The organism is Sphingomonas sp. Leaf22 (assembly GCF_001421715.1).
Lineage (GTDB): Bacteria > Pseudomonadota > Alphaproteobacteria > Sphingomonadales > Sphingomonadaceae > Sphingomonas.
Genome location: NZ_LMKP01000021.1, coordinates 1 through 55,886, shown reverse-complemented (window position 1 = coordinate 55,886; position 55,886 = coordinate 1). Strand labels below are relative to the sequence as shown.

Here is a 55,886-nt window from a genome sequence, read left to right as displayed (position 1 = left end):
GAGCTTGAACTCGCGGCTGAACTTCCGTCGTTGCATCTCCATCCTCCGGTTCCGAAAAACACCTTATCTCGGTGTCCACGAAACCGGCAGCAGCTCACATCCTCAAAGACCGACATGCATCGTGTGGAGAGCGGTTCGCGTTAGACTGACAGCACCCATCGCATCGCTCTCGCAACCTCGTGAAGCTGATCTCCTTTGTTTGAGCCAGCTAAATCATCAAGCCGCCAGCCTGGGCTGGTGCCCGGCCCGGTATGTTTCGCCTCGCGCCATGATGGCCCAGGCCACCCGAGCGGTGTGGTTCGCCATCGCGACAGTGGCCACCCGTACAGGCTTGCGCGCGAGCAAAGCCACGAGCCGCGGATCGGCGGTCTCCGGCTTTCGCTTCACGCCTTTGATCAGCGACGTCATTCCGACGACGAGTAGCGTACGCAGATACTTGTCGCCCATCTTGGAGATCCGCCCAAGCCTCTCTTTGCCGCCACTCGAATGCTGCCGCGGCGTCAGGCCTAACCAGGCGGCGAACTCCCGCCCTGAGCGGAACTGGCTCGCGTCGGTGACCGACGCGGCTAACGCTGTTGCCCCGATCGGACCGATGCCAGGGATCGACATGAGGCGACGGGCTGTGTCGTTTGTCCGCTGCCAGGCGAGGAGATCCAGATCGATCTCCCGAAGCTGCGCATGGGTATCGAGCGCCTGTTGCGACAATCTTCCAGCGATCTTTGCCGCTTCCCTCGGCACGGGCATCTCCAACGCCAGACGAATGCCTTGAGGAATGTTGATGCCGAACTCGGCAAGCAGTGCCCGCACCATGTTGACGAGCTGCGTCCGTTGCTTGACCAGCAGGTCGCGCGCCCGATGCATTGACAAGGCTGCTTGCTGCTCCGGCGACTTCACCGGCACAAACCGCATCGTCGGACGCGTCACTGCCTCGCAGATCGCTTCCGCATCAGCTGCGTCGGTCTTGCCGCGCTTCACATAGGGTTTGACATACGCTGCCGGCATCTGTCGGATATCGTGGCCAAGCTTGATCAGCTCGCGAGCCCAATGATGCGCCGTGCCGCACGCCTCCATGCCGACAAGACAAGGTGGCAAACTTGCAAAGAAGGGTAGAAGCTGCGCGCGACGCAGCGTCCTTCTGACAACCACGTTGTCGTCCGCATCGATACCGTGAACTTGGAAAACGTTCTTGGCCAGATCAAGGCCGATCGTGCTAATCTCCATGACGGGTGGCTCCCATATGCTCGTGAATGCCTGATAGCCTTCACACCATGGCACCTCGATGCCGTGAGCGGGAGCCATCCACCCCATTCGTTCAGATTGCTAAGGCGATCGACCCTCCGCCACTGGATCATCACCGACGGCCGCGGCGAACGGCATANCCGTGCCGCACGCCTCCATGCCGACAAGACAAGGTGGCAAACTTGCAAAGAAGGGTAGAAGCTGCGCGCGACGCAGCGTCCTTCTGACAACCACGTTGCCGTCCGCATCGATACCGTGAACTTGGAAAACGTTCTTGGCCAGATCAAGGCCGATCGTGCTAATCTCCATGACGGGTGGCTCCCATATGCTCGTGAATGCCTGATAGCCTTCACACCATGGCACCTCGATGCCGTGAGCGGGAGCCATCCACCCCATTCGTTCATTTAAAGGGGCAGGGTCGTCCCACGTCAGGATGCTGTTAGCTCAACCATCACGATGTAATTATCCCGCATAGGGATCTGGCTGTGGGCAGCGCCGTCACGAGCGACCTTTATATCCGTAAGCGTCGGCGTATCGGTCAAATGGGTGTAGAATGGAGATTTTAGCGTTCCCTTGGAACGAGTTGCCCGTCGCGATGAAGCGACCTGCAATGCGACAGGAAGGCGGCGGCGGCCGGCGATAGCGAACGGTGGCGCAAATATGCGATACCGATCTTGCGCTCGACTATCGGCCCCTCCAGCGGGCGCCAGGCAACCGCAGGGTTCGCAAGCATAGTGATCGTAGAGTGAGGCAACACGGTCACGCCTAACCCGGCGGCAAGCAGGCCGCCCATCGTCACCAATTGCGAAACTTCGTACAAGGGGCGGACCGAGATCCCGGCGCGCAGCAGCGCGGCGTCGGACATGACCCGTACGCTGCTGCTGGTCGCCATTGCCAGAAAGGGTGCGTCCGCAAGCGTCGACCACGGCGCTTCACCCGGAACGTCGAATCGCGATCCCGACTGGAATGCAAGGACGCAGCGATCGGACAATAGCGGCTCGAACCGGTAATCGGGTTCGTCCGTCTCAGTAACGAAGGCCAGATCGATCTGGCCGTCTCGAAGCTGGCGGTATAGCTTGCCGGCGATGTCGTCGCGGATCACGATGTCGACCGACGGGCTGCGCGCGATGTAGTCCCGGATGGCGCGCGGCAAGGAAGCGGCGGCGAAGGACGGCAGCGCGCCGATCACGATCCGCCCGCGCATGCCGGTCAGATCCTTCGATAGCGTGGCGAATGCATGATCGAAGTCCGCGATCAGCCGCTCGACCGTTGGCACCAGTATCGTACCCGCGCTCGTCAGTTCGACCCGGCGTGAACTGCGATCGAACAGACGGACGCCCAGATCCTCTTCCATCAACCGGATCGTCCGGCTGAGTGCCGGTTGCGAAAGGTTCGCTGACCGGGCGGCTTCGCTGAAGCTGCGCGTGCGGGCGACCGCCATGAACAGTCGCAGCGTCGTCAGGCTGGGGGTACGGTTCATCCGGTCCTCTCCATTCATCCATCAGCTTTACGTATCAATCGATGCCAACATTCTATTTTTATAATCATATCGAACGATTGATAAACCGTCGAGCGGACGAAGCCGGCGCCAAGAGCCGGACCATCCGACAAGAGCCGATGTCCAGTCGGCCGTCCTCACAGGGGAGGTTTCCATGCAAGGTCGCAAGACTCGTTTCACGCGCATCAGCCTGACCGCCTTGGCGCTCGGGCTCACATCGCCGGCCATCGCCGGCACATCGGTCATCGGCGGGCAGGATGGCTCCGCCGGCCAGCAGGCGCCTACGATCGATCCCGCGCAGACGAGCAGCGCGCAGGACCCGGCAGCCGGTGCGAGCAGCACGGGATCGCTTAACGCCCCGACCGGGGTTGCGGGAGACGCTGGCGACGATGTCGATCAGCAGGGCGCGCTGTCGAACGATGCCCGGACCGGCGAAGGCGCCGATATCGTCGTAACCGGTACGAATATCTCGGGCGTGAAGGCGGTTGGTAGCGAGGCGGTAACGCTGACGCGCGAGACGATCATCGCCAGCGGTGTCGCGTCGGTCGCCGACGCGGTCAACACCCTGCCGCAGGTTCGCAATCTCGGCGATTTCCGCGAAGGCGGAACGCAGGGGTCGTATAATTCGCAACAGGGATCGGCAATCAACCTGCGCGGATTGGGTGCACAGGCGACGCTGACGTTGGTTGATGGCCACCGGGTGGTCGGTACCGGCGCTGCCTCGAACTTTACCGAGGCCAATCAGGTGCCCATCGCCGCCGTCGCTCGGATTGAGGTGATCGCCGATGGCGCATCGGCCATCTATGGCTCGGACGCGGTGGCAGGCGTGGTCAATTTCGTGCTGCGCAAGGATTTCGACGGGATCGAAGCATCGAACCGCGTGACGAACCAGTCGGGCGGGTTCCAGATTCAGCCGTCGATCACCGCCGGCACGACGTGGAGTGGTCTAGGCGGCCTCGGCGCGGGCAACGTGCTGGTCAGTTACGAATATACCCATCGCGACCCGTTCCTGCGCGCGAAGAACCGCTTCCTGTTCAGCGACCTGCGGCCGTTCGGCGGACCCGACAACCGGCTGAACGGCACGACTGCCACGCTGGCGGGCCCCGCCAATATCTATGTCCAGAATGCCGACGGATCGCAGAATCCGGTGCTGCCGCGAGCCGGCTTTTATACCTACTACGGGCTGCCGCAGGGGGCGAATGTCGCCCTGACGCCGGGCGACCTACTGGTCAATCAGCCGAACCTGACCGACAATGCCTATTATAACGACTATACCGGGCGGCTGGACCGGCATCAGGTGTCGCTGTTCGCCAACCAGGAATTCGGACCCTCGATCGAGGCGTTCGTACAGGGGACCTATTCCAACCGGCACACCTTCTCGCGCTCGCCGGCATCGGCGGTGCAGAATGTGACGTTGTCGCCGTTCCTGTTCGACGCAGGCGGCGCGGTGACGGCGACGCGCAATCCCTATTATATCGCAGGCATCCCGGGCGTCGCGGCGAACGCGCCGCTGAACGTGCAGTATAGCGCGCTAAAGGATATCGGTTCGAGCAACTTCGACAACCGGTCCGAAACCTATTCGATCACCGCCGGAGCGCGGGTGAAGCTGCCATGGAGTTGGCGCGCGGAGGGTTATTACACCTATGGTCGCGACGAGGCGTGCAATTATTGCCAGAGCGGGACCAACATCAATCCCAATGCCCTGCAATATCAGATCAATCTGGGCGCGATCAATCCGCTAAGCGCGCTGGCGCTGACGCCCGCGCAGTTGGCCACCATCGCCGGCGACAATGTCCAGCGTAGCGGCAACGGCTTGGACAATGCGCTGGTCAAGTTCGACGGCCCGCTGTTCGCGGTCCCGGCGGGCAGCGTGCGCGCTGCGTTCGGTGGTGAGCGCAACAAGCAGTACAACTTCAACATCAACGGCGCGAACCGCAGCGCCACCAACCAGTTTCTGCTCGACACCACCGCCGACAACAGCCGCCTGTCGCGAACGATCTGGTCGGCATTCGGAGAACTCTATGTCCCGCTGATCGGCGAGGAGATGGGCATCCCGCTTATCAAGAGCCTGACTATCGACGCCGCCATCCGGTACGACGATTATTCGGACGTCGGTTCGACCTCCAACCCCAAGATCGGCGGGACGTGGGTGGTGAGCGACATCCTCAGCCTGCGAGGGTCATGGGGCACGTCGTTCCGGGCCCCGTCGCTGCCCGACGTGAACTTGTTCTCCTATTCGGCGGTGGGCGGTTTCGCCTTCTCGAACAACGATCCGCGGGTCGTGAACGGGGCAGGGCCCGGCTTCACCAATATCGGCGTGGTTGTCGGATCAAACCCCGAATTGCAGCCGGAGAAGGCGACCAACTGGTCGGTCGGCGGCAACCTGAAGCTCGGCGACTTCACCGCAGAGGCGACCTATTACAATATCCGCTATACCGGCCGCATACAGCAACCCAATTCGATCGCAGCGTTCCAGGCGGGCGCCTATCCCGGCTATAACGGATACAGCCAGTTCATTCTGCCGATCGCCAACCCGAGCGGTTGCGTGAACACTGATCCGGCAACCTTCGATCCGGTGCTGCGCACCTATCTTAGCCGCACGCTGCTCTATGGTACGCTGCCCAATCCGTGTGCGGTCAACGTGCTGATCGACGGGCGCAATGCCAATCTGGCCGCGACCCGGCAGGACGGCCTGGATGCGTCGATAAACTACCTGCACAAGTTCGACGCGTTGACCGTGAACGCGTCGGCGGCGGTCAGCTGGACGATCAGCAACGAGGAACAGGTCGTTGCCGGCGCGCCGTTCGTCGACCGGCTCGGCTTCTACAACTCGCCGACCGAATGGCGCGGACGCGGCTCGCTCGGGCTGCTCTATCGCGGGGTCAGCGCCAATGCGTTCGTCAACTATATCGGTTCCTATTTGAACGATTTGGCGCTGGGCCCGATCGGCCAGTCGATCCCGCCGCAAAAGGTCGATGCATGGACGACGGTCGACCTGACGCTCGGCTATGCCGCCGATCTGAAGGATGCCGGTACCCCGTTCAGCGGGTTTCGCACGTCGCTCACCATCCTCAATCTATTCGACCGCGACCCACCGATCGCGATCACGTCAAACGGCGCGTTCAACGGCGCCTATTCGAACCCGTTCGGACGGACGGCGACGATGCAGGTCACGTTCAATTTTTAGATACTTGTCGTTGCACCGCGATCGCCTCCACGATGCAGGCGACCAGTTCAAACCAGAAACGGGGTCGGGGGGATGTTGGCACTAACCGGACTGGCGGCGATCGCGGCGTTGCTCGCGGCGATCCTGTCCAATCGCCTATCGCCGCTGGTCGCGCTGATCCTGATCCCGGTCGGGGCGGCGCTGCTGGTCGGCATGGGCGATCAGGTGCCGGCGTTCATCCTGACAGGGCTGGGCAAGATCGCACCGGTGGCGGGGATGTTCATCTTCGCCATCCTGTTCTTCGGAGTGATGACCGATGCCGGACTGCTGGCACCACTGGTCGGGTTCGTTGTGCGGCTGGTCGGGGAAAGCCCGGAACGGATCGCCCTCGGTACCGCGATGCTGGCGCTGCTCATCCATCTCGACGGGTCGGGCGCCGTGTGCTTCCTCGTCACCATCCCGGCGCTCCGCCCGGTCTATGACCGGATCGGAATGGACCGCCGGGTGCTGGCCTGCACCGCATCGATGGCGGCGGGCGTCAATTTCCTGCCGTGGACCGGGCCGACCCTGCGCGCTTCCGCGTCGCTCGGCGTACCGACATCGACGCTGTTCACGCCGATGATCGGGGTGCAGCTGGTCGGGCTGGTGTTCGTCGGAGCAGCATCGTGGTGGCTGGGGCGGCGCGAGCGGGTGCGGCTGACCGGATCACCGGCATTCGATGCCGGCGATGCCGTACATGCGCCCGCCCCGCCGGCGGCCGCGCCGGTCCATGGCTGGCGCTTCATGGTGAATGTCGTCCTGACCCTCGCGGTCGTCGGCACGATGATATCGGGGCTGGTCGAACCGGTCGTCGTCTTCATGATCGGTACCGCGCTGGCACTGCTGGTCAATTATCCCGGTGCCAAGGCACAGCGCGAGCGGATCGACGCGCACGCCCATGCTGCACTGCTGATGGCGAGCATCCTGCTGGCGGCGGGCGTGTTCACCGGCGTGATGACCGGTTCGGGCATGATCGGCGCGATGGCGGCAGCGGGCGCGGGCCATTTGCCGGCGGCCGTCGGCGGGCATCTCGCCGCTATCCTCGCCGTGGTGGCGATGCCGCTCAGCCTCGTCTTCGATCCCGATTCCTTCTATTTTGGGGTGCTGCCAGTGATCTCGGAAATGGGTGCCGGCTTCGGCATCCGCCCCGAAGAGATCGGCCGCGCCGCGCTGTTAGGGCAGATGACGACAGGCTTTCCTATTAGCCCGCTGACGCCCGCCACCTTCCTCGTCGCGGGGTTGAGCGGGATCGAACTGGGCGCACACCAAAGGTTCGCGATCCCATGGCTGTTCGCCGCCAGTCTGGTGATGACCGTCGCCGCGCTGCTGATCGGGGTGATCCCGCTATGATGAGCGAGCGACCGCAACGGCATTTCGTGCGGATCGGGGCGGGGTCTGGCTTTGCCGGCGACCGGATCGAACCCGCCATCGAACTGGTCGAACGGGGCGAGCTCGACTTCCTCGTCTTCGAATGCCTTGCCGAACGCACCATCGCGCTTGCGCAGGAACGGTTACAGGCCGATCCGGCGGACGGGTTCGACCCGATGCTGATCGAACGGATGCGGCGCGTCCTGCCCGCCGCCGCCGCGCAGGGCGTCAGGATTATCACCAACGCCGGCGCGGCGAACCCGATCGCCGCCGCCCATGCCGTCGCCCGCGTCGCCCGCGAACTAGGCCTCCCCGACCTGCGGATCGGCGCAGTTACCGGCGACGATGTGCTGGCGGTGCTGGCGGATAGCGACCCGCCGCTGATCGACGGGGCGGGGACGGTCGCCACGCTGCGCGACCGGATGGTGTCGGCCAACGCCTATCTGGGGGCGGACGGCATCGTCGCCGCGCTCGATACCGGGGCCGACATCGTCATCACCGGGCGGGTCGGCGATCCGTCGCTGTTCCTTGCACCCATGATCCACCGCTTCGGCTGGTCGCCCGACGACTGGGACCGGATCGGGCGCGGCACGCTGGTCGGGCACCTGCTCGAATGCGCCGGGCAGTTGACCGGCGGCTACTTCGCCGATCCGGGGCGCAAGGACGTGGCGGGCCTCGCCCGGCTCGGTTTCCCCTTCGCCGATGTCGATGCGAATGGCGATGCGCTGCTCGGCAAGGTCGCGGGGTCAGGCGGGCTGTTGTCGGTCGCCACCTGCACCGAACAACTGCTCTACGAGATTCTCGACCCCGCCGCCTATCTCCAGGCCGACGTTACCGCCGATTTCCGCCGGGTGCGCTTCGAACAGGTCGCGACCGACCAGGTCGCGGTATCGGGCGGCGCCGGGCGGACACGGCCGGCGTCGCTGAAGGTATCGATCGGATACGACGACGGCTTCATCGGCGAGGGGCAGATTTCCTATGCGGGCCCCGGCGCGGTTGCGCGCGCGAGGCTGGCGCTCGACATCGTACGCGAACGACTGGCGCTGACCGGCGCGGACATCCGCGAGATCCGCTGCGACGTCATAGGGCTCGACGCTGTGACACGGACGGCGGACGACCATGCTGACGGCGGCGGCGAGGTTCGCGCGCGGATCGTCGGACGCAGCCCGAGTGCGGCCGGCGCCCGGGCGATCGGCGCGGAGGTCGAGGCGCTCTATACCAACGGGCCGTTCGGCGGCGGCGGGGTCAGCCGCGGCATCCGCCGGGTGGTCGCCATCGCGTCCTGTCTGATCCCCCGCGACGCGACCGCGGCCAAGGTGCATATCGTGGAGGCCGGCGATGCGGCTGCGTGATCTGGCCCATGTCCGCACCGGCGACAAAGGCGATATCTCGCAGATCTCGGTCATCGCCTATCGCGCGGCCGACTATCCACGGATCGCGCGGGCGCTGGATGCGGCACGGGTCGGTGCAGCGCTGAGCGTGGCCGCCGGATCGGTCCGCCGCTACGATTTGCCGCAGCTAGGCGCGCTGAATTTCGTGCTGGAGGGGGCATTGAGCGGCGGCGTCACCCGTTCGCTGGCGCTCGACGCCCATGGCAAGACGCTGGGCGCGCATCTCCTCGCCTTAGAGATCGGGGATGACGCATGAGGGGCGCGGGCTGGCTGGCGCTGACGCTGATCGTCTTGCCGACCATCGCCGAGGCGCGGGTGACGCGGATCGTGGTCGAGCGCAGCGAAGCGGCGGGCAACGGCTTCACTATGCTGCGTGGCCGCTATGAGGGCGAACTCGACCCCCGCGATCCGCACAACCGCATCATCACCGACCTGTCGGCGGCGCCGCGCACCGCACGCGGGACGGTGGCCTATAGCGCGACCTTCGCGATCGTCCGGCCGAACGATCCGGCGCGGGCCAGCGGCGTGCTGTTCTACGACGTGCCCAATCGTGGCAACGCCCGGATCGAACCGGACCCCGCCGGTCATATCCGGGTCGTCAGCGGCTGGCAGGGCGATATCGCGCCGCAGCCGGGGGTACAGACCGCGACGGTGCCGATCGCCGCCGGACTAACCGGGCCGGTCCTGCAACGCTTCGTCGGCGTCGCGGCAGGCAGCGCGAGCGTGCCGATCGTCGGTGGCATCGTCCGCCCGGTCGCGCGCCCGCTGCCGGTGTCACTCGACACCCGCGCGGCGCGGTTGTGGACGCAGACAGCCGACAGCGCCCCGCTGGTCCCGGTCGCAGCGGGTGACTGGGCATTCGCAGACTGTCGTACCCGCCCTTTTCCGGGGACGCCGGACCCTCGGCAGCTCTGCGTGCGGGGCGGTTTCGTCGCGGACCGGGCCTATACGCTGCTGTATACGGGACGCGATCCGCAGGTGCTGGGTATCGGTTTTGCGGCGGTACGCGATCTGGTCGCGTTCCTGCGGCACGGATCGCGCGACGATCATGGTACCGCCAATCCGGTCGCCGGTCTCGTCCGCTGGCCGATCGTTACCGGCACGTCGCAATCGGGCAATTTCGTCAAAAGCTTCCTGCATCTGGGCTTCAATGCCGATGAATCCCGGCGCCGGGTATTTGACGGCGCCAACCCAGATATCGCCGCACGGCAGGTGCCGCTCAACATCCGCTTCGCCGTGCCAGGCGGTGCCGCCGACCTGTTCGAACTGGGCAGCGAAGGTGCGCTGTGGTGGAGCCGCTACCGTGATCGCACGCGCGGGCGCGGTACCTCCAGCCTGCTCGACCGGTGCCGCGCGAGCAACACCTGTCCAAAGATCGTCGAGACGATCGGGTCGGCTGAAATCTGGGGCTTGCGCCTGTCGCCGGGACTGGTCGGCACCGATGCCCGCCGCGACCTGCCGCTGCCGGCCGATGTCCGGCGCTATTACTTCGGATCGGTCACCCATGGCGGGTCGCAGCACGGCGGCTTTCCGTTGACCGGTGAAGTGATCCCGCCGGGCTATCCGCCTTGCGCGCTGCCGCTAAACCCGGTTCGGACCGCCGATATACGCCGGGCCTTGCTCGCCCGGCTGGTCGAATGGGTCCGCAACGATCGTGCGCCACCCGACAGTCGCTATCCGACGATCGCCGCCGGCACGCTCGTGCCGCCCGATGCTGCGGCGATGGGGTGGCCGGCGATACCGGGCGTGCCGTTGCCGCAGACCGCGCTGAACCGCATGCCCGATTACGACGTCGGGCCGCAGTTCCGCTATGTCGATGAAAGCGGCGTGGCGTCGCGCCAGCCACCACGCGTCCGCCAAATCCTGCCGGCCCGCGTGCCGCGCGTCGACAGCGACGGGAACGAGGTCGGGGGTGTCCCGCTGGTTGCGCTGGCGGTGCCGATCGGTACCTATACCGGGTGGAACGTCCGCACCGCCGGCTATGGTCGTGGCGGGTCGTGCGGCTTTATCGGCGGCTTCGTGCCCTTCGCCCGAACCGAGGCGGAGCGGCGGCAGCGCGGCGATCCGCGTCCGTCGCTGACGGCACGATATCGCGACCATGCAGGCTTCGTCGCACAGGTCCGCGCCGTTGCGTGGCGGCAGGTACGCGATGGCTGGCTGCTGCCCGAGGATGCCGCCCGCACCATCGCCGAGGCGGAGGCCAGCGATGTCCTGCGCTGACCCTTTCCGCCTTGCCGGTATCGCCACGGCGATCGCGGCACTGCTGGTCGGATCGGTCGATGCGACCGCCCGATCCTGTGCCGCGCTGGTGGGACGGGGAACGACGGTTACCGAGGCCGACGGTATCTGCCGGGTAAGTGGCGTGCTGCGGCCGGTCGCCGGGTCTCGGATCGGGTATCAGCTGTGGTTGCCGCCGCATACCACGTGGAGCGGGCGCATGGTGATGCTCGGCAACGGCGGCTATTCGTCGCGGCTGCCGCTGACGGCAATGACCGAGCAACTGGCGCGGGGTGCGGCGGTAGTCGCGACCGATACCGGTCATGACGGCGACGATCCTAATTTTGCGCTGGGGCGACCGCAAGCGATCGTCGACTGGGGCTGGCGCGCGGTGCATGTGAGCGCGGTTGCCGCCCGTCGCGTCACCACGCGCTATTATGGCCGCGCGCCGCGCTACCGTTATTTCAACGGCTGTTCGACCGGCGGGCATCAGGCGCTGATGGAGGCGCAGCGCTTTCCAAGTGATTTCGATGGGATCGTTGCGGGCGCGCCGGGCGCGGCGCGGGTCCGGTTGAATGCCGCGTTCCTGTGGCAATATCGCGCCAACCATGCAGCGGGCGACGACGCCCGCGCGATCCTCGGCCAGCGCGAACTGGCGTTGCTGCAACAGGGGGCGCTGGCGGCCTGTCGCACCAACAACGGTTCTGCCGCGGGCGGCCTTGCCGGCGATGCATGGCTGAACGATCCCGCCGCCTGCCGGTTCGATCCCGGTGTCCTGGCGTGCGAACCCGGCCGGGTCGAACCGTGCCTGTCTGCCGAACAGGTCGCCGCCGCTCGCCGGATGTATCGCGGCGCAGTCGACCCGCGCAGCGGCGCGCGGGTCACCAATCCGTGGCTGCCGGGCAGCGAAGCGGGCTGGGCCGCCTATCTGTCCGATGGCGGGCGACCGCAGCCGGCGCGGACCAGCTTCTGGCGAGTCTGGGCCTTCGCCAATCCGGCATGGTCGTGGTGGCGGTTCGATTTCGGCCGCGACCTCGATCACGTTCTTCACACACTGTCGTCGGTGATCGATGCGGTCGACCCGAACCTTGCGCGCTTCCGCGCGTCCGGAGGCAAGCTGCTCCACTATCACGGGCTGGCCGATCCGGTGGTGTCGCCTCTTGATTCCTCGCAATATCATGCTGCCGTCGCCGCCCGCATGCCGACTACCGACTGGTATCGCCTGTTCCTTGCCCCGGGCATGGGCCATTGCGGCGGTGGTCCGGGCTTCACGCGCTTCGATTCGCAGCAGGCGATCGAGGCGTGGGTCGAACAGGGACGCCCGCCCGATCGGCTGATCGCCCGCCCGACCGATCCGTCGGCGGACGCCACCCGCCCGCTCTGCCCCCACCCGGTGCGAGCCGTCCATATCGGCGGCGACCCGGAGCATGCCGACAGCTTCGCCTGCCGCCGCACGACCGGCACGACCCAGAACAAAAGAATAAGGGAGAAGACCGCTTGAAACCCCTGCTGCCCCTTGTCGCGGGTATCGCGCTCGTCGCGTCGGTGCCGATGGCGGCCGTCGCCCAGCCGGCTCCGGTTGCGACCGGCCCATGGATGGATGTGCGCCGGCCGACCGAGGCACGCGTCGCCGCGCTGCTGGCGGCGATGACATCCGAGGAGAAGCTGACGCTGATCTTCGGCCAGTTCGCGACCGACTTTCCCCCGAAGCAGTTCACGGCCCCGGCCGGCGCGCGCGAAGGGTCAGCGGGCTATGTCCCCGGCATCCCCCGGCTCGGCATCCCGGCACAGTGGCAGGCCGATGCCGGGATCGGCGTCGCTAGCCAGGGCGGGGCCAAGCGCAAGCGCGAACGGACCGCGCTCCCCTCCGGCCTCGCTACCGCCGCCACCTGGAACCCCGAACTCGCCAAACGCGGTGGGGCGATGATCGGCGCGGAAGCCTATGCCTCGGGTTTTAACGTGCTGCTCGGCGGCAGCGTCAACCTGACGCGTGAACCGCGCAACGGCCGCAATTTCGAATATGCCGGCGAAGACCCGCTGCTCGCGGGCACGATGGCGGGAGCGCAGATCGCCGGCATCCAGTCGCAGCACGTCATCTCGACAATGAAGCATTTTGCGCTGAACGATCAGGAGACCGATCGCAACGCCGGCAATGCCGTGATCGATCCTAAGGCGGCACACTTGTCCGACCTCCTCGCCTTCGAAATCGCAATGGAGCGCGGCGATCCGGGCGCGGTGATGTGCGCCTATAACCGCGTCAACGGCCCCTTCTCGTGCGAGAATCCGTGGCTGTTGACCAAGGTGCTGCGCGATGATTGGGGCTTCAAGGGCTATGTCATGTCCGACTGGGGCGCGACCCATTCGACTGAGGCGGCATCGGCGGCGGGGCTCGACCAGCAATCCGGCTATCCCTTCGACGTGAAGCCGTTCTTCGGCGAGGATATGCGCCACGCCATCGCCGACGGGCGGGTGCCGCCCGCACGGATCGACGCGATGGTCGGGCGCATCCTCTATGCAATGCTGCGTCACGGCCTGTTCGACCATCCGGTGACCGCCGCACCGTTCGACCTGCCCGCCGACATGCTGGCGCGCAATGGTGCAATCAGTCGCGCCGATGCGGCAGAGGCGATCGTGCTGCTCAAGAACAGCGGCAACGTCCTGCCGCTGGCGGCGAGTGCGAAGCGGATCGTCGTCATCGGTGGCCATGCGGACAAGGGCGTGCTGGCAGGTGGCGGATCGTCGCTGGTCTACCCAAAGGGCGGCAATGCCGTTCCGGGGCTGCAACCTACCTTCTGGCCGGGGCCGATCATGTACTATCCGTCCTCGCCGCTGGAGGCGCTGCGCCGCCGTCTGCCCGGCGCGACGATCGATTTCGTCGACGGTACCGACCAAGCGGCGGCGGCGGCCGCTGCGGCACAGGCCGACCTCGCGATCGTCTTCGCGACGCAATGGGCGGGGGAAGCGTTCGATGTGTCGCTGACATTGGCCGATAACCAGGACGCGCTGATCGATGCGGTGGCGGGTGCCAACCGGCGCACCGTAGTCGTGCTCGAAAACGGCGGGCCGGTGCTGACCCCCTGGGCACCGCGTGTCGCCGGCATCCTCACCGCATGGTATTCGGGGACGGAGGGCGGGGAGGCGATCGCCGACGTGCTGACCGGGCGGGTCAATCCGTCGGGCCACCTGCCGATGACCTTCCCCGCCAGCCTCGATCAACTGCCCCATCCCCAGCCACCAGCAAAGGGAGAGTTCCGCTATAACGAAGGGGCGACGGTCGGCTATAAATGGTTCGATGCGAAGGGGCTGACCCCGGCCTTCGCCTTTGGCCACGGTCTGTCCTACACCGACTTCCGCTACAGCGACCTGACCCTGACCGCAAAGAACGGCGCGATCGAGGCGCAGTTCAAGGTCGCGAACACCGGCCGCGTCGCCGGCAAGGCGGTGGCACAGCTCTATGCCGCCGCTTCGGGCTGGGAGGCACCGCGCCGCCTCGCCGGCTTCGCCAAGGTCGATCTGGCTCCCCGCCAGAGTCGCACGGTCAGCATCGCCATCGATCCGCGATCGGTGTCCGATTACGACGTTGCGCAAAGCTGCTGGCGTCCGACGACCGGCCGCATCGGCTTCATCCTCGGCGGATCGTCCGCCGACCGCGCCGTACAGACCAATCTGGACCTTCCTGCCGCTGCGCTGAAGGGCGCACGGCTCTGCCCCGCTTCCTGACATCGCGTAACTTGAGGGAAACACACCGATGAACCGCATCACCAAAGCACTGGTCGTCGCCACCGCACTGACCGCCATTCCCGCCGCCGCGCAGCCGGCGGGCCCGACGATCCGCACCGACACCGGTTCGGTGCGTGGGAAGGTGGCCGATGGCGTCGAAAGCTGGAAGGGTATCCCCTTTGCCGCCCCGCCGGTCGGCCCGCTGCGCTGGCGCGCACCGCAACCGGCGACGAAATGGACCGGAGTGCGCGACGCCACGCAATATAGCGCCGACTGCATGCAGAAACCGTTCCCGAGCGACGCGGCGCCGCTCGGCACCACCCCGGCCGAGGACTGCCTCTATGCCAATGTCTGGCGGCCGGCGGGCGCCAAGGGCAAGCTGCCGGTGCTGGTCTGGATCTATGGCGGCGGGTTCGTGAACGGCGGCGCCTCGCCGCCGACCTATGCCGGGGCGAACATGGCGAAGAAGGGCGTGGTCTTCGTCAGCTTCAACTACCGCGTCGGCCGCTTCGGCACTTTCGCGTTGCCGCAACTGACCGCGGCGAATGCCGATGGCGGGCGACTGGGCAACTATGGGATCATGGATCAGGTCGCAGCACTGCAATGGGTCAAGCGCAACATCGCGGCGTTCGGCGGCGATCCGGCGAACGTGACCATTTCGGGCGAGAGTGCCGGCGGCATCTCCGTACATGCGCTGGTCACCTCGCCGGAGGCGAAGGGGCTGTTCAACAAGGCGGTCGTGATGTCGGGCGGCGATGCCAAGGCGTTCACCGGCAACACGCTGGCGGACGTGGAAAAGATCGGCGGCAACTTCGCCCGGACCAAGGGCATCGACCCCGCTGCCCCCGACGCGCTGCAACGCTTGCGCGCGCTGTCGGCGGAGGACGTGCTCGACGGGCTGAACATGGCGCAAATGTCCGGCCGCAACGGTGCCCCGCCGACCAATTCGGGGCCGTTCGTCGATGGCAAGGTGGTGGTCGACGTGCGCAAGGCATATGAACAGGATCGCTTCGCCCGCATGCCGATGATGATCGGAGCGACCAGCGCCGATATCGGTGGCAAGAGCGGCTTCATGATCGCTGGCGGGCGCGAGGCATCGGCGATGATCGCCGACAAGGGCGTGCCGGTCTGGGGCTATCGCTTCTCCTATGTCGCCGATTCGATCGGGCAGGGCGGGGCGCAGCACGCGACCGACATCCCCTATTTCTTCGACAACACCCGCATCAAATATGGCGCGCAGACGACCGCCAAGGACGAGGGCGTCGGCGAGGCGATGAGCAGCTATCTCGCCAATTTCGTTAAGCGCGGCGATCCGAACGGCGGCACGCTGCCCAACTGGCTGCGCTATACCCGCGCCAACGATACGATCGCCGACTTCGCCGCAAACGGGAAGGTCGTGGTCGTGCGCGATCCATGGGGTGCCGAGATCGACAAGTTGTCGCGGGCATTGGCCGCGGCCAAGGCATCGGGGCGCTACACCACGCTGACGACGCCGATCGGCGAACTGCTCGACAATCCGGCGACGCGCACGGTGCTCGAACGGCATGTGCCGGCGTTCCTCAAGAACCCGCAGCTCGACATGGCGCGCGGCACGACGCTGTACGGGTTGCAGACCTATCTGCCCGACCAGTTCACCGATTCATTGCTGGCGACGATCGATCGCGACCTCGCTACCATTCCGGTCAAGAAGTAAGATAGCGAACAGGGGGAGGATCGCGATGCGAAAGAAGATGGTTGCCGCCAGTGCGTTGGCGCTGGCGGCAGGGGCGGTCGTCGTCGGTGCCCCGCTTGCCGCGCGGCAGGCGAAGACGGCGGCGCAACCGTGGATGAATACCCGGATGAGCGCCGAACAGCGTGCCGACCTGCTGCTGCGCGCGATGACGCTGGAGGAAAAAGCGGGGCAGGTATCGCAGCAATTCATGTTCGGCGCGTTCGAGCAGTTCGCTCCGATCGTTAAGGGGGGCAAGGTCGGATCGCTGCTGTTCGTCACCGACCCCGCCGTCATCAACCGGCTGCAACGCGTGGCGGTCGAGGAGACGCGGCTGAAGGTGCCGTTGATCTTCGGGTATGACGTCATCCACGGGTTCCGCACGATCTTTCCGGTACCGATCGCCAATGCCGCATCATGGGACCCGGCCGGCGTCGAGCGGGCGCAGGCGGTTGCCGCTGCCGAGGCGCGCGCGGTCGGCATTCACTGGGCTTTCGCGCCGATGGTCGATATCGCCCGCGATCCCCGTTGGGGCCGCATCGTCGAGGGGGCGGGGGAGGACCCGTTCCTCGGTTCGGCGATGGCACGCGCGCAGGTGAAGGGATTTCAGGGTCCGGCGATCGGTGCGCCCGGTCACATCGTCTCTGGCCCCAAGCATTTCGCGGGCTATGCCGCGGCGGAAGGCGGACGCGATTACGACAGCGTCTATATCTCTGAACCGCAGCTCTACAACGTCATCCTGCCGCCCTTTGCCGCGGCGGTGCAGGCCGGCGCAGGCAATGTCATGAGCGCCTACATGGACCTCAACGACGTGCCGGCGGTCGGCAACAAATGGCTGCTGACCGATGTGCTGCGCGATCAGATGGGCTTCGACGGCTGGGTCGTGTCCGACGCCAACGGCACCAAGAACCAGGTGATCCAGCATTTCGCCCGCGACGAAGCCGATGCGGCGGTGCGCAGCATCGATGCCGGCAACGACATGGAAATGTCGTTCGGCCCCGCCGCTTCCGCCGAGACGCTGGCGGCGTCGGTGCGAGCGGGCAAGCTGAAGGAGGCGGTGCTCGACCGTGCGGTGCGTCGCATCCTGATCGGCAAGTTCCGCATGGGACTGTTCGAAAACCCTTATGTCGACGAAGCGCAAGCCAAAACGACTCTGGCCGATCCCGCCCATCGCGCCGAGGCGCAGGCCGCGGCCGAGCGTTCGTTCGTGCTGCTGAAGAACGAGGGCGGTGCCCTGCCGCTGGTGGCGGGCGCACACAAGCGGGTCGCGGTGATCGGGGCGATGGCCAATTCGAAGCGTGACATGCTCGGACCTTGGGCGTTCCAGTACGACCTGCCCGAAACAGTGACGGTGTTCGAGGGCGTCCGCGATCGGCTAGGGTCGGCCGCGACCGTCGAGACTGCGCCAGGCGTGCAACTCAAGCGCGACGTGCCGTCGATGTTCGAAGCGATCACCATCCCCGGCGCGGCGAAGCCCGAACCGCGTTGGGACGCGGCCCGCGCGGCAAGCGAGTTCGATCGCGCGGTGGCGCTCGCCAGGCGTTCCGATCTGATCATTCTGACGCTCGGCGAGGCGGAGGATATGAGCGGCGAGGGGGCCTCACGCTCCGACCTGAAGCTGCCGGGCGACCAGTTGCGCCTGTTCGAAGCGATGCTGGCGACCGGCAAGCCGGTGCGGGTCGTGACGATGAGCGGCCGTCCGCTCGAACTGGGGGCGGTGATCGAGCGCGCGCCGGCGATCCTTCACGCCTGGTATGGTGGCACGCGCGGCGGCACCGCGATCGCGCGCACGCTGTTCGGCGACGTTAATCCCGGCGGCAAGCTGCCGGTAACATGGCCACGCAGCGTCGGGCAGGTGCCGATCTATTACGCGCACAACACGACCCATGCGCCCAAGGATCAGGGCAAGCGCTATTGGGATATTCCCTCCACGCCGCAATTTCCCTTCGGTTACGGGCTCAGCTACACGACCTTCGAGATCGGTGCGCCGGTGCTCGATACTGCTACCATGGGTGCCGGCGGACGCGTCGTCGTGTCGGTGCCGGTGGCCAATCGCGGCACCCGCGCCGGGGACGAAGTGGTGCAGCTCTATGTTCATCAGCGATCGGGCCGAGCGTCGCGTCCGGTCCGCGAGTTGAAGGGGTTCGAACGCGTATCGCTGCGCGCAGGCGAGCAGCGGACGGTGCGCTTCGAACTCGACGAACGCAGCCTCCAATACTGGAGCAGTGCCGCGAAGGGCTGGGTGATCGATCCCGGCACGTTCGATCTCTACGTCGGCGCAAGTTCGAGTGCTGAAGCGTACGCGACCTTTTCGGTTGCCGGTCTTCCCCGGCCCGGGGTTAGTTGGAGTGGTAGAAAAAAATGAACGAAAGGCCGATTTTCGGGCTGCGGTAAATCTGTTTGAACGGCGGGTTCTGGGTCTCAGCATCGGACATGCTGTTTGGAAACAGCCCGATTTGTCGATCCGACGAACTCCGCGAGATGCTGTCCCGACAGCCAGGCAGCTTCGATCCGCGGTCCGAGAAGCCAGTCGCCGCAGGCGCCTAGCCGGATATCAGCGTTCCAGATCGCGCCGTGGTTCAACGCGTCGACCCTCGCATACCGCCAGCGATGAACGCTGGTCGCGATGACGGCAGGCAATTCGGCGCCGATATTATCCGCGAACGCCGCGAGAAGCGCGCGTTGTACCGTGTCCGGTTCGTCTTCGAGATGCGCGCGCGACCAATCGGCACTGGCCTGAAGGACCCAGGCCTCCGGTCCAGTCCGAGTTGGCTTGGCCGAGTTGCGGACAGCGGATCCGATGATGCCGAGATCCGTAAGCCGATCGTGATCGATCGGTACAAGACCGTCGAATGCTGCCATGACGGTCCAGCACGGATCGGACAATGCAGAACGGGCTGCATCGGCCAATGCGACATCGTGGGCGGTGACTAAGGGCGCGACCTGTTCGGCCGGCACCGCGACGATCGCCGCGTCGAACCGCTCGTTACCGATCCACCATTCGCCATCATAGGTCAGGGTGTCGATGGCAGTGTTCCAGCGGACGTCGCCGCCGTTCGCCATCGCACGGATCGGTGCGCTCATCGCCGGCGTCCCGACCCACGCATCCGGGCCAGCGGGCGACCAGCGAGCGACATGGCCGTCTTGCGCCCAGCGCTCGACCTGCGCGACGAACGCGGGATCGCGTGCCGTCAGATATTGCGCGCCGTGATCGAATGCGGCCTCCCCCACCGGGGTGTCGATGCGGCGGGTCGACATGCGGCCACCCGGCCCGCGCCCCTTGTCAAACACGATGACGTTGTGACCCTGATGACGAAGCGTCTGCGCACACGAAAGGCCCGCCATTCCCGCCCCGATGATTCCGATCCGCATGACTATCCCCGTGCCGGCGTTCGGCAAACGAACTTGCTGTAGACCGGACGGTTTCAAACGCGGAGTTTGTCGATTGGAGCCGACCACGCGCAGATTTCGTCTTGGGCGATCGGCTCCAGGATGACGGTTCAACTTCGAATGTCTCCGCCGACGAAGACGACCTGATTGCGCATGGCGGGGGCGAACAGGCCGTATAGAAACGACAGGTTGCCACCGCTCACTGCATCGAGCGCCGCACGGTGATCGGATGACAGGGTAAGGCCGAGGGCGGCGACATTGTCGGTTACCTGCTCCGCCCGGCTCACACCCATCAGCGTGGATGTGACGCTAGGCTGCCCGACCACCCAGGACAGCGCGACGCGCGCCGGCGTCTCGTCAATCTCCGCGGCGACGCGTTTCAGTTCGTCGAGGATTTGCCAGTTGCGCTCGGTGAACAGCGTGTCGCCGAACGGATTGTCGCCATCGAGCCGCTTGTCGTTGGCGGGCCGCGCTGCGTCTTCCTGCCCGGCTTGGTTGGGGACGCCGCCTGCGCGCTTCGGACCCGCCTCGACGGTCGCGCGGTCGTATTTGCCGGTGAGCAGGCCATAGGCGAGGGGGCTCCAGGGCACGAGACCCATGCCCGCCGATCGCGCGAGCGGCAGGTGCTCCGCTTCGACGCCGCGTTCGACCAGCGAATAGAAATATTGCAGGCCGATCGGCGCCGGATCGCCATGGATCCGCGCCAGCGTCGCGAGTTCGGCGACGTACCAGGCCGGGGTGTTGGATATACCCCAGTAGCGGATCTTGCCCGCTGCGACGAGCGCGGTCATCGTCCGCAGCAGTTCCTCGGGCGGGGTTATGCCGTCCCAGACATGTACCCAGTACAGGTCGATGAAGTCCGTCCGGAGTCGGCGGAGCGATCCTTCGACGGACGCCAGGATGTGGCGCGCGCCGTTGCCGCCTGCATGATAGCCGCGGCCGGTTGCAAACCCCGATTTCGTCGCGATCACCAGCTGATCGCGCGACGATTGCGCGGCGACGAAACTACCGACCATCTCCTCCGATCGCCCGCCTGCGTAGACGTCGGCGGTGTCGATAAAATTGCCACCAAGATCGGTGTAGCTATCGAACACCGCGCGGCTTCCGCTCTCGTCCAGCCCCCATCGTGGCGTGCCAAAGGTCATCGTACCGAGTGCCAGCGGGCTGACGAGAAGGCCGGAGCGGCCGAGCGGGCGATAGGTGTCGAGATTCATGATCGCATCCTGCAGTGTGTGGTCTCCAGATGGACGCCGGACGGCGTGAGGATTAGATCATTTGCGGCGCATGGGTTGCTGAAGGATGTTCAGGAATGGATCGCGATCTTTGGTCCGGTCTCGCGGTGTTCGAGACGATCGTCGAGGCTGGCAGCTTCGCGCGAGCGGCGACGCGTCTTGGATTGTCCGCCTCGGCTTTGAGCCATGCGATGCGGTCGCTCGAAACGAAACTGGGCGTCCGGCTGCTCGACCGTACTACCCGGTCGCTGGCGCCGACGCTTGCCGGCGAGGAACTGCTGGCGCGGTTGAGGCCGGCGATCGCTTCGGTCGCGGAAGCGCTGTCCGACCTGAATAACGCCCGCGAACGACCGGCGGGGCGGATCCGGGTCAGTGCGCACCGGGTCGCGGCGCTCTACGTCATCCTGCCGCGACTGGCTGACTTTGCGCGGGCCTATCCCGACATCGCGGTTGAACTGGTGGTCGACGACGGGTTCGTCGACATCGTCGCGGACCGTTTCGACTGCGGGGTCCGGCACGCGCAGACCCTGCAGGCCGATATGATATCGGTACGGATCAGCGCAACGGTGCCACTCGTCTTCGTTGCCGCCCCGGTCTACCTCGCCGACCATCCCGCACCCGCCGATCCCGACGATCTCGTCGCGCATCGGTGCCTGTGTTATCGGTACACGTCGTCTGGCGTCGTACATCGATGGGAATTCGAGCGGGACGGCCGGACGGTGGAACGGTCGGTCCGCGGCGACTTCATCACCAACGATATCGACGTGATGCGCGACGCCGCGGTGGCAGGGCTGGGCGTGACTTGCCTGCCGCTACCGCACGCCGCGCAAGCACTGGCCGACGGTACGCTGGTTGAAGTGCTCACTGGCTGGGCACCCATATTGGCGCCGAACCACCTCTATTATCCGAGCCGCCGCCAACCGACTGCCGCTTTCCAGGCCTTTGTCGCGGCGATGCGCGTCTGATCGCAAGCGTGCTTTGATAAGATCAATGGCATTTGATGGTCAGGACCACGGGGCGCTTCGTTGGGGAACGTCGCCGTCAGCTTCGAAGTCCCGAGGGCATGAATGAGTGTCTGGAGTTGGGAAACGGGAAGGCTGGCCCGAACGTTTGGAAGTGGGTCCTCGTGGCCGCAAGTCTGCCGGGCAGCATTTCCTCGTTCAGCTCGCTCCCAGCTGCCTCAAGGCGGACTTTTCAGCGAGCGACAGGTTGAGCGCGAGCCGCGACTAAGAAGGCGAGGTCCCAAACGATCACACCACCCGCAGCGCGATGCTCTTCCTCTATCCGCTCCGCCAGCGTGTCCGGGTCAATCTGCTCCACGGTCGCGATACCTCGCTCGACTATTCGCGGCAGCATCGCCTGCGTGAGTGTTGGCAGGAAGGAGGGCTGGTTAGGGTTGATCAGGATGGCCTCGCCGCGCGCCTCCTCAACCGAAAGCCCCAATTGCTGCATCAGTTCGGCGAGCCGTAGCGCCAACCGCACATCCCCTCATTCTGCTGCAACTGTGCTCCAGTTCCAGTTATAAAGCTGGCGGTGCAACGCGAGGTGCCCAAGTCCTGCGGGAAGGGCGGTGCGTGCATGTTCCTGAAATGCCAAGACGGCATTAGGATTGGCCATCGTCGCTAGTCGCTCCAGTGCCTTGGCGGCATCGGGTAGGTACATCAGAACGCGACGGCCGACGATCGCGTCAAAACGGCCGAGATCGGGCAAGTCACCCGAAAGATCGACCGCCCGGTACTGGATGTGCGCGACACCCAAGTCCGTGTCGGTCGCTTGCGCTACCGCCAGCGCCTGTTCGCTCCGGTCGATCGCCACGACTTCGCCGCCTGGCCCGGCAAGCCCAGCCACAAACCGACTGAGGTCACCATTGCCGCAACCGACATCGAGTACCCGCGCACCGGGAGTTATGCCGATGTCGGCGAAGAAGCGTGCGCTGGGAACATTGGCTGGATTGAGCGGGGAGTGCAGAGGTGAGTGAGACATTGTCTCACGATACAGATCGTGGGGCGCGTGCCAAGTGCAGCTGTCCAGCGGGTTCAGACAATCGCGGACACGACGCGGGACGGCAGACCCAATTTTTATGCGATGAACGAGTGTCCGAACTTGGTTAGTGCGAAAGGGGCCATGAATGACCGAATTTGGGTCAGATTCCCAATCTGATTACTCGAATTTCTTGCTACCGCCGGAAAATATGTCTCCAGCGGTAGCATATCGACACGCTTAGATCAGCCAGTCGCTTGATCCATAAATGACGTACGCCGCGCCGCTGTCGTTACCGTTCGCATCGTTGCCGGTTGCTCCGACGATCAGGTCGACGAGCCCGTCGCCGTTGACGTCGCCGGCGTTCGATACCGAGATGCCGGCAAAGTCGGCTCCCGCCTGCCCAGCGATCTTGAACCCGCCGGTGCCGTTGGCAACCGCGTTCAGATCGATTGTGGTACCGTCCTTCTTGCCGAACACGACGTACGCCGCGCCGCTGTCGTTACCGTTCGCACCGTCGTAGGCTCCAACGATCAAGTCGGTCAGTCCGTCGCCGTTGACGTCACCGGCGTGCGATACCGAGACGCCGGCGTAGTCGAATGCCGCCTGCCCAACGATCTTGAACCCGCCGATGCCGTTGGCAACCGTGTTTAGATCAACCATGGTACCGTCGGTCTTGCCGAACACGACGTACGCCGCACCGCTATTCTGATCATTCGCATCGTTGTAGAACGCGCCGACGATCAAGTCGGTGAGGCCGTCGCCGTTGACGTCGCCTGCGGTCGATACCGAGTTGCTGGCAAAGTCGCCTTCTGCCTGTCCGCTAATCTTGAACCCGGCGGTGCCGTTGGCGACCGCGTTCAGATCGATCGTACCGCCGTCCTTCTTGCCGAACACCACGTATGTCGCTCCGCTATTGCGACCGTTCGTATCGTTGCTGTACGCTCCGACGATCAGGTCGGCGCGCCCGTCGCCGTTGACGTCGCCAGCGTTCGATACCGAGATGCCGGCTAAGTCGGTTGCCGTCTGCCCAGCGATCTTGAACCCACCGGTGCCGTTGGCAACCGCGTTCAGATCGATCGCACCGCCATCGGTCTTGCCGAACACCACGTACGCCGCGCCGCTGTCGCTACCGTTCGCATCGTTGAGGTACGCCCCGACGATGAGGTCGGTGAACCCGTCGCCGTTGACGTCGCCGGCGGTCGATACCGAGACGCCAGCGTAGTCGAATGCTGCCTGCCCAGCGATCTTGAACCCGCCGGTGCCGTTCGCAACCGCGTTCAGGTCGATCGTGGTACCGTCGGTCTTGCCGAACACGACGTACGCCGCACCGCTGTTCTGACCGTTCGCATCGTTGCTGTCCGATCCAACGATCAGATCGGCAAGCCCGTCACCGTTGACGTCGCCTGCATTCGATACCGAGCTGCCGGCGTTGTCCAATGCCGCCTGGCCAGCGATCTTGAACCCGCCGGTACCGTTGGCAACCGCGTTCAGGTCGACCGTAACGCTGTCCGTCTTGCCGAACACGACGTACGCTGTACCGCTGTTCTGACCGTTCGCATCGTTGCCCAGCGCCCCAATGATCAGGTCGGCGAGCCCGTCACCGTTGATGTCACCGGCGTCCGATACCGAGCTGCCGGCGTTGTCGAACGTCGTCTGTCCAATGATCTTGAACCCGCCCTTGCCGGCGGCGATGTCGTTCAAGTCGATGTTGGCGATCCGGTCCTGCACCGGTGTGATCGTGAGGTCGACACGCTGTTCGGTCGTGCCGCCCTGGCCGTCGCTGATGACGATCGTAAAGGCGTCCGCGCCGTTGCGGTCGGCGTTGGGGGTATAGACGAAGGTACCGGCCCGCTGGTCGAAGGCGACACTTCCCTTGGCAGGGGTACTGCCCACCTTGATCGAATAGGTCAGCGTGTCGCCATCGATATCGGTCGCACCGATCCGGGTGGCAGCGGTTGCGGTGTCTTCACTGGTCGTCACCGCAACGCTGGCCGCTGCCGTCGGCGCGTCGTTCACCGGCGTGACGGTGGTCGTTACCCGCTGCTGGGTGGTGCCGCCCTTCCCGTCGCTGATCGTGATGGTGAAGCTATCCTCGCCGGCAAAGTCGGGGTTGGGCGTATAGTCGAAGCTGCCGGCCTGGCTGCCCGCGACAAGCGTTCCATGGCGTGGCTGATCGCCCGCCGCCACCGTGTAGCTCAGCGTATCGCCATCGGGGTCGCTGGCACCGATGACGCTGTACGTCGTGCGGCCATCCTCCTGCACGCTCAGCGTCGCCGTCGCCGGTGCGGTCGGCGCACGATTGACCGGGGGTAGGGGCGTGTTCGGGGGCGAACCGTAGCTGTAGTAGGTGACGCCGTTCACGCTCATGGTCGACAGCAGGTACAATGCCGAGACGCCGACGATATCGATCTGTCCGCCATTGGCGACGCCGTCGTCACCACGCATGCTGACGCTCGTTCCCGAAAGGTCGAACACGCCGTTCGCACCCGTCCCGATCGTGCCGTTGGCGTTGCCGCCGTCGAAGAACTTCGTCGTCGTGACGATGCGGTCATCGGCACCGAAGTTGCGGATCGTGTCCCCGCCGAGGTTCAGCCCGAGCGCGGTATCGTAGAGGAAGCTGTACGCCTTGCCGCCCTTGGCAGCATCGAAGCTGTCGTTGTTGACCGTGCCTTCGGTCAAGCCCGTCAGGCGAACGCTGGCATCGGCATAGACCGAATAGCCCTGCTTGTCGCCGAGGTAGCGCAGCGCCCCGCCGCCCAAGCCCTCGAGCTTGATCTGGTCGGGGCCGGCACGCTTGGGACCGGCGCGATCGATGTCGAGCAGACCGTTCGAGCCCAGATCGATCAAGTTGTCGGCATTGCCGTCATAGATCGAGCGGTAGTTCAGCAGCACGTCGTTCTTGCCGAACTGGCGGATTGTGTCGTCGCCGGACAGGCCGCCGTTCAGATCGGTGAAGCTGAAGGCTTCCGCCGCATCGGTACCGATAATGATGTCGGCCTGATTGTTATTGACGATCTCGCGCAACGCACTGTTCGTGCGCAGCGTGCCGTTATTGCCCAAAGCCATGACCTGTGCCCCCTGTGGACTGATGTTGGCCTCAGCCTTACCTTCGGGGTAACCATGCGTCGCTTGGCCATTCGTCCAGAACACCAGGCATTTCGTCCATTCGTCCCGGATCGGTAATCGCGTCGGCAGTATTCGGACGAAATGCCTATAGTTGTGGACAAAATGCCTCATGCGCTACTCGCGCACGACGCTATGGTCCGGCCGCGATGGAGCCGACCGAACCCGACCGTTACCGCCCGTGGCGCGCCAAGCATTTCGAGGCGGCGGAGATCGATAGCCTGAAGGCACCGCCGGGCGTCGAGGACTATCTGGAGAACGCGTTCCTGTATCGTCGCATCCCGCCGGTCAGTTTTAACGGCGAACCGGTCGATACGACGATGCGCTGGTTCGCCGGATCGAGCGCCGCCTTCCTGCACGCGATCTCACGCAACCCCGGCATGACCGGGCGGCGCAAGGAGGACGATGCTGCCGACAGCATGGACGGATTGCTGGTCTGCTTCATCAGCCATGGCCGGGTCGAGGTCGAAACCGATGGTCAGTTTCTGAACGTCGAGGAGGGTGCCGTCTTCACCCTCGATACCTCGGTGCCGCACGTCATGCGCAACTATCCGGGGCATGTCGTCGCGATCTTTCTGGCGCGCTCGAGGGTAACGGCGGCTGTAGATACGGCGCGGCTCGCCGGCATTGCCGGGCGGGTGTTCACAGGCGGCGAACTGGCCGATCTCTTCGCCCTTCATGTTCGCTATATGGTCGACGCGCTCGGCAACGTGTCGCCAGCCACGTTCGACATCGCCTTGACGACCGCCGCGGACGTTGCCGTCGCGATGATCCGGCAGGCCGAGGCCAGCCCTGCCGAGGAACGCAGCCATCTGGTCGCCCGGGCCAAGACGATCATCGCCACCGCCAGTGCGGACCCTGAACTGAACACCGCGAAGATCGCAGCGATGCTCAACGTATCGCGCACCAGCCTTTACGATGCCTTTGCGGACCAGGGTTTGAAGATCGCCACCTATCTGCGCGACCACCGCCTGCGCGCGTTCCTCCAGCTGCTACGCAGTTCACCGACCGCGCCGATCCAGGATCTGGCACGAGCTGCCGGATTTGGCAGCAGCGCCTCGGACTTCACCAAGCTGTTCCGTCGCGTCTACGGTACCTCTCCGTCCGATATGCGCGCTACCTTGCTCGCGGAAAAGACTACGCAACCGGATTGAGCCAAAATCACTGCCAATCCCATTGGCGATCCCCCAAGGCGTTGGTGGAAACCCTGGATCCCACTCCTGGCAGCACGACCCTGAGAGATGAAACGCACAGCAGCGAGCGAACGTATCAGGTCCATGAACAAGCGTCCGCTTTTGGTCACCGCTAATGGCGACCCGAACGTCTGCAACTGGGTCATTTCTCCATAGGGCGCCGGCAGCGATCCTCCAGGATTGCTGCTGGCGCTTGGGCTCCTAGGCGACGTGGACAAATTCACTTCATGCGTTGGGGCGTGGCGTGAAGGGCGGACGATCGCCCATCACGATACCAACCTTTGCGCTCAAATGGACTGGCAACGCCTGGACCAGCCCGGGCATTTCGTCGTCAGGTAGCGGTTTCAAGATCAAGACGATCAGGCCGCCATCTTCCTCGATTGCGATGGGAGGGTAGCCGCGCTCCTCAAGGTAAGCGACGGCAGCAGCCTCGTTCTCGGGAAGAACGCTGAATCTCGTCGGTACTGGCTTTCCCATTTTGTTTGTTTGCCGCCCATTTGGCCTTTGTGCAATTGACGCCGCACTCTTCCGTTGATTCAACGCTGCCATTTGGAGGCAGGCGTGAGCCGGGGCGATCTCACCAAGACGGAATGGCGCATTCTGAAGGATCTGCTGCCGATCGAGCGCAAAAGGCGCGGTCGAGGCAGGCCGCCCGAACAGAACCGCTCGATCATCAATGGCATACTCTGGCGGCTGCGATGCGGGGCACCGTGGCGCGATGTTCCGCCTAAATACGGAAGTTGGAACACCATATATCGGCGGTTCCGGCGGTGGAGCGAGGCCGGGGTCTGGGAGATCGTGGCGGTGACGTTGGCCGAGATCATGGCGGACACCGGCCACTACAGCATCGACAGCACCACCGTCCGCGCCCACGTCTCGGCAGCGGGCGGAAAAGGGGGACTCATCGACGCGCTCTTGGCCGCTCGCGGGGCGGGTTCACCAGTAAGCTTCACTGCCTGGCTGACGCCCTCGGGCGACCGCTCGCCTTCCATCTGACGGGCGGCGAGGCGGCAGACTGCAAAGCGTATGATGCCCTGATCGTTCTGCCAGAACGCGCACCCAATGCCCTGCTCGCCGACAAGGGCTACGACGCCGATGCAATCCGTGCCGACCTTGCTAAACGGAACATCGAACCCGTCATCCCCGGCCGGTCAAACCGACGGGTGAAGATCGAGCATGACCGGACACTCTACAAGCAGCGCAACCGCATCGAGCGCATGTTCGGCCACCTCAAGATTAACCGCGCCATCGCCACCCGCTACGATCAGCTCGCCAGCAGTTTCCTCGGCATGGTCCATCTCGCCACCGCCAGATACTGGCTCAAATTTGTCCACGCCGCCTAATCAAGCGTGCCTGTCAGCATCAGATGGCGAACATCCTCCGCTGTCTGATTGACCGTCCCCAGCTGCTCGATGAGCTGCGCTGGCCGACTTCCCCTCAGGCCGGCGAGCGTCAGCTCCTTATCGCGGACATAGGTGTACATGCCGCTGACCGCGAAGGCGGTGACATAGCCGATGTGCTGTTTTTGATCGTCGACCGTGCGGACGAACTTGTCGGAGGCGAAGAAGCGCCGCCGTGCGAGCGGCGTGGCGAAGGTAAGGTCTAGGATCGCCAGCCGCTCGCGTTCAGGCGGGACGGTGTGGGTCACGTCCGGCGCGGGCGGTGCGGGAGCGGCATTGTCATAGGCTTCCGGCAGATGCAGCCGAACGCGCAGTAGCGCCGGGTCGGCCGCGAGCGTCTCGGCGAAGGTCGCCATGAATACCGCGAACGCTTCCGGATCCTTGCCGCCTGGTCCGAAATGCACGTGCATCCTGTCGAGCGCGTCGTTGCCGTTGGGACTTGGGTCTGCAATCCGATCCAGCAGCGTCCGCGAGCCTTGTGGAAGCGCATAGGCGACCGTCGCGGCGAACATGTTTTGCTCGTCAGAGAACAACGCCGCGTCGTCCGCCATCTGCTGCCCGAGCGGCTGTGGCGTGCCGTCAAACGGCGCTGCCTCCAACCCGAACCACTTGGCGATGCGAGCCCACATCCACTGCCAGCGGAAAACGTCGCCGTTGACGATGTTGAACGCCTGATCGTGCGCCGCTTCGGTTTCCGCGGCCCAGAGAAGCTGCCGGGCGAGCTGCCCAGCATCAGTCATGTCGGTAAGCTCCGACCATTGCGCGGCCGAGCCGGGAAAGGCGAACGGGCGGCCGGTCTCGCGGCAAAGGGTGGCATAGACCGCGAGCGTCGTTCCCATGTTCATTGCGTTGCCGATCGCCTTGCCGATCACGGTATGCGGGCGGTGAACGCTCCAGGTGAACGGAAATAGAACCGCAATCGACTTGACTTCGGACGCACCACTGCGGAAATAGTCTGACAAATAGAAAGTTGGGAGACGGCATGGTCCGCAAACGAGCCACATTCTGGTGTCGAGCTTTGCTGGCAGCATCTGCGCTCACCGCAGCGGTACCCGCTATCTCCCAGTCCAACGATGCCGAACTCACCATTCGTACCGATCAGCCAGGCGCCACGATCGATCCCAACATCTACGGCCAGTTCGTCGAGCATCTCGGCCGCGGCGTCTATGAGGGGATCTGGGTCGGCCCGGAGTCACCGATCCCCAACACCCGCGGCATCCGCAACGACGTCGTCGCCGCGCTTCGCAAGATCAAGGTGCCGGTGATCCGGTGGCCGGGCGGCTGCTTCGCCGACGCCTATCACTGGCAGGACGGGCTCGGCCCGCGCGACCGGCGCCCCGTCGGGATCAACAGCGCTTGGAACCAGTCGCCCGAGACCAACCATTTCGGCACCCACGAATTCATGGATTTCATCGAGCAGGTCGGCACGAAGCCGTTCGTCTCGATCAACGTCGGATCAGGCAGCGTCCGCGAGGCCGATGACTGGATGCGCTACATGTCGGCCCCGGCCGGCAGTGGCCCTGCCAAAGCGCGCGAGGTGAATGGTCGCAAGGAACCGTGGAACGTCCCGTTCATAGGCGTCGGTAACGAGAATTGGGGCTGCGGCGGTAACATGACCGTCGAAACCTACGCCGCGGCCTTCCGCCAATATGCGGCGTTCCTGCGCAACTACTCCGGCCCGCGTGCCAATCTGATCGCGGTCGGATCGGACACCGACGACTACGACTGGACCGAGAAGATGATGGCGCTCGCCATGCAGTGGCGTCCCCATCCGACCCCGCTCGCCTACAACACCGATCGTCCGTTGATGTGGGGCCTGTCGCTCCACTTCTACACCTTTACCGGCGACGACTGGGGCAACAAGGGCCGCAATGTCGGTTTCGGCCTGCCCGACTACGCCGCGGCGCTGAAGCGCGCGAACTTCACCGACGAACTGATCACCCGGCACGCGGCGATCATGGACAAATACGACCCTGAGAAGAAGGTCGCCCTGGCGGTCGACGAATGGGGCGCGTGGTTCGATTCGGAGAAGGACGCCCCTTCGCAGCTCTATCTCGAAAGCACGCTGCGCGACGCGGTGATCGCGGGCATGAGCCTCAACATCTTCAATCGCCATGCCGACCGCGTCCGTATGGCCAACATCGCCCAGATGGTGAACGTCATCCAGTCGCTGGTGCTGACCCGGGGCGCAAAAATGGTGGTCACCCCGACCTATCATGTCTTCGACCTGTACAAGGTCCATCACGGCGCGACGCTGCTCCCGACCGAACTGCGCACCGCCGACTATGCGCAGGGCGATATCCGCCTGCCGGGCCTCGACGTCTCGGCATCGCGCGATGGGGCGGGCAGGCTGCACCTTACCATCGTCAATATCGATCCCGCCAAGGCGAGCAGCATCCGCATCAGCCTGTCCGGCGGGACATGGCGCCGGGCCAGCGGCAAGGTGCTCACCGCCGACAGGATTGACACGCGGATTCGCTTCGACGCCGCCGATCCGTTCGTCCCCAAGCCATTGCCCACGCGCCTGTCGGGCAAGGCGGTGATCGTCACCGTGCCCTCAAAATCCGTCAGCCTGATCGAGATCCAGTAGATGAAAACGCTTCTCGCGCTTACCCTTGGCGTGGCACTCGCCGCATCCGCCGTCGCACAGGAAACGCCGCGCCTCGCCATCGTCCAGACAATCGCTCCGGCGCAGGCCAAGCGCTCGGTGGAGAAGAATCGAAGCGCGTATCTCCTGTCCTATTTCAAGGATGAAACGCACTCGCTCCACTTCGCGGTGTCGCTCGACGGCTACACCTTCACCGACGTCAACGACGGCAAACCCGTGCTGAACGGCCGCGACATCGCCGAGCAGAAGGGTATCCGCGACCCGCATATCATGCGCGGGCCCGACGGTGCCTTCTATCTGTCGATGACCGACCTCCACATCTTTGCACAGCGCGAGGGGTTGCGCACCACCGAATGGGAGCGCGACGGCGACCGATATGGCTGGGGCAACAACCGTGCGCTGATCTTCATGAAGTCGTTCGACCTTATCCACTGGACCCACAGGATCGTCCGTGTCGACCGGCTGTTCCCGGAAACCGCGAGGATCGGCACCGCGTGGGCACCGCAGACGATCTACGATCCGCAAACGCGCAAGCTGATGGTCTATTACTCGACGCGTAACGGCAAGGAGACCGATCACATGGTCTATTCCTATGCCGACCCTGCCTTCACCACGCTGACCGCGGTGCCCAAGGACCTGTTCACCTATCCGGTCCCGGGCAAGGGCACGATCGATGGCGACATCACCAGGGTCGGCGACAAATACCACCTGATCTACGTCGCGCACGACAAGCCCGGCTATCTCCGCCAAGCAGTGTCGTCGAAGATCAACCGCGACTATGTCTATGACGCGACCAAGGTCGATCCAGAGACCGTCGCCACCGAAGCCCCCACCGTCTGGCGCCGCCACGGCACCGGTACCTATGTGCTGATGTACGACGTGTTCGGCGCGAAACCGGTCAACACGATGGGCTTTTCCGAGACGACCGACTTCAGAACGTTCAAGGATATCGGTCGTTTCGACGAAGCGCGTTCGCCGATGAAGGCCGCCAACTTCGTCCAAGCCAAGCATGGCGCGGTGGTGGCGATCACGCCTGCGGAAGCTCGCAAGGTCCAGGCCCATTTCGTGCACTGAGCCGGTCCGGTCCGGCTCTTATCTGCCGGATCGCGCATTGCCATGCACCCGGGGACAGTCGCGGACTGAAGGCTGTCCCCGAGCGTCGGCGTTAAGGTCTTAAACGGCAGGCAGTCGATCAGTCGTCAACCGACTTCTGGCTGCGCCAGCGTCGGAATGCCGTGCTGCTTCGATCGGGAATGAAACAACCCGATGCCGATAAGCATACCGATGGCGAGCACGACGATTGATCCCGCAGTAAAGTACTGGCCCGTCACAACGAACCGGCCAATGGGCGTGCGCCAATCACGCTGGCTTGCCAACATAACCGCGCTCGACCATGCCGCCGACCAGCTTGTCGAAGAAGTGGCTGACGCCGCCGGTGAACTTGAACGTCGCCATCGCACGGCGGAGCTGGTCCGCTTCGGCGGGCGTAAAGCCTGCCCCGACGATCGCGACCTTCATCGCCTTTTCTGAAACAGCGGCACGCCGAGTGTTTTCTCGAGGACTGCGCGCAGCTCGGGCCGCGAATAATCCGGCTTCTCGCGTCCCTCGCGACGGCGGAGATAGGGGTGGACCATGTCACCCTGAATTGGCCCCGGCCGCACGATCGCCACCTCGATGACGAGGTCATAGAAGCGTGCGGGCTTCATGCGCGGCAGCATGCTCATCTGCGCGCGGGACTCAATTTGGAAGGTGCCGAGCGTGTCGGCCTTCTGGATCATCGCATAGACGTCGGGATCGTCGTCCTGCAAATCGGCCATGCCGATGCCAATGCCCTTGGCCTCAGCGCCCAAAGCACACGCCTACCGGATCGCGCTGCGGCGCGGGCAGCGATGCCGACCCAAAACAGCGTCGCCGCGGCATCATCGGTGAGCGTCGGCGTCGCCGGCAACACCTCGTGAAGGCCGCCCAGCACGAGCCCGCCCTCGGCGAGTCGCGTGTCGATCGCATCGATGCCGAAAGGCAGAACCGCCAGCTTCGGCGCACGGACGGCACCCAGCTCCTCGCGCAAGCGAGCCAGGGCATCATCGGGTTGGGGGTTAGCGGACATGGCTGTTGCGACTCATTTGTTCGCTATATGTTCCAGAATTGTTGCCGGAGGGTCAAGGCGTTACGGGAGAGATTCGGTGAACCGAAACGGGATCGATTCTGCCGGCCCGGCAGCTCCGACGGGGGCAGCGCGAGCGGATTACGGCCATGTCGGACGTCGCCTGCGCACGCTCGAGCAATGCGCACTGTACAAGCGGACGTTGCGCCTGACCTGGCCGCGCTGCGGTCATGTCCGCGTGCTGGATGCGGTATGCCTGTGGTGGATGTTCAACCGCCGCGGCTGGGACGATGGCCTGCTCGCCGTGGCAGCCCGCCTATGCTGCGCCGGCTGCCGTGAGCAGAAAGCAGCGGCGCGACCGCGCGTCACGGTTGGTCGCGAACCTCCGACCGGCGCGCCTCTGCCCTATCCGGACAAGGCGACGTGGAAGAAGCTTGTCTCGCGCCATCGCTCGTGATCGAAGACGACGATGTGCAATCTCTATAACTTGAAGGTCGATCCGCGCGGCTATTTCGATGCGCTTGCCGCGGTCGACGACGCGGCCAACGTGCTGGGAACGGAGAAGGACTATGCCGCCCCCGGCAAGCCCGGCTATGTCGTGCGCTACGAGGATGGCCGGCGGGTGCTGAGCACGATGCGCTGGGGCTTCCCGACCCGAAAACCCCGCAAGCGTCCGGCGCGCGAGGGGGAACTGCCGTTCCTCTACGACTGGTGGACTGACGCCCGCAACTTGCACAACAATTTGTGGAAGCCCTGGCTGCTACGGACCGAGCATCGCTGCCTCGTGCCCTTCACTCGCTTCGCTGAACCCAAGAATGTGTCCGACCGTCAGGGTCCGGGCGATACCAACTGGTGGTTCAACGTCGAGGACCAGCCGGTGCCGTGCTTCGCCGGCCTGTGGAAGGTAGATGCCGACCACGACCGCGTCTACGCCTTCTGCACCACCGAGCCCAATCCGCTCGTCGCGCCGAAACACCCAAAGGCGATGCCGGTGATCCTGCTCGCCGAGGATCAAGAGCGCTGGCTGACCGCGCCAGTCGAGGAGGCGTTGACCATGCTCACCGCCTATCCCTCGCAGTTGATGCGCGTCGCCTGACCGATGGCCCGCAATCGCTATTATGACGGCCCGCCGAGCGATCATTTCGACGGCACCCGCTTCTTCAATCCCGGTCAGGTGAGCACCGACCGTGGCGTCTCCGACATGCTGCGATGGAAGCTGGCCGGTGGCGCTGTGAAATGGCCCGCCTCGGTGCCCATCGTCCCGGCCAAACCCGAGGCACGCGTCGCCGGGCTGCGCATCACGATGGTCGGCCATGCCTCGCTGTTGATCCAAGTCGCGGGCCGCAACATCCTTACCGATCCGGTCTGGTCAGAGCGGGCGAGCCCGTTCCGCCGCATCGGACCGAAGCGGGTGACAGCGCCGGGCATCGCGTTCAACGACCTGCCGCCAATCGATTTCGTGCTGCTCAGCCACGGTCATTACGATCATCTCGATGTCGCGACATTGCAGCGGCTGCACGCGGTCCACGATCCGCTGATGGTAATGCCGCTCGGAAACGATGCCGTCGTGCGGGCGGCCGTGCCTGCGGCCCGCTGCGTCACCGGCGACTGGTGGGACCGCTTGGCGCTCGGTGACGAGATCGCGACGACCGTGACGCCCGCCTATCACTGGTCGAACCGCTGGCCAAGCGACACGCGAATGATGCTGTGGGGCGGCCACTACCTGGAGACACCCGCCGGCGCGATCTGGTTCGTCGGCGACACCGGCTATGGCGATGGTCGCATCTTCGGCGAGATCCGTGGGCACCTCGGGGCACCCGATGTCGCGCTGATCCCGATTGGTGCCTATGCGCCACGCTGGTTCATGGCGGCGCAGCATGTCGACCCCGTCGAGGCAGTGCGGATCTTCTGCGATGTTGGTGCAGATCGAGCGCTCGGCATCCACTGGGGGACGTTCCAACTCACCGACGAGGCGCGTGGAGCACCGGTCGAGGAATTGTCCGCAGCGCTAGAGGTAGCCGGCGTCGCGCCCGAGCGGTTTGTGGCGGCTGAAGCAGGAGGATTCTTCCACTTCTCCTGAACCAAGTGATTGCTTGGCCGGCAATGTTACTGCATCTTTGTACCGCCCCGGGTTTGTCGGAGGCTCCAACTCCTGAGGAGGTGGAGCCATGACAAGCAACACGACGAACAAATTTGCGCTAAAAGTCCGCGAGCGTGCGGTGCGGATGGTATCCGATGATGAGCGCGATGACCTCTCGCGGTGGGCGGCGTCCCCACTGAGGTTGCAGACAAATGGAAGGCGCTGGAACGCGAGGTTCGCGAACTGCGGCAAGGCACCTTTAATTCCCCATATGGCGCAACTACTGGGGAACGGAGGTAGAACGGCAAAAAGTCCCCCGGCTGCCCGTTCCCGCAGTCGGAGAAGCAAAATCGACTTATTAGCCGCCGATCCGCCGATCCGCCGATCCGCCGCATCGCCACGCGACCAGCGTCAGACCAGGAAACAGCGAGCCCGCTGATCGACGCGCGTCGGCGTCACCCCGGCAGGCTCAACGGACGCGCGCGCGTGGCTCTCGACCATTGCGAAACGTCGCTGGTGAGCAGTTCCGCGGTGCGCCGGATCAGTCGGCGCAGTCCGTCGAACCCCGGCGCTTCGTCCTGTACGATCCGGAGTAATTCGCCTAGGTGTACCGCAAGCGCCCCGTTGCGTTCGGCGGAACCCGCAAAGTCGCCTTGCATGCGGATGCCGTAGATGGCGGCACCGATCGCCGGCAGCGCGGCGCTGACGATCGTCACGCCAACCGGCATATGGTGATCGCCGCCTTCACCATGTGCGAAAAAGGTCCAGACCAGTTCGATCCCGAGTACGCCGGCGCAGACGATGGCGGTGATCGCGAACAAAGCGCCGCCCACGCGGTGCAGCCGGTGTTCGAGCTTGTGCATCCGACCGGCCTCGCGGCAGACATAGCCGATCTGGTCGTCGAGCAGCGCGACGAGGTTCGCATGGGTTTCGGCGAGGTAGGCGGCATCGATCCGTGCCGAGGGCAAACCGATGCGACGTGCGAGATCGCGCCGCTCGCGTTCCGCGACATCGCCATTCTCCGTGCGCGACCCGCGCAGGAACAGGTCGCCGAGCGATGCCGATACCGCAAGGCAGCGCAGTTCTTCGGCAAGGGTCCGCTGGTTGAGCCAGCGATCGTGCCACCCCGCCCGCGATCCCCAGCGGATGACCAGCAGGATCGTGGCGATCGACACGAATTCACCCGCCGCCAGCAGCGGTTTCACGGCAACCGGGACGACCAGACCGAGCAGCGCCAGTACGACGGCGAGCGCCGCCAGCGCAAAGCTGCTGACGAAGGCGCTGCGAAACAGTTGCGCGGCAAGGCTCGCTTCGCAATCCGCCCGGTCGAAGCGCGGCCATAACAGGCCATCGATCCGCATCCGCAACGTCGTCGCCGCGGCGTCCTGTACTGCCCGAGGTGTCGGGCACGGCCGGCGCACATCGGCGAAGCGGAACTTGCGGACGCCGGTGCAGGCCAGCAACAGCGGATAGGCAATCGCGAACAGCGGCGGCGTCCTTATCCAGGAACGCCGTCCTTTTTCTGCTTCGCCGTTCGGCGGGATCGACGCCAGCCGGGTCATCAGCCGTGGCAGGTCGTCCAGCCCGCCGCGCGCGACGCTGTCCACCGCCTCCGGTCCGGCATCATGGTCGTTCAGGCCGCTCCAAAGCAGCACCGGCGACCGGGACGCATCGGGATCGAGCACCACGACCGGGATTGAATGGGCGACGGCCTCGGCGACGATCTGCGCCGCGCCGCCGCGTCCGCGCGCCGGTTCGCCGTCCCATATCGCCAGCAAGATATCGCTTTGCGTAAGAACGACCCGGCCCGCCCGTTCATAGGCGGCGGCCGCGGCGCCTGGTTCGTCGCGCCGTCCGGGAAGTTCCAGCACATTGGCCGATTGATTGATCCGCACGATCAGTTCACTCGCCTTGGCTCCAGCGAAGTCCCGCGCATATTCATCGCGCGCGAAGGGCAGGACCGTGTCGACCTGCCACCCCAAGGCAAGCGCGGCATCGGCGGCCATCGTGTCGGCCCCTTCGGCAAGGCTGCCGACGAGGCGGAAACGGTCGTTAGGCGCGGCCGCGGCCAGCGCCGCCAGTGCCGCGTCGATCCGGGCGCGCAACATGACGGGGTCGACCCCGCTCAGTCGCGCCGGACGATGCCCCGTGATGCCGACCGCGATCGGTGCACCGTCGGCGGTTCCGATGCCGGACGTAGCCGCATCGGATCGCGGATGTCGATCGATCGGTCCCGCTCCGCCGACAGGCTGCGGCACCGCGCGCGTCCGTACGTCCTGGCCATTCATCCGCCGCCCCTTACGTCCATGCCCGATGATGAATGGTAGAGTTGTTCCCGGCACGCGCCAAGTATGCGCGTGCGACAAGACCCTTATGCTTAACGAAATATATCGGTAAAAGCGTCGCGGGGTGTTTGGGGGATCAGGCCGTGACCGATCTGTTCGTGTCGTACAAGTCGAAAGACCGGCCGCGGGTCGCGCCCTTGGTCGCGGCACTTGAGGCGGACGGGATCTGCGTTTGGTGGGACGCGCATATCGGCGGCGGCACCGAATGGCGCGAGACGATCGGACGCGAACTGGCCGCCGCGCGGTGCGTGCTGGTGGTGTGGAGCAACCGCTCGACCGGGCCGGAGGGCAGCTTCGTCCGTGACGAGGCGACGCGCGCACTGCGGCGCGGCGCGTATATGCCGGTCTGCATCGATCCGGTGGAACCCCCGCTCGGCTTCGGCGAAACCCAAGCCCTGCCGCTGATCGGGTGGAAGGGCAATAGCAACGATCCGCGCTATCTGGCGGTTCTGGCGGCGGTGCAGGCCGTGCTGGCCGGCAGGGAACGGCCGGCCCCGCCGGTACAGATGCCCAAACGCGGGATCGACCGCCGCCTGCTGATCGGCGGCGGCGCGGCTGCCGTGGTAGCGGCCGGGGCGGGCGGGTGGTGGCGGATGCGCGGCACCGATACCGGGGACAACCGGATGGCGGTGCTGCCCTTCGCCAACCTGTCGGGCGATCCGGCGCAGGCGTATCTGGGCGACGGGATGGCGGAGGAATTGCGCACCGCGCTGTCGCGCATTCCCGGTTTCCAGATCGTATCGCGGCTGTCGTCCGAAACCGTCCGCGACCTCGACGCCGGGGCGGCGGCGGCCCGGCTGGACGTCAGCGACATCCTGGCGGGCAGCATCCGGCGATCGGCGGACGTCGTGCGCGTAACGGCACAGCTCATCAACGGCCGTACTGGGGTCGAACGCTGGTCGGAAAGCTACGACCGCCAGAACCAGGACGTCCTGTCGGTACAGTCCGACATCGCCACGCGGGTCGCAACGGCGCTGCGCAATTCGCTGGCCCCCGCCCAGCTGGCGGCGGTCGCCGATGTCGGCACGACCAACGTCAAGGCGCACGACCTGGTGCTGCAGGCAACCGAACTTGGCACGAATCAGGACGGCGAGGCGGTGTCCCGCAAGGTGCTCGGTCTGCTGGACGCCGCGCTGGCGCTGGACCCGGACTATGCCGAGGCGCTCGCCGCCAAGGCGGGGGCGATGGCAGATATCGCCACCTTCTATACCGTCGCCGAAAAACAGCCGGCGGCGATGAACGCGGCGATCGCCGTGGCGCGCCGCGCGATCGCCCTGAATCCGGACTTGCCGCGCGCGTACAGGGTGCTTGGATTCCTGCTCAAGAACCAGCTTCGCTTCGCTGACGCCCTTACTGCCTATCGCCGCGCCAATGCTCTTGGCACCGATGCCGGGGCACTCATCGGTTACAGCTTCTTCCTCGCCGAAATAGGCCATGCGCGTGACGCGCTAGCACAGGCCGACAAGGCGGTTGCGCTCGACCCGCTCAACGCCAGCGCGATATCCGCGCAGGGTAATGCCCATTATCTGGGTGGCGACTATGAAGCGGCGATCACGGCGCTGCGGCGTATGCTGCGGGTGGCACCCGAGCGGTTCTATGCGCGCTATTATATTGGCCTTTCGCTCATGTGGCTGGGGCGAACCGATGCGGCGCTGGTCGAGTTCCAGGCGATGCCGGTCGACGACATGTTCCGCAACGTGGGCGAGGCGGTGCTCGCCGCACGCCGTGGCGACCGTGCGACATCCGACGCGGAGCTGCGGGAAGCGCTGAAGGTAGCGGACGATCAGGCGATTGTGATCGGTGCCGTTCACGCGCAGCGCGGTGAGCGCGACAAGGCGATGGCGATCATCGAAAACGCCTTGGCGCAACGCAGCCCCGATATCCCGGCGATCAAGGCCGATCCGATGTTCGCGCCGCTGCGGTCGCTGCCACGCTTTCAGCAGATCCTCGCCCAGCTGAACTTGCCGTAAGGCGCGGTCGCACATATCGCATCATCTGTGTTCAGGGCACGGTCAAAGCAAATGCACCGGCTGTCAATGCGGCTGCGAGCGGGTAGGGCAGGGGCATGCTGGCTCCGTCAAACCAAATGCACCTTCTGGTAAGCAGGGCAGGGTAGGGGGCTAACATGCCCCGTCCACGCAAGCCCGCCAGCCCGTTCCGCTACTTCAACTCATCGCCCGAGGTGATCCGGCTGGTGGTGCTGATGTACGTCCGGTTTCCGCTGTCGTTACGCAACGTCGAAGACCTGCTGTTCGAGCGCGGGATCGACATCTGCCATGAGACGGTGCGGCTGTGGTGGAACAGGTTTGGTCCGCTGTTCGCCGGTGACATCCGCCGCCAGCGGGTAAACCGGATGCGGGGCTTCCGCCACTGGCGCTGGCATCTCGACGAGATGTACGTGAAGCTGAACGGCGAGATGGTCTACCTGTGGCGGGCGGTGGATCACGAAGGCGAGGTGCTGGAGAGCTACGTCACCCGGACCCGTGACAAGGCAGCGGCACTCACCTTCATGAAGAAGGCGCTCAGGCGTCATGGTTCACCAGAGGCGGTCACCACTGACGGGCTGCGCTCCTACGGTGCGGCGATGGACGAACTGGGCTGTCGCCAGAAGCAGGAGACCGGCCGCTGGGCCAACAACCGGGTAGAGAACAGCCACCTTCCGTTCCGACGAAGGGAACGGGCAATGCTGCGTTTCCGCCAGATGAAGACGCTGCAAAAATTTGCTTCGGTTCACGCCAATGTCCACAACCACTTCAGTCTCGAACGCCACCTGATCGACCGCCAGACTTACAGGGAACGCCGCTCCGCCGCGCTGGCGGAGTGGCAGGCACTCGCCTGCTAGACTGCCATGCTCAAAGGCCNGTCTCGAACGCCACCTGATCGACCGCCAGACTTACAGGGAACGCCGCTCCGCCGCGCTGGCGGAGTGGCAGGCACTCGCCTGCTAGACTGCCATGCTCAAAGGCCAGACTGCATCGTGTGGAGAGCGGTTCGCGTTAGACTGACAGCACCCCCGGTCGCCTTCACGCTCGGCGGCCAATATTGGCGGGCTCGGATGGTCGAGGGCGTTGCCCCCGAACCGTTCGCCTTTACCCAATGGGCAGGCTTCGCCGAGGCGACGCTTACCGTCACCGACGGCTTCAACCTTACCGGAGGCGCGCGCTACGACGATCACTCGACCTTCGGCAGCAAATGGTCGCCGCGCGCCTATGCCGTCTGGAACGTCAACGACGCGCTGACCCTGAAGGGCGGCGTCAGTCGCGGGTTCAAGACGCCGCGCGTCGAACAGATCGCCGAAGGGATCATCGGCTTCGGCGGACAGGGGCGAAGCCCGCTGCTCGGTACGCCGAACCTCGTCCCCGAAACCAGCACCAGCTACGAAGCCGGCATCTATTACGATGCCGATGGTGTGTTCAGCGGCAACGTCACGCTGTTCAACAACGACTTCACCGATAAGATCGCCGCCGGACCGGGTATTCCCAACTGCCGTTTCGCCGGCAATCCCGACCGGCCGAATTGCCTCGACGTCGGGCCGTTTCCGGCAGTCGACCTGTTCAGCCAGTCGGTCAACATCGACAAGGCGCGTACGCGCGGGATCGAGGCGGCTGGTCGGTTCGGCTTAGCCAAAGGGCTCTCGCTGGTGACGAACTATACCTATACCGAAACCGAGCAATTGAGCGGTGCCGACCGGGGGCGGCCGTTGGTCGGTATTCCGCAGCATATGGTCAACGGCAATCTGCGCTGGACGCTATCGGAGAGGGGGAACCTGTGGGGCCGTACCGAAATCCGGTCTAGCCGCTATCGCGGCAACAATGATCAACAGCGGGCGCTCGGCGATTTCCGCGCGTACGAACTGTTTCATATCGGCGGCTCGTATCAGGTGACGTCCGCGTTCCGCCTTTCGGCTGCGGTCTACAACATCCTCAATACCGACTACGCTGTTTATGACTCCTATCGCAGCGGAGCGAACACGGTCTTCACCCCGGCCTACGCAATCAATCAGGAAGGACGCCGATTGTGGCTGTCTGCCAATATCGATTTCTAGAGCAAAATCCGAACAGCGTGAATCGCTGAGGGATGCCCAAAGGGACGGAAGTCTGATTCATGCTCGTCACCGGTGACGGGAGGCCGGTCAAATGGGCAAGCCGTTATCGATGGACCTGCGCGAGCGGGTTGTTGGTGCCATTTCGGGAGGCATGTCACGCCAGGCGGCCGCAGCGCGGTTCGGGGTGAGCGCAGCCAGTGCCGTGAGGTGGGCGGCACTTTAGCGCGATCAGGGCAAGCCAGCGGCCAAGCCACAGGGCGGTGACACGCGCTCGGCCACGACCAAGGCCAAGGCGGCACGCATCTGGGCGCTGTACGAGACGGCTCGCGCACGTCACCGAAAGCGCTTCTTTAGTGCGTCTACAATCTTTGACAGGAGCCCTGTAGGAGGTAAACGGCGCTTTGGCACGAGGAACCTGGCAGCGTCGCGACCATGCCTCTCTGCCCCTTGGCTAGGCAGTCGAGTGACCGCCTTAAGCCGAACGCCCGCCTCGCACATTGCTTGACCCAGTTGCGAACGTTCACACCCCTTCCTTCGCTTCCTAACTTCGGACGCTGATTCATCTCCGCGATAAAGCCAATTATGACGCCCGACTTTCCACTCGTGAATGACGCGTTGTGGAAAGCGGACGTCCGATGCCGAAAGCGAATGCCTCGCGCACCCGCGAACGCAATCCAGCTGTTTGCCTTGGTGCGTGACTGCGGGATAGTGCGCGACGCGCAGGAGATTATTCATGAAAACAGCGTCGGTCGCCATTCTCTACCAAGCGCTTCCACCACCGTTGATCGACGGACTGCGAAAGGATGCGAAGCCGGGCGGATATTCAGATGGTGGCGCCGACATTGCTTTCGCATTGCGCACGGCCGGCGTGAATGTGGTCACACCCGCCCTCATGCCGAACTCATCCAGGGCGCTCGACTGGGTATTCCCGGACACGGTCAACGGCATCCGTAGCGCAAGCGCCGCGGGCGCCTTGGTTCTGTGGGCGAACACCGTCCTGTTCGAAGGACATCCGCTCGAGACAGTATTGGCCGACGTCGACATCATCGGGCAGATCCCCTCGGCAATGCAGGCGTTCGACGACAAGTACGAAACGAACCTCCTTCTTGCTCAGGCTGGCCTGCCGGTCGCGCGATCGTTTCTGCTGTCCGGCACGGGCAAGGAGAACGTCTGTTCGCTGGCCGATGTGGAAGACGCGTGTGCTTCCCGCGGCATGTCGTTCCCAGTGATCGTCAAGCCGGTGCGCGGACGTGGCAGCCAAGGCGTCACTCTGGTGGAGAGCCTCGGCGACCTGCGCGATGCCGCGACTGCATTGATCGAAGCCGCCACCTTCGGGGACATGCTGATGGTGGAGGAGTTTTTAGGCGGTGACGAGATGACCGTCACTGTCATGCCGCCGGCGTCTCCGCGTCCGGACGGTTCGCGGGCATCGACGCACTGGACCTTGCCGCCCGTGTACCGCTTCGATCAGCACGGCGGCGTAGCACCGTATAACGGTGACGTTCCGGTTACCGCCAACAGCATCGCAATCGCCCCCGAGCGGCTACGCGAACCCGCGATCATGGCGATGATCGACGGCTGCGTGTCGGCGGCGGCGCTGGTCGACGCGCGCACCGCGATCAGGATCGATTGCCGAGCCGATCGTGATGGTACGTTCAAATTATTCGACCTTAACATGAAACCCAACATGACGGGGCCGGGCCGCCCGGGGCGCGAAGATCAAGATTGCCTTTCCGCGATCGCCGCCCGAGCCGCAGGCTGGAGCTACGTCGATCTTCTGCTGGCAATGTTTGCCGCCAAATGGAGGTTTGAGCCCTCGGACAAAGTTTAGGTGCGCAGGTCCTCTACCAAGCGAGCACGCTCCTGACATACGGTTTCCGGCAAGACCCAAATCCGATCATTCGCGACGTATTTTCCCGGCCCCAACTGCGGCCATTCGTTCATTTCGATTCAGCGTCAAAACTCAGCTTTGAGGGCGAGTCAGCGCGATATAAGTTGTCTGAAGCCACATATGGGGTCACCCGGGAGGCGGCAGTCGGCAAATTCAATTTGATTAGAGGCTGAGTAAGCGTCGGTATTCCGCCTCGGCGAACCCGTAGGTGTCGCCAGCGAGCCGCAGCAGCCGCTCCCGATCGCGTACGATCACGCGCCCTCGCACGGAGCGGACAGCCTCATCATCTTCGAGCTTGTGGAGTGCATCGGTTACGCTGCTGCGACGGACGCCGAGCATAAGCCTGAACTCCTCGTGCGTCATGCAGATGTCGTCCTCCCGCACACGATCGTGGTAGAGCAGGATCCATCGCGCCATACGCCGCTCGATCGAGTGTGCGAGCGACGAGACAATCGTCCTGGACATCTGGGTCATGACTACGTCGACGAACCGGAGCAGGACGGTTCGAATCGCCGGACGTTTGGCCAGTATCTCGTTCAACGCCGCAGCCGACAGCCTCATCGCCGTGCCGTGTTCGGCCCTCATCACCACGTCGTGCGACCAGCGTCCGTTGCCGAGCAGCAACTGCCAACCGATGAACCCCTCGCTTCCGACCAGCGCGACCGCGTAGCGGCGGTCGCCCTCGAGCGAGTCGAGCACCGCGGCGATGCCGGTCAACGGGAAGCAGATGCTGTTTGCCGCATCGCCAGCGCGCGCAATCATGTCGCCGTCGCGAAACGGCACCGGTTCCAGATGCGGCGCAATAGCGGCGCGGTCAGCGTCGTCCAAGAGACGTAGCAGCGCATTCGCCTCACACGGCAGCGCATTTGGCCTTCGCGTCCCATCCGCCGTCGAAGCCTTATCATCCATGCTGCCGCCCATACTTCCGAACCTAGCTGCTCGAACGCTTGCGTCTACTTTCGTACCGAAACGCGGAGTGTAGCCCAGTAGTTGGGAAACAAATAGTTACAGGAGGGATTTTTGCGCAGAACCATTTCAATGCTGATCGCCGTGTCGACCGCGATCGCAGGCGTTCCAGCTCTGGCCCAGTCAGCCCGCTCGATCACGGCACCTCCTCCGCCACCGCCTCCCGCAACATCCGTGCAGCCCCCGAAGGCCGCACCCGACATGCAGTCGGTCCTGGACGCGCTCGCGTCGCTTGGCGGCAAGCCGATCGAGACGCTCACGCCTGCGGATGCCCGTATGCAGCCCTCGGCTGCGGACGGATCCAAGGCGGCGATGCAGAAGAAGGGGATGTCGACCGCGCCTGATCCTTCGGTCACGACGCAGGACCTGCCGTACGGTAGCGACCGCAAGCAGTTCGCGCGCATCTACAAGCCGGCCGGTGCACCCGCCGGTGGCAAGCCGATGCCGGTCATCGTCTATTATCACGGCGGCGGCTGGGTCATCGCCGACGTCGACACCTACGATGCCGCGCCAAGGGCCATGTCGAAGGCGCTGAACGCGATCGTCGTCTCGGTCGAGTACCGCCATGCGCCCGAATTCAAGTTCCCGGCGCAGCATGACGATGCGGCGGCTGCCTATCGTTGGACGTTGCAGAATGCGGCGAGCTGGGGTGGCGACCCCGCACGGATCGCCACGGTCGGCGAGAGCGCCGGCGGCAACCTCGCGGTCGCGACCGCGATCTACGCGCGTGACAACGGCCTGACGGTGCCGCGGCATATCGTTTCGGTCTATCCGATCGCGAACAGCAGCATGACGCTGCCGTCGCGGAAGGATTCGGCGAACGCCAAGCCGCTGAATGCCGCGATGCTGCCGTGGTTCGGCTACTACTACCAGAACAACAAGGCCGATGCGCAGGACCCGCGCCTGAACCTGGTTGCCGCCAACCTCCGCGGACTTCCGCCGACGACGATCATCAACGCGCAGATCGACCCGTTGCGCTCCGATGGCGAAACGTTGGCGGCCGCGATGCGGGCGGCCGGTGGCAAGGTCGAGCAGAAGACCTTCCCGGGCGTGACCCATGAGTTCTTCGGCATGGCCAAGGTCGTGAACGGCGCCAAGCAGGCTAACGACCTGGCGGTCGCTCGGCTGCGAGCGGCGTTCGCGGCGCCTGCGGCTCGGCGCTGAGCGTACGGGGCGGCGGCCTGTCGGCCGCCGCCACTTCTCTGTTCGATAAGATCTGCGACCATGACCCAAGCACCTGTCCGCTACTCCTCCGACGTCGAGGACGTGAAGCCGGAAGAAGCCCAGACGATCGCGCAGCTCAACCAGACGTTCGACAAGATCCACGAGAAGACGGCGGCGGACTATGACCACGCTGTCCGCTCGGTCCACGCCAAAGCGCACGGTTTTCTTGCGGGGACCCTGACCGTCCACGACGGCCTTCCCCCCGAACTGGCCCAAGGCCTGTTCGCCATCCCGGGTGAGCACAAGGTCGTCATGCGCTTCTCGACCAACGCGGGCGACATCCTGCCGGATACCATCAGTCTGCCGCGCGGTCTGGCGCTGAAGGTCATGGACGTTAAGGGCGAACGCCTGCCCGGTGCCGATGGAGGGACGCAGGACTTCGTCATGGTCAACGGTCCGGTCTTCCAAAACAAGACCGCGGACCAGTTCCTGGGCAACCTCAAGCTTCTGGCCGGCACCACCGACAAGCTCGAGGGCACCAAGGAGGCGATGTCGAAGGTGCTACGCGGCGTTAACACCGTCCTCAGCGCGGTCGGTATCGAGAGTCCGAAGGTGCAGACGCTCGGCGGCGCACCCAACTCCGATCCGCTCGGCGAGACCTACTTCAGCGTCACGCCCTTCCGCTATGGCGACTATATCGCCAAATTCGCCGTCTTCCCCGTGTCGAAGGATCTCACCGATCAGACGGGTACGACGATCGATGCCAGCACCCGCCCCGATGCGCTGCGCGACGTCATCCGGTCAGAGGCCCAAGTGCTCGACATGGAGTGGGAGGTGCGGGTCCAGCTCTGCCGCGACCTCAAGGAGCAACCGGTCGAAGATCCAACCGTCGAGTGGAGGCAGGACGAGGCACCCTTCCAGACCGTGGCGACCATCCGAGCGGCCAAACAGGACAGCCTGAGCGAAGACAAGTTCCAGCAGATCAACGAGGAGATGCGCTTCTCGATCTGGACCGGGCTTGCCGCGCACCGGCCGCTGGGCAACATCAACCGGGCACGCAACGAAACCTACCGCCACTCTGCCGACTTTCGCGCTCGCGTGAACGGCTGCCCCTACCACGAGCCTGCTGACGGTCGTGCCTGACCGGTGGAGGTGGCGTTCGGTCCTTTGACGCTAAACGCGGGCAGGTCGGCGCGGAGACTAATCAGGTGCTTGGCCGTTCTGAAAGCCGTCGCGTCGATGCCTGTACAGCAGCGGCGAAACGGCAGAGCCGGCGAAAAGTCCGTAAAAACTTGAATCGCCAGGAGACTGACGAATGCCGATCATTACCGCTGGCGACCTGAACATGGAGGTGTCGCTTTACGGCGCGGAGCAGGGGCAGCCGTTGCTCCTCATCCATGGCTGGCCGGATGACGCGTCAACGTGGGATCAAGTGGCACCCGCTCTAGCCGCGGAAGGGTTCCGCGTCATCGTTCCGACGTTGCGTGGGACCGGCGCCACGCGCTTCCTCAACGACGACGCCCCGTGGACCGGTAACAGCGCGATGCTCGCGATCGACATGATCGCACTTATGGATGCGCTCGGCATCGACCGCTTCATGGCCGCCGGGCACGACTGGGGTTCGAACACCGCCGAAGCCCTGGCCGTCGGGTGGCCCGATCGGGTGGAGCGGATGGCCATGCTGTCGACCCCGCCCCGGCTTGGCGGCATGCCGACGCCGCCGTTCGAACAGACCCAGCGGCAATGGTATCACTGGTTCATGGCGACCGCGCGTGGGGAGGAAGCGGTACGTGCAGACCGGCGCGGGTTCACCCTTTTGCATTGGATCAATTGGTCGCCACCGGGATGGTTCGACGAGGTGACGTTCGACCGTGTCGCCCGGTCGTTCGACAATCCCGACTGGGTCGACGTGACGCTCCACAGCTATCGCGCGCGCTGGGGCGAAGCGGAACCCGATCCACGAAGCGCGTGGTTGGAGGACAAGATCAAGGCAACCAAGACGTTGTCTCTGCCAACGCTCTACATCCACGGCGATGCCGACGGCGTGAACCCGCCCTCGACCGCACAGAACGTGCGAGCAAAATTTGCCGGGCCGTTCGCGCGCATCACCATGACCGGGGTCGGCCACTTTCCGCAGCGGGAGAACCCGCAAGCGGTGGTGCGCCACCTCCTTACCCTCTTCGCCGGCAACCCCGCCGCGTTCACTGATGTCACCGATAGGAACCTGTCCATGAAGAAAGCCGCCCCCTATGCCGCCGGGATCGCCGCCATCGGCCTGGTCGCCGCTGCGGCAGCCGGCGTCGCCCACGCGCAGGGACGCAGCGCGCAGCTGACGCAGGTGGCGCAATTCGATCATCAGGCGACCGGCGTCGCCGTGACCGAGGATGGCCGTCGGTTCGTCAACTTCCCCCGCTGGACCGATGACGCGCCCATCTCTGTTGCCGAAGTGATGAAGGACGGATCCTTACGCCCCTATCCCGACGCCAAATGGAACAGCTGGCGCAACGCTCGCGCCAACGAGTTGCCGGTCGGCGACTATTTCGTCTGCGTGCAGTCGATCGTGCCCGATGGCCACGGCAACCTCTGGGTGCTGGATCCCGGCGCGCCCGGAAACGAGAAGATCCTCGAAGGCGCCCCGAAACTCGTCCGCATCGATCTGGCATCGAACACGGTGACGAAGACGATCCCGGTTCCTGGCGACGTGGCGCTGCAAGGCACCTACCTCAACGACATCCGCTTCTCGCCCGATGGCAAGACCGGCTACATCACCGACAGCGGCACGCGCGGCGCGATCATCGTTGTCGATCTGGAGAGCGGCAAGAGCCACCGCGCGCTCGACGGGCACGCCTCGACGCAGATCGACAAGACGGTCAAGGTCACGCTCGACGGCAAGCCGCTCGTCCGTCCCGATGGCCGCCAGCCCGCCTTCGCCGCTGATGGCATCGCCATCTCCAGGGATGGCAAGACGCTCTATTATCAGGCGCTGACCGGCAAGACGCTGTACGCGATCGATACCACCAAGCTGCGATCGGACGTCAGCGAGGCCGACAGGGCGGCAGCGGTGAAGACGGTCGCGCAGACCCACGTCGCTGACGGCCTGTGGATGAGCAAGGCGGGCATACTCTACCTGACCTCACCGACCGACTATGCGATCAAGCGGCTGAACGGCGCTACCGTCGAGACGGTGCTTACCGACCGCCGGCTGCGCTGGCCCGATACCTTCTCCGAAGGACGCGACGGGACGATGTACGTCACCGCCAGCCATATCCAGGACACCAACTGGTTCAAGCCCGGCGCACCGCCGTCGATCAAGACGCAGCTGTTCTCCTTCGCGCCCGCCAAGTGATCGGAAACTCATGACCTATCTGCGCTATTCGCCCGACATCGAAACACTAGAGCCCGACGAACAGGAGAGCATCGACGGCATTATCCAGGGCATGACCCAAGAGAGTCAGACGGTCGAGAAGCGCGACGGGCATGCGGTACGGGCGAGCCACGCCAAGAGTACGGCGTGTGTGATCGGCAAGCTCATCGTCGCGCCCGGGTTGCCACCCGAACTCGCCCAAGGTCTCTTCGCGGAGCCGGGCACGTTCGATGTCGCCGTACGCTTCGCGCAAGGACCGGGTGAGAAACTGGGCGATCGCGTCTCGACCCATCGCGGCATGTCGATCAAGGTGTTCGGCGTGGAGGGCGCGAAGCTGCCTGGCCATGACGCACCGACGCAGGACTTCGTCCTCGCCAGTGGCACGACCTTCCCGGCGGGCACCGCTGCGGGCTTTCTCTCGCAGGCCAAGAAGATAGGCCTGTCGGTTCCCATGCCCGAGGGGGTGAAAAGTGCGGCCGCCTCTGTCGCCCGCAACATCAACAAGGTGCTAAACGCCGTCGGTGCAGGTCCGAGCCCGACGCTGGACTTCTATGGCCACCCCTTCAGCCACCCGCTGGTCGAGGAGTATTCCAGCCAGTGCCCTGTTCGCTTCGGGGATCATGTGGCCAAGATCGGGGCCTTTCCCATTGCAGCCGAACAACACGCGCTCGCCGATTGGCAGCTCGACCCGCATCAGGACGAGGATGGCTTCCGCCACGCCGCGGTCGAATACTTCGAGGGCAACGATGCGGTGTTCGAGCTTCGGGCGCAGCTATGGACCGATGCCGAGACGCAGCCCATCGAGGACACCTCCGTCGACTGGCCGACAAGCGAAAGCCCGTATCGCACCGTCGCCACGATCCGACTGCCGCAGCAGTCGGCCTATGGTCCCGACCGCGTCCGCTACTTCGACGAGGTGATGACGTTCCGCCCGGCCCATAGCCTGGAAGTGCATCGTCCGCTGGGTGGCGTGATGCGGGCGCGCATGCAGGTCTACCAGGCGCTAAGCGACTTCCGCCACCGCGAAAACGGCATTGCCTCCGCGAACACCGCCAACATCCACGACATTCCAGCCTGAGTTGAACGCCAGTGCTGACGATAGTGAGAGGACAATTATGAAGTTCGAAGGCAAGCACGGCGTTCGGGTGGAGAACGCATAATGGTGCGCTTTTTCAACAAGGTCATCGTTGTCACCGGTGCCGCCTCTGGGATCGGTGAAGGCGCCGCTCGCCGCTTCGCCGAGGAAGGCGCAACGCTCGTGCTGGGCGACATTGACAAGGCCTCGCTCGACAAGCTGGCGGCCGAATTGCATGCCACAGTCGAAACCCTCGAGACCGACGTGTCCGACCGCGCTGCATGCGAGGCGCTCGTGCAAGCTGCGATCGATCGCTTCGGTCGGATCGACGTGCTGGTCAACGACGCCGGCGTCGATCATCTCGGCAAGGTCGATGAGGGCGACTTCGCCGAATTCACCAAGGTGATCGAGACTGACCTCTACGGCGTCGTACATATGAGCCGCGCGGCGATCGCGCACCTGCGACAATCGAAGGGTTGCATCATCAACGTCTCGTCAGTGTCCGGGCTGGGCGGCGATTGGAATCACAGCTTCTACTGCGCGGCGAAGGGGGCGGTGAGCAACTTTACCCGTGCGCTGGCGATGGACGAGGCGAAGCACGGCGTCCGCGTCAACGCGGTCAACCCGTCGCTCACCCACACCGCGCTGACTGCAGGGATGAAAGAACAGCCTGAGCTGATCGCCAAGTTCGAAGAACGCATCCCATTGGGCCGCGGTGCCGAGCCGGCCGACATTTCGGGGGTAATCGCGTTCCTGGCGAGCGAGGATGCGCATTTTGTGACGGGCGTGAACCTACCGGTCGATGGCGGCCTTACCGCGTCGAACGGTCAACCGCCGCTGTCTTGATCGAAGCGGGGTAGGCCTTCCCACCTGCCCCCGCCCAGGAACTGATTATGCCGATCGAGCCCGAGAAGGCGCTGGCGCTCGCCTGTTTTCCTGCGTTCCGCGACCGCGATGAGAGATGGTGAGACGCGCATATCGCGGCCGAGTTTGTCCGCCACGACCCCGGACTGGACATCGCGGTCGTCGGGCCAGCGGGGATCAGGAAGCTGGCCTCTGGTCCAGCACGGCGGCTTCTCCAACGTCGGATATCCAATCGTGCAGGTTTTGGCAGAAGGCGACCGCGTGTTCGTTCACTTACGCCAGGTTGCGACCCATTCGGGTCAGTATGAAGGCACGCCGGCGGCGGGGGACGCGTACCTAAACCGTTTCTTTCTTGCCGGAGCCGATGAGCGGACCTGCGGAATGTTTTTGCCAGCGTTGGCAAAAACAGATCGTTCGTCTATATGTGAAATATAGTCTCATTATATGGTAAAACCCCCTTCAGAAAGCGGGAAGTCGCTGCAGGAGAGATAGATGGATCTTTCGATCAGTCGCCTGGCGATGCTAATCGCTGGTTTGGCATTCCCCTCTTTGGCGGAAGCAGCGGATCGCATCACGACACCGCTGAATACGAACTGGCAATTCGTACAAGGGGATCCGGAAGGTGCGGAACGTGCCGAAACCAGCGTCGAGGGCTGGAGCACGGTATCGGTTCCGCACGACTGGGCGATTGCCGGGCCAGTGGCGGCGGATGCGAGGGCGGGCGGCGAGAACGGCTTCTTTCCTACCGGCGTTGCCTGGTATCGCCGTGACCTGAACATCACGCCCGTTCCCAACCGTCGCTACTTCGTCGAGTTCGACGGCATCATGGAGCGTAGCGGTGTCTGGGTGAACGGCCATCATGTCGGCTATCGACCGATGGGCTATGTGTCGCTCCGCTACGACATAACGCGCCATCTCCGACCGGACGGCCACAACGTAATCGCCGTGCGAGCGGATACTGCGGCCGCGCCATCGTCACGCTGGTATATAGGATCGGGCATTTACCGGCATGTCCGGCTGATCGAAACCGACGAGGTTCATATACCGCAAGGTGGCGCGTTCGTCCGCGCATCGTCTGTCGACCCCGACACGGCGACGTTGTCGGTTTCGACAGAACTTCACAATGCAGGAAGCGTCCTTCGTGACGCCGTGATCGAAGTGATCGTTACCGATCCCGCCGGGCGCGAAGCTGGGCGAATGCGGTCGCCATCGACGTCGTTGCCCGCCGGTCGCACGCAGATTGTCGGCAACGAGCTGCGGATCATGTCGCCGCGCCGCTGGGACGTCAAAGATCCGGCGATGTACCGCGCCGCGATCCGCGTTCTCGATAGAAATGACCGCGTACTCGATACCGAAATCGTCCCGTTCGGTGTTCGCCAAGCCGAGTTCCGGGCCGACACCGGCTTTTGGCTGAACGGACGGAATATCAAACTGAAGGGTGTCGCCCTGCATCACGATGGCGGCGCGGTCGGCGCGGCGGTGCCGATCGCCGTGTGGCGACAGCGGCTGACCGCGCTGAAGTCGCTCGGCGTCAACGCGATCCGCACGGCGCATAATGTGCCAAGTCCGGAATTGTTGGACCTGACTGACGAACTTGGCCTGCTGGTCATGGACGAATGGTTCGATCAATGGAACGTCGCCAAGACGCCCGAAGACTATCACCTGTTCTTCAGCGATTGGCACAAGCGCAACGCCGCTGACATGATCCGGCGCGACCGCAATCACCCCAGCATCGTCATCTGGAGCGCGGGTAACGAAATCCATGACACCGCCTATCCGGTACAGGCAAAGGCGGCGCTGCGCTCGTTGCTCGACATCGCCCATGCCAACGACCCAACCCGCCCGGTGACGATGGGGCTGTTCCGCCCGAACGTGACCGGTGACTATGCCAACGGCTTCGCCGACATGCTGGACGTCGTCGGTCAAAATTATCGCGAGAACGAACTGGCGGCCGCGCATCGTCAGGATTCACGTCGCCGCATCCTCGGCACCGAAAACGGCCACAACCGAACCAACTGGCTGCCGGTCCGCGACAACCCGGCCTATGCCGGCATGTTCCTGTGGACCGGCATCGACTATCTGGGCGAAGCGAACCGGGCGGGTTGGCCCTTCATCAGCCGGCATACCGGGCTGCTCGATCGGACCGGCGCGCCGCATATACGCGGGCTGGAACGGGCAAGCTGGTGGTCGGACACACCGGTCATTCACGTAGTGCGCAACGCCATTCCCGACGCCGCAGGGCCGGCGACCGATGGCGCTGGCGGGCCGAACCAGCCCGTACTGCCGACCATGATCGCCGTCGCCACGCCGCAGCCGCCGGTCGCGCTGTTCGACGACTGGACCCCGACGAACGCTGCGCCCCACCCGGAAACGATCGAGGTCTACAGCAATTGCCAACGGGTGGAGGCGTTCCTGAACGGTCGTTCGCTGGGCAGCCTGCCGATCAACGCCGATGCGTCGCCGCGCCGCTGGGGCGTCACCTTTGCTCCGGGTGAAGTGCGGGCCGTGTGTCGCGACCCCGGCGCCGGCGGCATTTCGGATCGTTTACGCACTGCCGGCCGTCCATCCTCCATTCGATTATCCTCCGATACGGCGACCATCCGGTCCGATTTCGACAGCATGACCTATGTCCGGGCAACGGTTGTCGATGCCAAGGGCGAGACCGTGCCCAACACGGAACATCTGCTGCACTTCGCGGTGGACGGGGCGGGCGAACTCATCGCCACCGACAATGGATCGGTGACCGACCATCGGCCCTTTTCCTCGCCCGATCGGCAGACGCGTGATGGACACGCCGTCGCCCTGGTCCGCGGGACCGGCGACGGCCGTTTCGCCGTGCGCGTCAGCGCCGACGGCCTGTCGTCCGGAACGATCCGGCTCCGGTCGCGGAAGGAACGCTGATGTCGGTCCGAAGCGACAGCCCCGTTACGCCTGACTTGGCTACCAACATCGACAGGCGCGCGGTATTGGGCGGTGCTGCCTCTCTGACACTGCTACCGGCATGTGCGCATGGTCCGCGAACCGGCGACTTCGCGGCCCCGACAAGCGCGGACGCGATCGCGCGTCATATCCAACGTCCGCACATCCCCGCACGCGACTTTCTGGTCAGCGACCATGGCGGCGCAGGCGATGGCCGCACCGACAATAGTATCCCGATCGCCCGCGCGATCGCGGCATGCGCGGCGGCGGGCGGCGGGCGTATCGTACTGCCGACGGGATTGTGCCTGACCGGACCGATTCGCCTGCGCTCACGCATGTCACTGCATATTCCCGAAGGCACGCATCTGCGCTTCATCCCCGAGCCGGACCGGTATCTGCCCCCGGTGTTCAGCCGGTGGGAAGGGGTGGAACTGATGGGATATCATCCGCTCATCTATGCCTTCGAAGAAACCGATATCGCCGTCACCGGTCGCGGCGTGATCGATGGTGGGGCCGATGACGATCACTGGTGGCCGTGGAAGGGCCCCTGGGGCGGAAAGTTCGACGACACGCTGGTTGCGGAGCGGCAGGCCGCGGACCGGGCACGATTGTTCGATTTTGCCGAGCGTGGTGTACCGGTCGGAGGACGCGTGTTCGGCCAAGGCAGTCGGCTGCGACCGCCCCTCTTCCAACCGTATCGGTCGCAGCGTGTACTGGTCGAAGGGGTAACGATCACCAACGCACCGTTCTGGTTGCTGCATCCGGTCCTGTGCCGCGACGTCGTGTTCCGGAATGTCACCTGCCGCAGCCATGGACCGAACAACGACGGTATCGACCCGGAGTCCTGCAACGGCGTCCTGATCGAAGGCTGCACATTCGATACCGGCGACGATTGTATCGCGATCAAGGCGGGGCGCAACGCCGACGGCCGCCGCGTCGCAACGCCGTGCGAGAACATCGTTATTCGTCACTGTCGGATGAAGGACGGTCACGCCGGCGTTGCGATCGGGAGCGAACTGACCGGCGGGGTTCGGAACGTTTTCGTTCAGGATTGCCGCATGGACAGTCCGCATTTGACCCGCGTTCTGGAGATCAAGACGAACGGCTATCGTGGTGGTGTCGTAGAGGACGTCCAACTCGAACGGCTAGACATTGGCGTCGTAGAGCGGGCCGTCGTGCAACTCTGGATGTTCTACGAAGAGGGCGCGGGCGGCGACTTCGTTCCGGTGATACGCCGCATTGCCCTTCGTGACTGTCAGGTCGGGCGAACTGAACGCGTGCTCGTCATTCGCGGTCGGTTCGATAGCCCGGTGCGCAACCTGTCGTTGACCAACGTCAGGGTCCTCAAGGAGGATCAGCCTTCCGTCGTGGCAAACGTGCGTAACATCGACGTTCGGCACGTTACCGTTGAGGGACAAGCTTGGACTAACGAGACTATCGCCACCTTACCTGGTATCGACAACATAAATTGCGATAAATGGGCCGTTTGCCGAACGGTTGAACTACGATAACGGACGTAGCCTACAAGTTACATTAGACCCTTATCCGGACGTTCACGCGGCCACATTCGATTCCCACTACCAGCCGCTCGTTCATCCTAGCGGACCTTCCTCTTAACCAAGGCCAACTGGCACCACGGAACAGTCGAGATCGGGAACATAGCCGGCAGCGGCCTTGTCAGACTAACGTGGCATACTGAGCTGCTGCCGGTTTCGTGGACACCGAGATAAGGTGTTTTTCGGAACCGGAGGATGGAGATGCAACGACGGAAGTTCAGCCGCGAGTTCAAGCTCG

Annotated in this window: 39 protein-coding genes and 5 pseudogenes; 30 read left to right on the top strand and 14 right to left on the bottom strand. The window is 64.6% G+C overall.

Going from position 1 to position 55,886, the window contains the following annotated elements:
* Positions 1–216 precede the first annotated feature (216 nt).
* The 3 genes and pseudogenes from ASE70_RS10660 to ASE70_RS10650 form a co-directional block, all read right to left on the bottom strand.
* The gene (locus ASE70_RS10660) at positions 217–1,221 is read right to left on the bottom strand and encodes an IS110 family transposase (RefSeq protein WP_056504563.1); all 1,005 of its coding nucleotides are present in this window, start codon (positions 1,219–1,221) and stop codon (positions 217–219) included.
* 158 nt (positions 1,222–1,379) lie between these two features.
* Positions 1,380–1,548: pseudogene (locus ASE70_RS19870) on the bottom strand (IS110 family transposase); the annotation flags it as partial.
* A gap of 253 nt (positions 1,549–1,801) precedes the next feature.
* Positions 1,802–2,719, bottom strand: coding sequence for a LysR family transcriptional regulator (locus ASE70_RS10650; RefSeq protein WP_056625297.1), 918 nt, complete (start codon positions 2,717–2,719; stop codon positions 1,802–1,804).
* Between the two features lie 172 nt (positions 2,720–2,891).
* On the opposite strand from ASE70_RS10650, the gene ASE70_RS10645 reads away from it, so the two are divergent.
* From ASE70_RS10645 to bglX, 9 genes are all read left to right on the top strand, one after another.
* Positions 2,892–5,924, top strand: coding sequence for a TonB-dependent receptor plug domain-containing protein (locus ASE70_RS10645; RefSeq protein ID WP_055998402.1), 3,033 nt, complete (start codon positions 2,892–2,894; stop codon positions 5,922–5,924).
* A gap of 72 nt (positions 5,925–5,996) precedes the next feature.
* Positions 5,997–7,292: a CitMHS family transporter gene (locus tag ASE70_RS10640; protein WP_056504546.1), complete on the top strand. Its 1,296-nt coding sequence runs from the start codon at positions 5,997–5,999 to the stop codon at positions 7,290–7,292.
* Positions 7,292–8,662: an acyclic terpene utilization AtuA family protein gene (locus ASE70_RS10635; RefSeq protein WP_056504543.1), complete on the top strand. Its 1,371-nt coding sequence runs from the start codon at positions 7,292–7,294 to the stop codon at positions 8,660–8,662. Before ASE70_RS10640 ends, ASE70_RS10635 begins: the two co-directional genes overlap by 1 nt.
* Entirely contained in the window at positions 8,649–8,957 is a 309-nt protein-coding gene (locus tag ASE70_RS10630) for an AtuA-related protein (protein WP_055998393.1), read from the top strand. Before ASE70_RS10635 ends, ASE70_RS10630 begins: the two co-directional genes overlap by 14 nt.
* Complete coding sequence (locus ASE70_RS20195) at positions 8,954–10,921, top strand: alpha/beta hydrolase domain-containing protein (protein WP_056504540.1); 1,968 nt, start codon at positions 8,954–8,956, stop codon at positions 10,919–10,921. Before ASE70_RS10630 ends, ASE70_RS20195 begins: the two co-directional genes overlap by 4 nt.
* Complete coding sequence (locus ASE70_RS10620) at positions 10,908–12,419, top strand: tannase/feruloyl esterase family alpha/beta hydrolase (protein ID WP_056504538.1); 1,512 nt, start codon at positions 10,908–10,910, stop codon at positions 12,417–12,419. The genes ASE70_RS20195 and ASE70_RS10620 overlap by 14 nt, the downstream gene beginning before the upstream one ends.
* Entirely contained in the window at positions 12,416–14,638 is a 2,223-nt protein-coding gene (locus ASE70_RS10615) for a glycoside hydrolase family 3 C-terminal domain-containing protein (protein ID WP_235519807.1), read from the top strand. The genes ASE70_RS10620 and ASE70_RS10615 overlap by 4 nt, the downstream gene beginning before the upstream one ends.
* A gap of 28 nt (positions 14,639–14,666) precedes the next feature.
* Positions 14,667–16,331, top strand: a complete 1,665-nt coding sequence (locus tag ASE70_RS10610) for a carboxylesterase/lipase family protein (RefSeq protein WP_056504534.1) — start codon at positions 14,667–14,669, stop codon at positions 16,329–16,331.
* Positions 16,332–16,356: 25 nt separating this feature from the next.
* On the top strand, positions 16,357–18,711 hold the full coding sequence (gene bglX, locus ASE70_RS20695) for a beta-glucosidase BglX (protein ID WP_235519804.1): 2,355 nt from the start codon (positions 16,357–16,359) through the stop codon (positions 18,709–18,711).
* Positions 18,712–18,767: 56 nt separating this feature from the next.
* Here the strand turns inward: bglX and ASE70_RS10600 are convergent, their stop codons facing one another.
* Positions 18,768–19,850: an NAD(P)/FAD-dependent oxidoreductase gene (locus ASE70_RS10600; protein ID WP_327196830.1), complete on the bottom strand. Its 1,083-nt coding sequence runs from the start codon at positions 19,848–19,850 to the stop codon at positions 18,768–18,770.
* Entirely contained in the window at positions 19,847–20,950 is a 1,104-nt protein-coding gene (locus ASE70_RS10595) for an aldo/keto reductase (RefSeq protein ID WP_056504528.1), read from the bottom strand. The genes ASE70_RS10600 and ASE70_RS10595 overlap by 4 nt, the downstream gene beginning before the upstream one ends.
* A gap of 95 nt (positions 20,951–21,045) precedes the next feature.
* Between ASE70_RS10595 and ASE70_RS10590 the strand changes: the two genes are divergently transcribed.
* Positions 21,046–21,933, top strand: a complete 888-nt coding sequence (locus ASE70_RS10590; RefSeq protein ID WP_055998375.1) for a LysR family transcriptional regulator — start codon at positions 21,046–21,048, stop codon at positions 21,931–21,933.
* 229 nt (positions 21,934–22,162) lie between these two features.
* Here the strand turns inward: ASE70_RS10590 and ASE70_RS10585 are convergent, their stop codons facing one another.
* The 3 genes from ASE70_RS10585 to ASE70_RS10575 all read right to left on the bottom strand — a co-directional run bounded on the left by ASE70_RS10585 (position 22,163) and on the right by ASE70_RS10575 (position 26,017).
* A complete protein-coding gene (locus ASE70_RS10585) occupies positions 22,163–22,444 on the bottom strand; it encodes a hypothetical protein (RefSeq protein WP_156347404.1) in 282 nt (93 codons plus the stop codon).
* A gap of 12 nt (positions 22,445–22,456) precedes the next feature.
* A complete protein-coding gene (locus ASE70_RS10580; RefSeq protein ID WP_082438846.1) occupies positions 22,457–22,951 on the bottom strand; it encodes a class I SAM-dependent methyltransferase in 495 nt (164 codons plus the stop codon).
* 237 nt (positions 22,952–23,188) lie between these two features.
* Positions 23,189–26,017: a tandem-95 repeat protein gene (locus tag ASE70_RS10575; protein ID WP_056397206.1), complete on the bottom strand. Its 2,829-nt coding sequence runs from the start codon at positions 26,015–26,017 to the stop codon at positions 23,189–23,191.
* A 206-nt stretch (positions 26,018–26,223) separates the two neighbouring features.
* Here ASE70_RS10575 and ASE70_RS10570 point away from each other — a divergent pair, with 206 nt between their 5' ends.
* Positions 26,224–27,228, top strand: coding sequence for an AraC family transcriptional regulator (locus tag ASE70_RS10570; protein ID WP_055998366.1), 1,005 nt, complete (start codon positions 26,224–26,226; stop codon positions 27,226–27,228).
* A 264-nt stretch (positions 27,229–27,492) separates the two neighbouring features.
* On the opposite strand, the gene ASE70_RS10565 is transcribed toward ASE70_RS10570, so the two are convergent.
* Positions 27,493–27,744, bottom strand: a complete 252-nt coding sequence (locus ASE70_RS10565) for a hypothetical protein (RefSeq protein ID WP_056504519.1) — start codon at positions 27,742–27,744, stop codon at positions 27,493–27,495.
* A gap of 84 nt (positions 27,745–27,828) precedes the next feature.
* Here ASE70_RS10565 and ASE70_RS19865 point away from each other — a divergent pair.
* A protein-coding gene (locus ASE70_RS19865) for an IS5 family transposase (protein ID WP_443024871.1) occupies positions 27,829–28,610 on the top strand; the annotation gives its coding sequence in 2 pieces (ribosomal slippage) (positions 27,829–28,168 and positions 28,168–28,610; 783 coding nt in all).
* Positions 28,611–29,194: 584 nt separating this feature from the next.
* Here the strand turns inward: ASE70_RS19865 and ASE70_RS20995 are convergent.
* Positions 29,195–29,575 (bottom strand): annotated as a pseudogene (locus ASE70_RS20995) (NAD-dependent dehydratase); the annotation flags it as partial.
* A gap of 110 nt (positions 29,576–29,685) precedes the next feature.
* Here ASE70_RS20995 and ASE70_RS10545 point away from each other — a divergent pair.
* On the top strand, positions 29,686–31,257 hold the full coding sequence (locus tag ASE70_RS10545) for an alpha-N-arabinofuranosidase (protein WP_235519799.1): 1,572 nt from the start codon (positions 29,686–29,688) through the stop codon (positions 31,255–31,257).
* Positions 31,258–32,349, top strand: coding sequence for a glycoside hydrolase family 43 protein (locus tag ASE70_RS10540; RefSeq protein ID WP_056504514.1), 1,092 nt, complete (start codon positions 31,258–31,260; stop codon positions 32,347–32,349).
* Positions 32,350–32,474: 125 nt separating this feature from the next.
* On the opposite strand, the gene ASE70_RS19860 is transcribed toward ASE70_RS10540, so the two are convergent.
* Positions 32,475–32,654 carry a hypothetical protein gene (locus tag ASE70_RS19860; RefSeq protein WP_156356169.1) on the bottom strand — a complete coding sequence of 60 codons (180 nt, stop codon included), beginning with the start codon at positions 32,652–32,654 and terminating at the stop codon, positions 32,475–32,477.
* Positions 32,653–33,116, bottom strand: a pseudogene (gene dnaE2 / locus ASE70_RS19200) (error-prone DNA polymerase); the annotation flags it as partial. The pseudogene dnaE2 and the gene ASE70_RS19860, both read right to left, overlap by 2 nt.
* Before the next feature lie 342 nt (positions 33,117–33,458).
* Here dnaE2 and ASE70_RS10530 point away from each other — a divergent pair.
* The 4 genes and pseudogenes from ASE70_RS10530 to ASE70_RS20675 form a co-directional block, all read left to right on the top strand.
* Complete coding sequence (locus ASE70_RS10530; RefSeq protein ID WP_156356167.1) at positions 33,459–33,836, top strand: hypothetical protein; 378 nt, start codon at positions 33,459–33,461, stop codon at positions 33,834–33,836.
* A 12-nt stretch (positions 33,837–33,848) separates the two neighbouring features.
* Positions 33,849–34,475, top strand: a complete 627-nt coding sequence (locus ASE70_RS10525; protein WP_056504502.1) for an SOS response-associated peptidase family protein — start codon at positions 33,849–33,851, stop codon at positions 34,473–34,475.
* Between the two features lie 3 nt (positions 34,476–34,478).
* Positions 34,479–35,459 carry an MBL fold metallo-hydrolase gene (locus ASE70_RS10520; RefSeq protein ID WP_056504499.1) on the top strand — a complete coding sequence of 327 codons (981 nt, stop codon included), beginning with the start codon at positions 34,479–34,481 and terminating at the stop codon, positions 35,457–35,459.
* Between the two features lie 88 nt (positions 35,460–35,547).
* A pseudogene (locus ASE70_RS20675) lies at positions 35,548–35,711 on the top strand (IS3 family transposase); the annotation flags it as partial.
* 203 nt (positions 35,712–35,914) lie between these two features.
* On the opposite strand, the gene ASE70_RS10515 reads toward ASE70_RS20675, so the two are convergent.
* Entirely contained in the window at positions 35,915–37,747 is a 1,833-nt protein-coding gene (locus tag ASE70_RS10515; protein ID WP_056504497.1) for a hypothetical protein, read from the bottom strand.
* 140 nt (positions 37,748–37,887) lie between these two features.
* Here ASE70_RS10515 and ASE70_RS10510 point away from each other — a divergent pair, with 140 nt between their 5' ends.
* The 5 genes and pseudogenes from ASE70_RS10510 to ASE70_RS10495 all read left to right on the top strand — a co-directional run bounded on the left by ASE70_RS10510 (position 37,888) and on the right by ASE70_RS10495 (position 43,680).
* Positions 37,888–39,774 (top strand): TIR domain-containing protein, encoded by a 1,887-nt coding sequence (locus tag ASE70_RS10510; protein ID WP_162235967.1) that lies wholly within the window; start codon positions 37,888–37,890, stop codon positions 39,772–39,774.
* Positions 39,775–39,929: 155 nt separating this feature from the next.
* Positions 39,930–40,646 (top strand): IS6 family transposase, encoded by a 717-nt coding sequence (locus ASE70_RS10505; RefSeq protein WP_056504492.1) that lies wholly within the window; start codon positions 39,930–39,932, stop codon positions 40,644–40,646.
* Between the two features lie 213 nt (positions 40,647–40,859).
* Positions 40,860–41,849, top strand: coding sequence for a TonB-dependent receptor domain-containing protein (locus ASE70_RS10500; RefSeq protein WP_235519798.1), 990 nt, complete (start codon positions 40,860–40,862; stop codon positions 41,847–41,849).
* Positions 41,850–41,940: 91 nt separating this feature from the next.
* A pseudogene (locus ASE70_RS20670) lies at positions 41,941–42,066 on the top strand (IS630 family transposase); the annotation flags it as partial.
* A 516-nt stretch (positions 42,067–42,582) separates the two neighbouring features.
* Positions 42,583–43,680: an ATP-binding protein gene (locus ASE70_RS10495; RefSeq protein WP_056504489.1), complete on the top strand. Its 1,098-nt coding sequence runs from the start codon at positions 42,583–42,585 to the stop codon at positions 43,678–43,680.
* Between the two features lie 222 nt (positions 43,681–43,902).
* Here the strand turns inward: ASE70_RS10495 and ASE70_RS10490 are convergent, their stop codons facing one another.
* Positions 43,903–44,568 (bottom strand): Crp/Fnr family transcriptional regulator, encoded by a 666-nt coding sequence (locus ASE70_RS10490; RefSeq protein ID WP_162235966.1) that lies wholly within the window; start codon positions 44,566–44,568, stop codon positions 43,903–43,905.
* Positions 44,569–44,778: 210 nt separating this feature from the next.
* On the opposite strand from ASE70_RS10490, the gene ASE70_RS10485 reads away from it, so the two are divergent.
* The 7 genes from ASE70_RS10485 (at position 44,779) to ASE70_RS10455 (ending at position 55,603) form a co-directional block, all read left to right on the top strand.
* Positions 44,779–45,870 (top strand): alpha/beta hydrolase, encoded by a 1,092-nt coding sequence (locus ASE70_RS10485; protein ID WP_056504484.1) that lies wholly within the window; start codon positions 44,779–44,781, stop codon positions 45,868–45,870.
* A gap of 60 nt (positions 45,871–45,930) precedes the next feature.
* Positions 45,931–47,013, top strand: coding sequence for a catalase family protein (locus tag ASE70_RS10480; protein ID WP_056504481.1), 1,083 nt, complete (start codon positions 45,931–45,933; stop codon positions 47,011–47,013).
* 172 nt (positions 47,014–47,185) lie between these two features.
* The gene (locus ASE70_RS10475) at positions 47,186–49,216 is read left to right on the top strand and encodes an L-dopachrome tautomerase-related protein (protein ID WP_056504478.1); all 2,031 of its coding nucleotides are present in this window, start codon (positions 47,186–47,188) and stop codon (positions 49,214–49,216) included.
* Between the two features lie 10 nt (positions 49,217–49,226).
* Positions 49,227–50,312 (top strand): catalase family protein, encoded by a 1,086-nt coding sequence (locus tag ASE70_RS10470; RefSeq protein WP_056504476.1) that lies wholly within the window; start codon positions 49,227–49,229, stop codon positions 50,310–50,312.
* Positions 50,313–50,393: 81 nt separating this feature from the next.
* The gene (locus ASE70_RS10465; RefSeq protein ID WP_056504473.1) at positions 50,394–51,155 is read left to right on the top strand and encodes an SDR family NAD(P)-dependent oxidoreductase; all 762 of its coding nucleotides are present in this window, start codon (positions 50,394–50,396) and stop codon (positions 51,153–51,155) included.
* Positions 51,156–51,665: 510 nt separating this feature from the next.
* Positions 51,666–54,074 (top strand): glycoside hydrolase family 2 TIM barrel-domain containing protein, encoded by a 2,409-nt coding sequence (locus ASE70_RS10460; protein ID WP_056504470.1) that lies wholly within the window; start codon positions 51,666–51,668, stop codon positions 54,072–54,074.
* Between the two features lie 35 nt (positions 54,075–54,109).
* Positions 54,110–55,603 carry a glycoside hydrolase family 28 protein gene (locus ASE70_RS10455; protein WP_200925623.1) on the top strand — a complete coding sequence of 498 codons (1,494 nt, stop codon included), beginning with the start codon at positions 54,110–54,112 and terminating at the stop codon, positions 55,601–55,603.
* Positions 55,604–55,886: the final 283 nt, after the last annotated feature.

Excerpts from the sequence above, each read along its gene's own strand:
- ASE70_RS10660 (WP_056504563.1), bottom strand. The coding sequence starts at position 1,221 with ATGGAGATTAGCACGATCGGCCTTGATCTGGCCAAGAACGTTTTCCAA.
- ASE70_RS10465 (WP_056504473.1), top strand. The coding sequence starts at position 50,394 with ATGGTGCGCTTTTTCAACAAGGTCATCGTTGTCACCGGTGCCGCCTCT.
- ASE70_RS10540 (WP_056504514.1), top strand. The coding sequence starts at position 31,258 with ATGAAAACGCTTCTCGCGCTTACCCTTGGCGTGGCACTCGCCGCATCC.
- ASE70_RS10640 (WP_056504546.1), top strand. The coding sequence starts at position 5,997 with ATGTTGGCACTAACCGGACTGGCGGCGATCGCGGCGTTGCTCGCGGCG.
- ASE70_RS10525 (WP_056504502.1), top strand. The coding sequence starts at position 33,849 with ATGTGCAATCTCTATAACTTGAAGGTCGATCCGCGCGGCTATTTCGAT.
- ASE70_RS10495 (WP_056504489.1), top strand. The coding sequence starts at position 42,583 with ATGAAAACAGCGTCGGTCGCCATTCTCTACCAAGCGCTTCCACCACCG.
- ASE70_RS10520 (WP_056504499.1), top strand. The coding sequence starts at position 34,479 with ATGGCCCGCAATCGCTATTATGACGGCCCGCCGAGCGATCATTTCGAC.
- ASE70_RS10515 (WP_056504497.1), bottom strand. The coding sequence starts at position 37,747 with ATGAATGGCCAGGACGTACGGACGCGCGCGGTGCCGCAGCCTGTCGGC.
- ASE70_RS10470 (WP_056504476.1), top strand. The coding sequence starts at position 49,227 with ATGACCTATCTGCGCTATTCGCCCGACATCGAAACACTAGAGCCCGAC.
- ASE70_RS19860 (WP_156356169.1), bottom strand. The coding sequence starts at position 32,654 with ATGTTGGCAAGCCAGCGTGATTGGCGCACGCCCATTGGCCGGTTCGTT.
- ASE70_RS10505 (WP_056504492.1), top strand. The coding sequence starts at position 39,930 with ATGCCCCGTCCACGCAAGCCCGCCAGCCCGTTCCGCTACTTCAACTCA.
- ASE70_RS10460 (WP_056504470.1), top strand. The coding sequence starts at position 51,666 with ATGGATCTTTCGATCAGTCGCCTGGCGATGCTAATCGCTGGTTTGGCA.
- ASE70_RS10645 (WP_055998402.1), top strand. The coding sequence starts at position 2,892 with ATGCAAGGTCGCAAGACTCGTTTCACGCGCATCAGCCTGACCGCCTTG.
- ASE70_RS10590 (WP_055998375.1), top strand. The coding sequence starts at position 21,046 with ATGGATCGCGATCTTTGGTCCGGTCTCGCGGTGTTCGAGACGATCGTC.
- ASE70_RS10475 (WP_056504478.1), top strand. The coding sequence starts at position 47,186 with ATGCCGATCATTACCGCTGGCGACCTGAACATGGAGGTGTCGCTTTAC.
- ASE70_RS10630 (WP_055998393.1), top strand. The coding sequence starts at position 8,649 with ATGCGGCTGCGTGATCTGGCCCATGTCCGCACCGGCGACAAAGGCGAT.
- ASE70_RS20195 (WP_056504540.1), top strand. The coding sequence starts at position 8,954 with ATGAGGGGCGCGGGCTGGCTGGCGCTGACGCTGATCGTCTTGCCGACC.
- ASE70_RS10620 (WP_056504538.1), top strand. The coding sequence starts at position 10,908 with ATGTCCTGCGCTGACCCTTTCCGCCTTGCCGGTATCGCCACGGCGATC.
- ASE70_RS10570 (WP_055998366.1), top strand. The coding sequence starts at position 26,224 with ATGGAGCCGACCGAACCCGACCGTTACCGCCCGTGGCGCGCCAAGCAT.
- ASE70_RS10480 (WP_056504481.1), top strand. The coding sequence starts at position 45,931 with ATGACCCAAGCACCTGTCCGCTACTCCTCCGACGTCGAGGACGTGAAG.
- ASE70_RS10575 (WP_056397206.1), bottom strand. The coding sequence starts at position 26,017 with ATGGCTTTGGGCAATAACGGCACGCTGCGCACGAACAGTGCGTTGCGC.
- ASE70_RS10580 (WP_082438846.1), bottom strand. The coding sequence starts at position 22,951 with ATGTCTCACTCACCTCTGCACTCCCCGCTCAATCCAGCCAATGTTCCC.
- ASE70_RS10610 (WP_056504534.1), top strand. The coding sequence starts at position 14,667 with ATGAACCGCATCACCAAAGCACTGGTCGTCGCCACCGCACTGACCGCC.
- ASE70_RS10650 (WP_056625297.1), bottom strand. The coding sequence starts at position 2,719 with ATGAACCGTACCCCCAGCCTGACGACGCTGCGACTGTTCATGGCGGTC.
- ASE70_RS10635 (WP_056504543.1), top strand. The coding sequence starts at position 7,292 with ATGAGCGAGCGACCGCAACGGCATTTCGTGCGGATCGGGGCGGGGTCT.
- ASE70_RS10595 (WP_056504528.1), bottom strand. The coding sequence starts at position 20,950 with ATGAATCTCGACACCTATCGCCCGCTCGGCCGCTCCGGCCTTCTCGTC.
- ASE70_RS10485 (WP_056504484.1), top strand. The coding sequence starts at position 44,779 with ATGCTGATCGCCGTGTCGACCGCGATCGCAGGCGTTCCAGCTCTGGCC.
- ASE70_RS10565 (WP_056504519.1), bottom strand. The coding sequence starts at position 27,744 with ATGGGAAAGCCAGTACCGACGAGATTCAGCGTTCTTCCCGAGAACGAG.
- bglX (WP_235519804.1), top strand. The coding sequence starts at position 16,357 with ATGCGAAAGAAGATGGTTGCCGCCAGTGCGTTGGCGCTGGCGGCAGGG.
- ASE70_RS10500 (WP_235519798.1), top strand. The coding sequence starts at position 40,860 with ATGGTCGAGGGCGTTGCCCCCGAACCGTTCGCCTTTACCCAATGGGCA.